Origin of the sequence: Corallococcus sp. AS-1-12 (assembly GCF_020036995.1) — a bacterium.
Taxonomy (GTDB): Bacteria; Myxococcota; Myxococcia; order Myxococcales; family Myxococcaceae; genus Corallococcus.
The window spans coordinates 56931-113108 of record NZ_JAIQDD010000010.1; the positions used below are offsets into that span (position 1 = coordinate 56931).

The window sequence follows — 56178 nt, forward strand, 5'->3', positions numbered from 1 at the left end:
GCGCCCGGCATCCCGCGCCGCGCGCGCCAGCCCCTCCAGCACTTCAAGCGAGTCGAGCGCCACGGTGAGCCGCACGCGCGAGTGCAGGGCCATCAGCCGTGCCAGCTTGCGAGCGCCCACCGGCGGATACGCGAGCAACACGTCGTCGGACACGGACGCCATGACCTCGGCTTCCAGCAGGGTGGCCACCGTGACGCCGGAGGCTCCCGCCGCGACCTGCATCGCGCCCAGCTCCGCCGTCTTGTGCGTCTTCGTGTGGGGACGCCAGCGCAGGCCGTGCTCGCGGGCATAGGTCGCGACGCGCTGGAGGTTCCGCTCCACGCGGTCCAGGTCCACGATGGCGGCGGGCGTGTCGAGGGAGTCGAAGAGGGGCGAGGACATGCGGCGCATGCTGGCACCGCGCTCCTCGCCCCGTCATCCGAATCGCCGGCCTTGCGTTCGCGGGGCTACGCCGCCGGTTCGAAGCTCACCGTGGGCCGCTGCCAGCTCCAGCCGCCGCCCTTCAACGCTTCCGTCGCCTGCGCATCCAGCACGCGCAGCGCAGCGAGCACGTCCGCGGGCGGGCGGGGCGCTCCCGGCGCGCTCTCCACCTCGAAGCGCGGGGGGATGCCGGCGGCGTCACGGCCGCCCATGACCACGCGGATGCGGCAGTTCTGCGGGGACAGCTCCGTCTCCCCGGACCAGGACACGTCCTGGACGAAGAGGTCCACCGCGCCCGGGGCCTTCTGCCCGCGCAGCCGCGTCACCACCGCGTCCAGCGAGCCCTTCGCGCGCGCGTTCCGCTTCTTGCCAAGGCGGGTGAGCGACCACCAGACCAGGCCGCCCGCGACGATGGGCGACAGAACGAAGTAGGGGATGAGCGGGCTCATGGGGCGGCAGGCTGCCACGAAACGCGGAAGAAGAAACGCCCGTCTCCAGGCCTCGGGGCTCCGGAGACGGGCGTGAAGAGAAGCACGGCTACTGCGGCGAGGGCGCGGAGACCTTCTTCGTCGCGTTGGGCTTGTACGTCATGCCCAGCTCGTTGAAGACGAAGGAGTAGACGTCCACCTCCTCCTCGATGCGCGCGGACAGCGGCGTGCCCATGCCGTGGCCCGTCTCCGCGTTGGCGCGCAGCAGGATGGGCTTGGGGGACGCCGACGCCGCCTGCATCCGGGCCACCATCTTGCGCGAGTGGAACGGATCCACGCGCGGGTCATTGGCCCCGGAGGTGAAGAGCACCGGCGGGTACTTCGTCCCGTCCTTCACGCGGTGCACCGGCGAATAGCCATACAGCGCCTTGAACTGCTCCGGGTCCTTCACCGAGCCGTACTCCGTGACGTTGAACTGGCCGTTGGGCGTCAGCTCCGTGCGAAGCATGTCGTAGATGCCCACGCGCGCCACCACCGCGCCGTACTGCTCCGGGTGCTGCGTCAGGGCCGCGCCCATCAGCAGGCCGCCGTTGCTGCCGCCCTGGATGGCCAGCTTCTTCGGCTGCGTGTACTTCTGGGCCACCAGCAGCTTCGCGCACGCGTAGAAGTCGTCGAACACGTTCTGCTTGTTCGTGAGCGAGCCGGCCTTGTGCCACTCCTCGCCGAACTCGGAACCGCCGCGCAGGTTCGCCACCGCGAACACGCCGCCCTGCTCCAGCCACATGCCCGTCAGCGGGCTGTAGCCCGGGTTGATGGACACGTTGAAGCCGCCGTAGCCGGTGAGCAGCGTGGGGTTGTTCCCGTTCAGCTTCGTGCCCTTCTTCTTCAGGATGGTGAGCGGCACCTGGGTGCCGTCCTTCGAAGTGGCCTCCGTGCGCACCACGTCCACGTCGCTCATGTCGATGGGCGCCGTGCGCGCCAGCGCCGTCTTCGTGAGCTTGTTGTCCGCCGCCGAGTAGCGGAACCACGCGGCCGGCTGGGTGAAGCTCCCGTTGACGATGAGCAGGTCGTCCGCGCCCTGGCGCACCAGGCCGCCCACCGCCGACACCGGCAGCGTGGGCACCAGCCCCAGCTCCTTGCCCGTCAGGTCCACCATGCGCAACTGCGAGGGGCCCCCCAACTGCTCCAGCAGGTACAGGCGGCTCTTCGTCGGCACCACGGCCTGCACCGTCGCCTTGCCCTCGGGGACGACCACGGTCGCCTTGTCCAGCGTGGGCGTGGCCAGCGGCAGGCGCAGCACCTTGCCGCGCGACGCGTCCTTGCGGCTGAGCAGGTACGCCGCGCCGTCGCTGCCGAAGCGCGCCGCCACCACCTTGTCCGCGTACTTCGCCACCTGCGTCCACGTGCCCTTGGGGCCGTGCAGGTAGAGGTCGAACTCGCCGCCGTCGCCGTTGGCCACGCGCGCGAAGGTGTACTGACCGTCGTCGCTGGACTCCAGGTCCGTCATCGCGATGCGCGGGAAGTCCTTGCCCAGCGCGTACGTGTCCTTCTCCGTGGGCGTGCCCAGCGCGTGGAAGTACACCTGCTGGTACACCTCGCGGTCCACCGGCGGGCGCTCCTCGCCGCGCGGATAGCGCGTGTAGAAGAAGCCCGTGCCCTGCGCGTTCCACGCCAGGCTGCCGCCCGCCGTGCCGCCGTTGACGCGGGGCACCCGCTCGTTGGGCATCGCCTTCGCGGACGCCACGTCCCACACCGTCACGTCACCGCTCTCCGTGCCGCCCTTGGACATGGACACGGCGACCTTCTTGCCGTCATGCGACAACTGGAACCAGTCGATGGTCGTCTTGCCGGACGTGTCCACGACCGTGGGGTCCACCAGCACGCGCTCCTTGGACGTGTCGTCCAGCGAGCCCACCACGATGAGCGTGGGCTGCTGCTTGGGCGGCTGGAACTTCAGCCCCAGGAGCGCGCCGCCCTGTTCGTCCAGGCCGCCGTAGGAGGGCGACTTCCAGGACAGGAGCTCCGTGATGCGCTGGCGCAGGGGCTCGCGGCCCGGGAGCTTGTCCAGGTACGCGCGCGTGTACGCGTTCTGCGCGTCGGTCCACTGCTGCACCTGGGGGTCGGTCGCGGACTCCATCCACTGGTACGGGTCCGTCACGGTGGTGCCGTGGTAGGTGGCCTCCACGGGCTTCTTCTCCGCGGCGGCGGGCTTCGCGGGCGCCTTGCCCGCCGCTCCGGACACGAGCGGCAACAGCAGCGCGGCGGTCGTCACTGCGATTCTGGACTTCATGGTTCACCTCGCATGCGGGTGGTTCCCTGCGGGACGCTCAGCGCAGGGGCAGCTCCACCAGGGCGGTGGAGAAGGTGTCGAAGGTCTCGTTGGCGTTGGGCCTGGTGCCCTCGTCCATGTTGCCGAGCATCAGCGCGAAGACGACGCGCGGGTGCTCCGTGTCGTTCGGCCGCTCCGCCACGCCCACGAAGCACTTCTGGCCCGTGAGCGTGCCCGTCTTCGCGCGGAGGCGGCCCGCGGTGGACGCCGTCGTCTTGCGGCCCGCCAGCGTCCCGTCCACGCCCAGCACCGGCAGGCTGTCCACCAGCGCGGCGCCATACGGCTCCTGGAGGCTGGTGAGCAGCACGCGCGCCATGCCCCGGGGCGTGGCCAGGTTGTAGCGGGACAGGCCGCTGCCATCCACCGGACGCAGGTCCTTGGTGGGCACGCCCCGGCGCGCCAGCTCCGCCACCAGGGCCGTGCGCAGCGCGGTGTAGCCCTCCTGGCCGGTGCGCTCGCGGGCGAAGCGCATGCCCAGCCGCTCCGCGTACAGGTTGAGGCTCTCCTTGTTCGTCGCGCGCACCAGCTCCGACAGGGGCGGGCTGATCAGCTCCACCAGCGGTGACGGCATGGGGGGCAGGGGCGGGGTGGGGGCCTCCAGGGACAGCGGCAGCCGCGTGACTCCGTGCCGCGCCAGCGCGTCGTCCACGCACGCGGCGAAGAGGGCCTCCGGCGCGTCCACGGACAGCTTCACGGCGGCGGACTGCGGGCAGGGCCCGCCCGTGGGGGAACGCCACGTGCAGCGCACGCCGCCGCCTCCGCGCACGCAGGCCAGGTTCGCGCGCTCGGCGTTGACGTCCACGTTCACCACCGCGGACAGCGTGGCGAAGGCGGGGGTCCACTGCACGGAGGGCGCGTCCGCGCAGGTGGCGCCGGGGGCGCGCGCCAGCGCCAGGTCCACCACGTTCTCGCGGAAGACGAAGGGCGTGGGCGGCGCGCTGTAGGCGTACGCCGCGTCATCCCAGGCCCAGCCCGGCCCCATGCCGCCGTCCAGGCCGTCCGTGCCGGAGATGCGCACGTTGCCGCGCCACTGGTGGATGCCGCGCGCCTGGAAGGCCTCCGCGATGCGGTCGCACGCGAGCGCCGTCTCCGGGAAGCGCCACGAGCCCAGCGACGGGTCCCCGGACGCCTGCGCCACGACGTCGCCCAGGAACAGGCCTCCTGTCTGCGAGCCCTCCAGGAACACCGGCGTCGTGAAGCGGAAGTCCGCCCCCAGCGCGGACAGCGCGGCGGAGGTGGACACCACCTTCATGGTGGACGCGGGCAGAAGCCGCACGTTCTCGCGGTGGGTGAAGAGGGGCTCGCCGGTGCGCGCGTCCACCACGTACGCGCCCGCGAGCGCGCCGTCCGCCTCCAGGGTCTCCAGCAGGGCCTTCGTCACCCCGGACAGGGTGTCGCGCGGGGCGCCGCCCGGCGTGGCGGGCGTGTGGGTGCAGGCGGACAGGAGGAGGGCAACGACGCTGGCGGGCAGGAGGGCGCGGCGCATGGCGGCGGCCACCGTATGTCGCGTGCCAGGGAGTGTCATGGATTCCCGCCAGCGGGGTGGGGCGGAAGATGTGCACGGTTGGACGGCGCCCGGGCAAACGGCTTCCGGCGCGGCCTATTCCCGGTGCTTCGCGTCCAGCCACACCGAGTGCCTTGACGCGGCGTCACAGGCCCCCCATCCTGCCGCGCCCCATGCCTGTCCTACGTGGTGCCGTGACCTTTTCGCGCTTCCGGACCGAGCCGGCCAAGGATGCGCCGTCCGACGTCAAGCGCTGGATGACCAAGGGACTCAAGTCCCATGCATTCGAGCCCATCGACCGCCGCTCCGAGGAGGAGCGCGCCGCGGGGTTTGTCGAGTTGGAGAACCCGGAGTCCTCCGAGTTCGCCACCGGCAACCTCTTCTATGGCGAGTACGCCCTCTTCGCCTTCCGCATCGACACGCTGAAGGTGCCCGCGTCGATGATGAAGTCGGAGCTGGACAAGTGGTCCGCCGCCTTCGCCAAGGAGAACGGCCGGCCGCCCGCGCGCGCGGAGAAGAACAAGCAGCGCGCGGAGCTCAAGCAGCTCCTGCGTCAGCGCGCGGTGCCGCGCACCAGCACGCTGGACGTGACGTGGAACCTGAAGACGCACACGGTGCAGGTCTGGGCCGCGTCGCGCAAGACGGTGGATGAGATCTGCGTGGCGCTGGAAGGCGCCCTGGCGGTGAAGGTGATTGGCATCACGCCCGCGTCCATGGCGCAGCGCGCGGGCATCGACGACAAGGCCCTGGGCCCCACGGCGGAGCTCATTGGCATGGACCTGCCGGCGACGGCTTCGGTGGAGGGCGCCCATGGCGAGGCGTGAGCAGGCGAGGGAAGAGGCGGCGTTCGCGCGGGGCGATGTCGGCGTGGACGGCGCCGCCACGGAGGAGGAGAAGGACGAGGCCGAGGTCGAAAAGGGCAAGGCGCGCGAACAGCTCCTGCGCGGCCGGGCCTACCTGGGCCGCGAGTTCATGACGTGGCTGTTGTGGCGCTCGGAGTCGGGCGACCCGCTGGTCGAGCACGACGGCGCGGGTGTCGTCGTCCTCTTCCTGGGCAAGGTGGTGCTGCGGGGCGTGGCGGGCGACGTCACGGAGATGAGCGCCAAGGGAACGCTGGCGCCGTATTCGGAGAACGTGCGCCACTCGCTGGACCGGGGCCTGCTGGTGTCGCAGGCGCGCCTGCGTCTGTCGCACGGCGAGCGCGAGTACGAAGTCACGCTGGATTCGGAGTTCCTGGACATCCGCGCCGCCAAGCTGCCCGCGCTCATGACGGAGGAAGAGGATGATCAGCTCTCCGAGCGTCTGGAGTTGACCGAGCAGCTCTCCGCCATCGTGGATGCGCTGGTGCAGGACTTCCTGGCCGTGCGCGCCGGCCGCGCCTGGAGCAAGCAGGTGGTGCCCGCGATGAAGGAATGGATGAAGGGCGAGGAGAAGGGGAGCGACCTGCTCTCCAAGGCCGCCCGAGCCCGGGGCCGTGACGCCCGCGCCGCCCGGGGCTGAGTCGAGACGGAATGGAACAGCCGCCCACGCCAGAGAGGCGATGGGCGGCTGTGCTGTTTCAGGGCAGAGGCGCCGCGCGTCCACCGATTGCTGGGAAGCGCTCGTAGGCCCGCTTGAGCGCGTCCAGGTGGGCGGGGTTGTCGTAATCGAGCGGTGCCTCCGTGAGCTGCACGATCCACCCGCCTGACGGAGTGCGACGCGCCCGGGTGAGCAGTTCGGAATCGCGAGCAGGGTCTGGGAACCCGATGACCTCCGCGGCGGCTGCGGACCAGTAGTTCACCCACCCGAGGAAGCAGGGAATCTCAGGCGTGGGGAGGTTCTCTGGAAGGTTGAGCATGGGAAGCCCACGGGGGGAGAGCTCTGGGCCGTCCGGCGAACGGCGGAACTGCTGCGCGACTTCCGAGCCGTAACCCAACGGCGACGCATGGCCCCAGAACGACCGTGCCCCTTCCGCCACGCCCTCAAGCAGTGCCGCCGCTGCCGCGATCACGGGCTCGTCCAGTGGCAGCTTGGCGTGAACCTCAAACTGGGACTGACCGCCTGGACTCAAGAGTCCTGAGCTCTCCATTCCCCAGACCGTCACGGGATAACGCTCATCACCGTTACACACGAACGGGAATCCACCGTCCTTGTTACTCGCCAGGAGCCATTCGTCGCGCTGCGGCAATGCAATGGGGCGCCCGCCTTCGTCCAGCTTCCAGTGAAGGCGTAGGCCGGGAAATGCTCTCTCCATCCCATGGACGACAGCGACCGGTCGGCCCTTGTCAGCCATGAGCGCAGGCGCGTAGACGATAAGGGTAATGGCGCTACGCTTGGTCATCGTGCCCACTCGCGACAACGAAGAAGAAATCAGGCATTGAGAGTGAAAAGCCTCCGAGCCCTGGGACACGGAGGCTGATGGTTCAGCGGTCTACTGAGGGTTGGTGCAGCGCCACACGCCGCAGGAACCCTCACGCGAGCCACAGTCATACTGGCTCGAGCAAGGCTTGCAACTGGCCGAACAGATCATCTGGACGGCCTGGGTGTCGGTCGTCTCCGCCGCCGAGCCGGGGACCATGGCCAGGGCCGTGCCCGCCATGATGCCGAGGATCAGCGCGAATCCGGGAATCGTCTGCTTCAGTCGCGATGGCTTCATGTGTGCTTCCTCCGGGTGGGTGCCATCGGGCCAGAGCCTCCTGCCCGCGCACGGGATGCATTCGAGCAAACACGGAAGATCGCGCCAAGGCGGAACCGCTGTGCTCCGGAGGCTCAGCCGCGAATCCAGCGGAAGGTCACGCGGTCGCCGCCCACGAGCCGGTCCCAAGGAACCCCTGTGCGCTGGTCGTTCGAAATGCGCTCCAGTCTGGAACACCGCGCACCGGATTGGAGCGAGCGTCCGCGCCAGTCCGGTGCGCCGCGAGGCCGTTCCAGGGCTGCAATGACGAGGCACGCGGCTCGCAATGACTCTCGGCCGAACCCCTCCACCGCGAGCAGGTGTGCCATGCCGTCCGCCCCCAGCACCGAAGCCATCCAGCGCATCTCCCTGAAGAACCGCGAGTACGCCTACATCGAGGATGCCAACCGGGGCGTCGTGCTCATGGAGGTCGGCCCGCGCGTGCTGACGTTGGAGGCGCACCTGACGCTCGTGGCGAAGGAGCGCATGGTGGAGGTGGGCGCCGGGAGCTGGTGCGTGGTGCGCAACCCCGTGGTGCGCCTGGAGGGTCAGGTGGCCCTGGATGACTTTGGCCAGGCCCGCGTCGCGGTGGGCGACCGCGAGGTCCGCGTGGGCCCCAAGGTCTTTCCGCTGTACCCCGGCGAGGAGCTGGAGGGAGACATCGTCCCGGAGTACGTCCTGGGCGTGTCCGAAGCGCTGCGGCTGCGCGCGCTCACCGCGTTCACGGACACCCACGCCCCGGACGCCCACCGCCGCCGCGAGGCCGGTGACGAGTGGCTGGTGCGCGGCCCCGGCCGCTACGTGCCCGGCGAGTCCGTCACCGTCGTGTCGCTGGAGAAGGCCCGCGTCCTCAAGGAGACCGAGTACTGCGTCATCCTCAACCCCGTGGACCGCGCCACCGGCCGCGTCCAGGAGGGCCGCCGCAAGGTCGTCTCCGGTCCGGATGTCTTCTTCCTCGAACCCGGTGAGGCGCTGGAAGGGGACGTGCGCCGCAAGCACGTCCTGTCGGAGCTCCAGGGCCTGAAGCTCCAGGCGCTGGATGACCTGTCCGAGAACGAGGGCGGTGAGCCTCGCGCGCGCAAGGCCGGTGACACGTGGATCGTCCGCGGCCCGCGCACCTACGTGCCCAGCGAGAAGGTCCTCATCCACCGCGAGATCGCCGCGCTGTCCCTGGGGCAGGGGGAGGGCCTGTACGTGCGCGACCTGCGCTCGGGCAAGGTGTCGCTCGTCCAGGGGCCGTGCCAGTTCATGCCGGAGGCGCACCAGGAGCTGCACGAGAAGCGCCTGTCCCCGGACGCGGAGGCCCTGCTGGGGCTCACTCCGCCGCTGCCGCCCGCGGAGGCGAAGGACGCCCGCGCGCCGCGTCCCACCACCGCGACGGAGAAGGGGGACCGCACGCGCGCCATCGTGCTGCGCATCGAGGACAACACGGCGGTCCTCATCAACGACTTCGAGACCAACCACGCGCGCGTGGAGTTCGGCCCCGCGAAGGTGATGCTGCGTCCGTACGAGGACGTCACCGTCCTGGACCTGTCCGGCGGCACGCCCAAGCGCCCGCGTCAGCTCAAGGTGCTGATGCTGCGGCTGGGGCCGGACTTCGCCACGGACCTCTTCGAGGTGGCCACGCGCGACCACGCCCGGCTGCGCATCAAGCTCTCCTACAAGTGGCAGTTCGACGTGCAGGGCGACGCCGAGAAGGACAAGGCCATCTTCCGGGTGAACGACTTCATCGGGTACGTGTGTGAGAACCTCGCGTCGCGCATCCGCCAGGTCGCCGCGGAGAACGAGTTCGAGACCTTCCACAAGAACGCCAGCGTGCTCATCCGCCGCGCCATCTTCGGCATGGACGACGCGGGCCGCGCGCGAAAGGACCGCCTCTTCTCGGAGAACCAACTGCGCATCATCGACATCGACATCAAGGACATCGCCCCCGTCGACGAGAAGACCGCCCTGAAGCTGCGCGAGGCCATCGACACCAACATCCAGATCCAACTGGACGCCTCACGCCAGGAGGCCCAGGCCGCCGCGGAGCTCAAGCGCATCCGCAGCGAGGAGGAGAAGCAGCTCGCGGACATCGCCAGCCACCGCAAGTCGGAGGCGGAGCGCCAGTCCCTCATCGAGCTGCAGAACCGCAACCACCAACTGGAGACGCTCAGCCGCGCCAAGGTGGAGGCGGAGGCCCAACTGGAGCGCGCCCGCGTGGAGAGCGAGGAGGCCCTGGCCCGCGCCGAGTCCGACGCCCGCGCCTCACGCATCCGCTCCGAGGCGGAGGCCGAGCGCGAACGGCTCACCACCCAGGTGGCCCTGGAGCGCCAGCAGCGCCTCAATGACCTGGAGGTGGAGCGCCAGTCGCGCCTCGCGGAGGTGGAGGCCGCCCAGTTCCGTCAGCGCGTGGAGTCCCTGGGCGGAGGGGAGAACTTCGTGAAGGCCGTGGCCGCGCAGGCCCAGGCCGCCGTCGTCGGAGGCCTGGACAAGGTCGTCTTCCTCCCCAGCGGCGCCAACCTCAACCTCTTCGACGCCATGCAGGGCCTGCTGGGCCCCGGCGGCCCACCCCGCCTGTCCGCCACCCACGCGCCGAAGCCGGCGGACGGTTAGCGCTCGTACTCGTCACACCCCGTCTCCTGCTTGGACGGGAAGGCGGACTGCTTCTCCTGGCGCACGTAGTCGTGGCTCTGGGAGAAGAGGTCCGGGCTGTTCACGGACACGGTGCCCTTCGCGGCGTTGGCCGTCTTCCACTGGAGCGCCTCCGGCTTGCCGTCCGCGGCCGTGAGCCCCAGCACCCAGGCCCCGGCGCCCTTGCCGGGCTCCACGGACGTCACCTTCAGCGTCGTGGACTCCTGGCCCAACTGCACCTCCACCTCGCCCGTCGCGGGCTTGACCGTGAAGCTGCGCGTCGCGGCCGAGCAGGGCTTGAGCACCACGAAGCCCTTGCCCTGCCGCGTCAGCTCCACCCACGTCCCCGCGAAGGGCTGGAGCTTGTCCGCGGACACCGGCGCCTTCGTGGCCGTGGGCGCCGACTCCGCCGAGCAGTCCAGGTCCTCGCGCTTGAGCAGCCCCGCCGTGGCCTTCTGGGGCCCCTGGAAGCGCGCGGCGAGGAAGTCCGGCTCCACCGGGTCGACGTACGCCTCCACCGCGTCGCCGGACACCACGAACGCCTTGCGCGGCGTGTTGGCCGCGTCCGACGCGTGGAAGCCCGCCTTGGACACCTTCACCTTGCAGATGCCCAGCGGCTTGACCGTGCTCCGGGCGAACGTGTCCCTGCCCGGGTAGCCCGCCCCGCAACAGGACGGTGACGGACCGGACTCCAGCACGAACTGCTTGGGGTTGACGCGCAGCGTCCAGGCGTCCGCCTCGCCCGCCTGCTGAAGTGACCAGTTCGTTGCTGTCTTCTTCCGCACCACCAGGGCGCAATCGCAGGTGCCCGCGCTGCTGCCCTGCGGGAAGGAACCCGAGAAGTGCACCAGCGTCTCGTTGCTGCCCTCGACGATGGCGAGCGTCCCGCCCTTGTTCGAATAGACCCCCGTGAGTCCCTCGGACCCCTGGGCCGAGGCCTCCGTGACCGCGCTCGTGACGCAAATGGCAAACAGCAACGCCACACTTTTGAATTCCGGTTGGAACCTGGACATCCGATTGGCCCTCCTGGGCGGCCTCTCCAGTCTCAGCGGATCAGTCCGCTGAAACTGAAGTTGCCGGAATCACTGGTTTCACACGATTGTGACTGGGAATGCGAAACTGATCGCACTGCCTTTCGATAATCGAGGCAATCCAAGCACGTCCGCGGCGCCTTGTTCGCGGCCTGACATAGAGGGGTCTTCTCCGTGACCGTCTCCAACATCCGCGTCAACTCCGGCGACACGCTGTCCGGCCTGGCGAAGCGCTACAACACGACCGTCGACGCGCTGGCCAAGGCGAACAACATCAAGGATCCGAACAAGATCCTCGCCGGGCAGACGCTGAAGGTGCAGGATGGCTTCGACACGAAGGGGACGACGAAGTCGAGCGCCGGGGCGAAGACGTCGGGCGACAGCTTCGCGCAGTCCACCAGCGGCGCGCAGAAGACGACGCCGGCCACCAACGGGGGCTCCACCAGCGCGACCAACGGGGAGCTGGGCGGGCTGAGCCGCAAGTACGAGGCGCGCGGCCCCGGCACCGTGTCCACGGGCAAGGGCGACAAGGGCGGCGTGTCCTACGGCTCCTACCAGTTCGCCTCCGCGAACGGCTCGGCGCAGTCCTTCGTCAACTCGCTGAAGAAGACGAACCCGGAGTTCCACAAGGCGCTGTCGGGCAGCAAGCCGGGCACCGCGGAGTTCTCCGCCGCGTGGAAGCAGCTCGCGGCGAAGGACCCGAAGGGCTTCGACAAGGCGCAGCACGACTACATCAAGGCCACGCACTACGACGTGGGCGCCGCCAACATCAAGAAGGCGACGGGCATCGACCTGGATCAGCGCTCCGCGGCGCTGCGGGACGTGGCCTGGTCCACCTCCGTGCAGCACGGCCCGGGCAAGGCGGATGACATCTTCAAGAAGGCGCTGGCCGGGCGCGACCCCGCGAAGGTGAGCGACGAGCAGCTCATCAAGGACATCTACGCCGAGCGCGGCCGCACCAACGCCAACGGCACCCTGGTGCACTTCTCCGGCAGCTCCAAGGACGTGCAGAAGGGCGTGGCCAACCGCTTCAAGTCGGAGGCGAAGGACGCGCTCGCGATGCTGAAGCAGGAGAAGTCGGGCGCCACGACGAAGCCGGCCAACACCAACACGGGCGTGGTTCCCCCGTCCGTGAGCGGCGACTCGAAGCCGGGCCGCACGGAGGGCAAGGGCACGAACACGTCCAAGCCCACCACGGAGGCGGACCGCACCGACACGCAGCAGGTGGCCGGGGCCAAGGACAAGCCGGCCGTGCACGTGAAGGTGCCGTACTACAGCCAGTTCGAGAACGGCCACGGCTACACCGCGAGCGACACGGCGTGCTTCAAGGCCGCGACGGCGATGGCGCGCGACTCCGGCGCCACGGTGCTGGGCCCGGACCGCCGCATCCAGGTGGGCACGAGCGAGAACAGCGTCGGCGCGCTGAAGGTGGACTCGAAGAAGGCCGCCGAGGGCCGCAGCTACATCGACAAGCAGTTGGACGCGGGCAAGCCGGTGGTGGTGGGCGTCAGCCACAAGGACGCGAGCTACAACGCGGACGGCCTCACGGACCACTTCGTGACCATCACGGGCCGCGGCGTGGACGACAAGGGCCGCACCTACTACACGTTCCACGACCCGGGCACGACCAACGCCAGCAAGGGCAAGGACACGAACCCGAACAACCGCTTCTACGTGGATGACAAGACCGGGAACATGTACCGCCCCGGCAAGGCCGCGAACGGCTACGTGACGGACCGCCACTACGACGTGGCCATGGTGCGCATCAACAAGTAGTCCCCGGCGGCGAAGAGCCCCTGGAAGTGCTCCGGCCCGGCGGCCTCGTGAAGAGGTCGACCGGGCCGTCGTACGTCAGCCGTCTGTCATTCGACGTGGCCGGGCCCTACGCGTGCGCCGCCTCGCGCCGGGAGGGCACCTCGCCGCGCAGCTCCGCGACCTCCGCGCGCAAGAGCCAGTCGGAGGGGAAGTCCGTGCTCGCCCGGGCGATCTGCTCCAGCCGCTCGGGGGCCAGTTGCCCCGTCTCGCGGATGCGGCGCACCTCCGTGTAGAGGGCGGCCAGCGACGGGTGCAGGGCCTGCGCCTTGCGTTCGCGCGCCTGGGCCTCGCCATCGCCCGCGGTGAAGGCGTCCAGCTCCCCGAACCACTCGTCCCACGTGCCCGGGTCGGCGGGGCCGCCCGCCACGGACGGCAGCCGCTCCGTCAGGTACAGGCGCGCCATGGACGGCAGCGTCAGCTCGCGGCCGGCCAGCGTGCCACGCAGGGCAATCACCTCGCCGCCGCCCACCGCGAAGCCCTCCAGCACCAGCCCGCTGTCGAGCGCGAGCTGGAAGCTCCCGCGCTCCGGCAGCGCGCCCTGGCCAAAGGCGACCAGCGCCGCGCCGCTGAACGGCTTGTCCACGGCGTGGCCGTTCACGGACGTGAGGATGGGGCCCTCCAGCCGGGCCAGCGCGGTGGACAGGCCCGGGGCCACGTCCTTCGCGGCGGGCAGCAGCTCCACCACCTTGCCCGTCACCTCGCGGCCATCCGCGAGCACCAGGTGGTTGACCGTGCGCGCGCGCAGCGCCTCGTTCAGGCCGTGGTCCCCGCCGCGCTTCCACGCGAGCGTGGACTCGAACTCGGCCAGGACCTCGAAGAGGTGCTCGAAGTCGCGCGCCACGAAGAGCTGCGGCTGCATGCGGGTGATGTCGTAGTCCGTGTCCGCGCACGCCACGCCCAGGGGCAGCTTGTGCACGGCGGACGTCAGGCAGTGCCGGGCCTCGCCGATGCTGGACAGCAGGCCCGCGCCGTAGATGCGCGGGTGCTTCAGGTCGCCAATCAGCCCGTACTCCGCGGTCCACCAGTACAGGCGGCTCGCGCGGGTGCTCTCGCTGATGTAGCGGTGGCTGGCGTTGGCGGCCTCCAGGCGGGCCTGGGCGTGGGCGATCTCCTCTTCCGTCGCCGTGGGGTCCTCCTTCACCACGGAGAGGTTGCGGATGGCCTCGAAGACGGCCTGGTCCTCCACGCTGGCGATGGCCTTGAAGCCCACCAGCCCCACGGCCTTGAGGTACTGCGCATAGCGCGCGTTCGCGATGATGGGCGCGTGGCCCGCGCTCTCATGGACGATGTCCGGCGCGGGCGTGTACTGGATGTGCTCGTGCGTGCGGATGTCCGCCGCGATGGCGAGCACGCCCAGCGCCTGGAGCTCCGTGAAGACGGCCGGCGGGATGAAGCCGCGCACCGCCACGCAGGCCCAGCCCAGCTTGGACAGCTTCTCGTTCATCTCGTCCAGGCTGGGGATGGCCTCCGCGCCGATGCCCGTGGCCTCCAGGCCCTCCAGGTAGACGGGGTGCGCCTTGTCGCTCAGGTGCTCCCGCAACTGCCCCAGGATGTGCCGCCACACCGCCTGATCCCTGGGCGTGTACGCCGCGTAGTCCTGGCTCACCACGTAGCGGCGCAGGTGGGCGGGAAGGCGGGCAATGGTCCTCTCCGTGGGCGTCATCGCGAGCGGCTCCTTCAAGAGAAACAGGACCCCTGAAGAATACGCACCGGACTGCAAGACGGAAATCCGGCAGAATTCGACGTCTTCGTCGGATTATCGCCGTTTATTCAGGCGGCGACGCAGCCCGTCAAGGATGGATTGGACGGCGGGGCTGAGGCCGCCGGAGGGCCAGACGGCCACGACCTCCACGACCTGGGGCTCCTGTTCGCGCAGGGGCCAGACGTGGAGGTCCGAGGGGAACGGCTGGGTGGGGCGCACGTCCGGGGCGATGGTGCACGCCTTGTAGGCGCGCAGCAGCTCATAGAGGTGGAGGAAGCTCTCCACGCGGCCCACCTCCGTGACGGAGACGCCGTGCGCGGCGAAGCGCGCGCTGTTGGCGCCGCCGTAGGGGTCGTCCCGCAGCCAGTCCACGAAGCGCTGGTCCTGGAGGTCCTTCACGTCCAGGGAGCGGCGCGAGGCGTGCGTCCGGGCGAGCGCGGAGTCCGGGCCCGCGATGACGACGAAGGACATGCGCAGCAGGGACTCGGTGTCCACGCCCTCGTGAGGGGGGAGCGGGGTGAAGTCGAGCGCCAGGTCCTGCTGCCGCGTCTGCACCTGCCGCATGAGCTCGTGCGAGCCGCCGAAGCCCACCACCAGCTTGAGGTCGGCGGCGGCGGCGTCCTGCGCGATGCCGCCCAGCAGCGACATGGACAGCGTGGGGTTGAGGCCCAGGCGCAGGGTGGGCTCCACGCGGGCCAGGTCCATCAGCCGCTTCACGTCCAGTTGGTGCAGCGGCGTCTGGGTGCCCGCGTAGAGGCGCTCTCCTCGCGCGGACAGTTGCAGGCGCCGGCCGGGCCCCCGCTCCAGCAGGGCGGCGCCATCCGCGAGCGCTTCCTCCAGGGCGCGGATGTGCTCGCTCACGACGGAGCGGGCGACGCCCAGGTGCTCCGCGGCGGCTTCGATGCTGCCGGCCTCCACGGCGGCGGTGAAGGACTCGAGCCAGACGAGGTGTCGCTGGAGCTTGCGCGGGGGCATGGGGCCAATGGCGCGCTAGAGGAAGAAGTCGGGCAGCAGCTCCGCGCCGGGGACGGACTGGTACCCGTCGAAGTTGGTGACGCCGGCGGCGCGCAGGACTTCCTCGTCGATGCAGAAGTTCCCGGTGAAGGAGCGGCTGGGCTTCGTGAGGATGGCGTACGCGGCGTCCGCCATGATCTCCGGCTTGCGGCTGCCCTTGATGGTGTCGTCGCCGCCCAGCAGGTTCTGCACGGCGGCGGTGGCGATGACGGTGCGGGGCCACAGCGTGTTGACGGCGATGCCGTCGTCCTTGAGCTCCTCCGCCATGCCCAGGGCGCACAGGCTCATGCCGTACTTCGCGATGGTGTAGGCCACGTGGGGGCCGAACCAGCGAGGCTCCATGTTGAGCGGCGGCGAGTTGTTGAGGATGTGCGGGTTGGAGGACTTCTTGAGGTACGGGATGCACGCCTGGGAGCACGCGAAGGTACCGCGCGTGTTGATGCCGTGCATCAGGTCGAAGCGCTTGAGCGGCGTGTCCAGGGTGCCGGTGAGGCTGATGGCGCTGGCGTTGTTCACCAGGATGTCGATGCCGCCGAAGGTCTCCACGGCCCTGGCGACGGCGGCGTGGATCTGCGCCTCGTCGCGGATGTCCACCACGCAGGGGAGCGCCTTGCCGCCGGCCTCTTCAATCTCCTTCGCCGCCGAGTAGATGGTGCCGGGCAGCTTGGGGTGCGGGTCCGTGGTCTTCGCGGCGATGACGATGTTGGCGCCGTCGCGGGCCGCGCGCAGCGCGATGGCCTTGCCGATGCCGCGGCTGGCGCCGGTGATGAAGAGGGTCTTGCCTTGGAGGTTGGACATGGGCCGCATCCTCGCTCAATCGCGCGGCGCCGCAATGCCCTGTGCGGCCGGACCCGGGTGGATCCGGCCGCTGTTCAACGGAGTCTCAGGGGGACTTCAGGGGCTCGCGGGCGTGTAGACGAGCACGGCGCTGACGCTCGCAGGGGTGTCCCGGTCCCAACCGCCGATGAAGAGCACCTTGCCGTCGGGCAGCACGGTGGTGGCCATCAGGTAGCGGTTGGACGCCATGCTGGTGGAGAACGAGGACGTGCCGGTCGCCAGGTCGAAGAGCTCCGTCGTCAGGCCCACCGTGGAGTTGCCCCCCGCGAGCAACAGCCGCCCGGAGTTCAACTGGACCAGCGAGGCGTTGGCGCGCTCGTAGGTGAAGTGGCCCAGCGTGGCCTGGACGTTCAGCACCGGGTCGTATGTCGCGACCAGCGTCCCGTCCACCAGCACGAGCTTGCCGGATGGCTGGAGGAAGGCATCCGTGAAGGTCCGCGTCGTCAGGCCGGTGGCGACGCTCCAGGTGTTGTTGGACGGATCGTAGAACTCCGACGGCAGGTTGCCGCCCACGGTGAGCACCTTGCCCGACGGCAGCAGCACCGCGCGGTGGTTGGACCGGGCGTAGGTCGGGCTCGCCACGGGCAGCCAGGTGTTCGTGGTGGGGTCGTAGAGTTCGGTGGCGCGGTTGCTGACGGTATCCCCCGTGGTGACGCCGCCGATGACCAGGACCTTGCCGTTGGGCAGCAGCGTCGAGGTGTGGGCGCCGCGCGCGAAGGCCATCTGCGGGCCGGCCGTCCAGGTGTTGGTCGCGGGGTCGTAGAACTCCACGGCGCGCAGCGGCGTGGTGGCCGGGTACGCCGCGAAGCCGCCCGTGACCATGACCTTGCCAGAAGGCAGCAGGATCACCGCGGGGTTGTAGCGCGCGGTCCCCAGCGTTCCAGCGGAAGACCAGGTCCCCGCCGCCGGATCGTAGAGCTCCGCCGTGCCCAGGACGGGGTTGGAGGTCACCGACCCGCCGAAGGCGAGGATCTTCCCGGAGGCCAGGGGGATGACGCTCGCGCCGAAGCGGCGCTGCGTCAGGCTGGCCGTGAGGTCCCACCGGGCGACCGTCGTGGGCGGCGTGCACGACGGGGCGTTCTGCACCGCGACGGTGAAGGCCTGGGACGCGGAGAAGCCCTGGGCGTTGGTGACGGTGGCGGTGATGGTCGCGTTCCCGCCGGTGGGCGCGCAGGTGGGGGCCTTCCAGGAGACCTCGCTGGAGGTGAACCCGGACGTGGGCGTCGCGAGCGTGCCCGTGCTCGAGGCCCAGTTGAAGGTGAGGGCGCCGCCGTTGCCGTCCTCGGCGAGGACGCGGAACGTCACGGCGCTGTCGCCCACCACGGACGCGCTGCTCTGGTGCGCGAGGACGATGCGCGGCGGGACGTTGGCGCTCGCGCCTTCACCCACGCAGATGCGCAGGGTGCCCTGCGTCTGGCCGCCCTTCGGGTCCTTCACGGTGACGGTGAGCGCGCAGTTGCCGCACGCGTCGCCCGCGGGAATGGCGGTCGGGGTGAAGGAGGCGATGTTGGAGGTGTCATCCGTCCAGGTGCCCGCGCAGGACGCGGCCCACTGGTAGGTCAGCGCGTCGCCGTCCGGATCCGTCACGTCCGCGGTGACGGTGGTGCTCTGGCCCACGGGCACGGGGGACCGGGACGCGGTGACGCGGGTGACCGCGGGGGAGATGTTGAACGTGACGGACACCTCGGCGGTGCCGGCCGTGGTGCCGCCGTCCTTGGAGACGACGGTGATGTCGATGCGGATGGTCGCCGTGGCGCCGCGCGAGTCGGTGACCGTCAGCGTCAGCGCGTACACGCCCGGCGTCGCGGGCGCGGTCCAGGTCGTCGACGTGAGCGTGGGCGAACCGAAGGTGCCATCCGCCGCCGTCCAGGCGTACGTGAGGGAGTCGGACGCATCCGGATCATGCGCGGTGGCCTGGAGGGAGATCGTGCCCCCGGGGAGGACGGTGCTCGCCGAGGCCACGAGCGAGTCGATGCACGGGGCCGAGTTGTCGAACGGGCCCGGGACATCCAGCGCCTGGAGGGTGATGGCCACGATGGAGGTCGTGCCCGCGGTGATGGTGACGTCCGAGGCCACGCCCCGGTAGCGCAGGGCACCGTCCGCGGCGAAGGCCTCCGCGGTGAAGGTGCGCTGGGGACCGGCGGGCACCTGGTACATGGTGCCGCTCCACCCATCCGTCCCCCGGGTGAGCACGGTGGTGGCGGAAGGCACGCCGGAGGCCGTCAGGGTGACGGTCACGCGGGTGATCTCATCGCCCGCGAGCGCCTGGGGCACCGCGCTGACGAACCGGACGTTGCCGGTCTCCCGCTCCGGTTCGCCCCCCGTGTCGCAGGCCGTGACAGACATGACTGCGCTGATCAATGCGCAAAGCAGAACGCGAGACAGGGTGGCTTGTCGACGCATCGCACCTTCCTGGAGGAATGAGAGGAAGGTGCGATCTAGCAGGTCGGGAGGATGAAGACAGACATGTTGTGAGGAGTTGCGGTGTCTATCCAAACCCGAACGGGTCTGTGAGTACCCTGCGGAGAGGAGCCGCGTGGGCTCCCCTCGTCCCTGCGGGGGCTACTGGGTGATGCAGGTGACGGTTTCGATCATCGTCACGTTGGAGTTGCCGGTGGTGTTCCAGCTACCGACGCCGTTCGTGCCCACGATGTACGTGTACGCGGTGCCGCGGATGGCGGTGGTGAAGCTGCTCACGTCGACGTGGCCCTGGTCCAGGCAGAAGCGGCGGGCGGTCGCCGCCGGGGTGCTGAAGTTGCCGGTGGGGTAGTTGGGCTGGATGGTGCCGATCTGGTAGCCGTTCACCTTCGGCGTCGCGTAGGTGAGGACCGGCGCGTTGAAGCAGGTGATGGTCTCCAGCATGGTCACGTTGGAGTTGCCGGTGGTGTTCCAGGCGCCGACGCCGTTCGTTCCGACGATGTACGTGTACGCGGAGCCCCGGATGGCGGTGGTGAAGGTGCGAGCGCCGGTGTGGCCCTGGTCCAGGCAGAAGCGGCGGGCGGTATCGGCGGGCGTGCTGTAATTGCCGGTCGGGTAGTTGGGCTGGATGGTGCCGACCTGGTAGCCGTTGACGGTGGGCATCGTGTACGTGAAGTCCGAGCTGGAATTGAAGCAGATGATGCTTTCAATCATCGTCACGTTGGAGTTGCCGGTCGTGTTCCAGGGGCCCACGCCGTTCGTGCCGACGATGTACGTATACGCGGAGCCCCGGATGGCGGTGGTGAAGCTTTGCGCGCCGCTGTGGCCCTGGTCCTGACAGAAGCGGCGGGCCGTGTCGGCGGCGCTGCTGAAGTTCCCGGTGGGCTGGTTGGGCAGGTAGGTGCCAATCTGATAGCCATTGACCGTGGGCGTCACATAGGTCTGGTAGGTGTCGGCATTGGCTGACGACGCGAAGCCCACGACGAGAAGCAGGGACACGAAGAGGGTGGGGAGACCGCTGCTGCGACGAAACATGTTTTTCCTCGGCTTGTGGCTGATGCGGGGGAATCAGGACCGTAGCGGCTCCCGGGGCTGAGCGCACTGGAGACATTTCGGGACTGTGATGGGCGTTTCGTCGCGAAGACCGCCAGTGGACGTTGTTTGGTCTACGCTGCGGCCCTCATGCGACTGCTTCCACTCCTTGTGTTGGTGGTGTTGACCGTCCGCTGTGCCCACGCGCCGACTGCCTCCGCTCCGCCCACCGTCTCCTGGCCGGAGGCCCTGCCTCCCGCGCTGCGGTTGCCGGACACCGTGCGGCCCGTGCACTACGCGCTGGATCTGAAGCTCGTGCCCTCGGAGGACGTCTATCCGGGCAGCGTCACCATCGACGTGGAGGTCCGTGCGCCTGTTCGCCAGGTGTGGCTGCATGCTCAGGACGTGGAGGTGACGCGGGCTCGCGTCACCGTGGGGAGCCGCACTTTTGACGCGAAGCCTGTCACCGCGCCTGAAGGACGTCTGGGATTGCTCCTGCCGGAGGAGTTGCCCGTTGGGAAGGCCCAGCTCGTGCTCGACTTCACCGGCAAGGTGGACCGGGAGCGCAGCCAGGGCATCTATGGCGTGGAGGAGGGCGGTGAGCCGTACCTCTACACGTTCTTCGAGCCCATCGACGCGCGTCGCGCCTTCCCTTGCTTCGATGAGCCGACGTTCAAGGTTCCGTGGCGCCTGCGCTTCACCGTGAAGGCCGGACACGTGGCGCTGGCCAATCATCCCGTCGTGTCGCGTGAGCCCCTGGCGGACGGCCTGGAGCGCGTCACCTTCGCGGAGAGCAAGCCGATGCCCAGCTACCTCGTGGCCTTCATGGTGGGGCCCTTCGACGTGGTGGAGGCCGGCACCGTGGGACGCACGAACGTGCCGCTGCGCTTCGTCGTCCCCAAGGGCCGGGGCTCGGAGACGCGCTACGCCGCGAGCATCACGCCTCGCATCGTGAAGGGTCTGGAGGACTTCTTCGACCAGCCGTATCCGTACGAGAAGCTCGATGTCGCGGTCGTGCCCCGGTACTGGGGCACCATGGAGCACCCCGGCATCGTCGCGCTCGGGCAGCCGCTCACGCTCATTCCCCCTGGTGAGGAGACGCTGGCCCGCCGAAAGTCGTACGCCGTCATCGCCAACCATGAGCTGGGTCACTACTGGTTCGGTGACGTCGTCACCTGCTCCTGGTGGAACGACATCTGGCTGAACGAGTCCTTCACCGCGTGGCTGGACCGCCAGACGGTGGACCGGCTGGAGCCGTCCTGGGACTACCAGCAGGAGCGCGCCATGTCCGCGACCCGCTCCGCCCTGGCGTCGGATGAGCTGGCGGCGGCGCTGCCCGTGCGCAAGCCGGTGGAGAGCAATGACGACATCGTGGGCTCGTTCGACAACGGGACGACCTATGACAAGGGCTCGTCCGTCATCGCCATGTACGAGGCCTGGCTGGGACCGGAGCGCTTCCGCGACATCCTCCGGGGCTATGTCCGCAAGCACGCCTGGCAGGTCGCGACGATGGAGGACTTCCTCGCGGACCTCTCCCAGGCGGCGGGGCCGGAGGTGGCGCAATCCTTCGGCGGGTTCATCGAGCGGAGCGGCGCGCCTCGGATCACCGCGCGGCTGTCATGCCCGGCGGGCGGCGCTCCGTCCGTGACGCTGTCGCAGGAGCGCTACCTTCCCCTGGGCTCCAAGGCGGACTCGAAGCAGGAATGGCAGGTGCCCGTGTGTCTTCGCGTGGGCACGGGCGCGCAGTCGTCGCGGGTGTGCTCGATGGTGCAGGGACCTTCGACGGAGGTCGCGCTGCCCACGAAGCAGTGCCCGGCGTGGGTGCTCCTCAACGCGGGCGGCGCGGGTTACTACCGCAGCGGGTACACCCGCGAGCAGTTGACGAAGCTGCTCGCGACTCCGGCCGCCGCCTTCACTCCCGCGGAGCAGGTGGCGCTCTGGGCGGACGTGGACGCGGCGGTGGTCCGGGGCGACCTGCCGCTGGGCGAGGCGCTGAAGGCGGTGCCTGCCTCCGCGAAGTCGACGAACCGGCTCGTGGTGCAGAGTGGCGCTTCGCTGCTGGAGCTCGTGCGCCTGGAGCAGCTCACGCCCGAGGAGCGCCAGCGCTTCCGCGCGTGGGTGGCTTCGCTCTACTCGGCGCGCGCCCAGGCCATGGGCTGGGTGCCGAAGCCGGGCGAGGACGACTCCGTGAAGGACTCACGCTCCCTGTTCCTCCGGCTGGCCGGCGGTCTGGGCGATGATCCGCGACTGGTGAAGGAGGCGCTGCCCCTGGTGCGCGCGTGGCTGGCGGACCGGAAGTCGGTGGATCCGGAGGCGTTCGGTGCCGCGCTGCCCCGTGCGGCGACGCACGGCGATGCGGCGCTGTTCGACTCGCTGCTGGAGGCGGCGAAGAAGGAACAGGACCGCACCGAGCGTTCCCGGCTGCTGACGTCCCTGGCGTACTTCCGGAACTCGGAGCTGCTGTGGCGGGCGCTGGGGCTCGTGGTGTCGCCGGACTTCGACGTGCGGGACTCGCAGGTCATCCTCCGGATGGCGTTGATGTCGCCGGAGTCGCAGTCGCTGGCGTGGGACTTCTATCAGGCGCACTTCGATGCGCTGACCCAGCGGCTGCGTTCGGATGAGCTGGGCCGGCTGATTGGCCAGACGGGGAGCCTCTGCGATGACATCCACCTGACCCAGGTGGAGACGTTCTTCGCGTCCCGCGTGGACAAGATTGAAGGGGGGCCGCGCGCGCTCGCCCGGGCCCTGGAGTCCATCCGCCTGTGCATCGAGTCCCAGAAGCTCCAGTCCCCGAGCGTCAAGGCGTTCCTCCGCGCCCGGTGAGCCCGCGGGCCTGAAGCCTCACGGACCGTAGGGACACAACTGCATCGTCTCCGCGATGGGCGGGCGGCAGAGTTGCAGGAGCTGTGTCTCGTCCAGGAACGACGAGGCCCGCGCCTTGAGGAAGCAGGACGCGGGATCGTCCTCGGGCTGTGCGTACTGGCAGAGCTGGAGCGCCTGGGGGTCGGAGAGGAAGGCTTTTTCCTGGACCCGGTGGAAGCACCGCGCCGGGGTGTCGGAGCGGGCACCCTGGCAGAGCTGCGCCGCGACGGTCTCCGTCACCGAGCCGCCCTGGCGCGCCGCTTCGAAGCAGGAGTATTGCGGCGCACCCTCGAGCGGTTCCAGTTGCGCCGCCGCTGGAAGCCCGAGCAGCGCGGCAGCCAGCCCCCAGACACCTCTCCAATGGCCTCGCTTCATCGTTCACCCCTCACAGAAGGTGGGGGAGTCATGGCCCGCGTGGGAGGGACGGGCCGGAAGACAGCCGCCGTGCGCCGGCCGCTTCAGCCGTGCACGGTGCGACTGTCGGCGGGCACGGCCGCCCGGTCCTCCAGGCCGTAATCCCTCACGACGTGCGCCACCCGCAGGCGGTAGTCGCTGAACACGCCTCCCCGGCCTTCGCGCTGGGCTTCACGGTGGGCCTCCTTGCGCCGCCATTCCGCCACCGCTGCCTCGTCGCGCCAGTAGGACAGGGACAGCAGCTTGCCTGGTGCGCTGAGGCTCTGGAATCGCTCGATGGAGATGAAGCCGTCGATGTCCGCGAGCAGAGGCCGCAGCTCCGCCGCGAGGTCCAGGTACCGCTGCCGATGCGACTCGTGTGTCCAGACCTCGAAGATGACAGCGATCATTCCAGTCCTCCCAGGACGCGGGTGTTGGTCGAAGCACGCCAGGTGACGGGGCCTGCCAGGGGTGACAGGTCCAGGCCGCTCGCGAGCACGCGCTCCGCCGCCGCCGTGGTCATCGCCGTCGCGAGCAAGGCCCCGGGGCAGCCATGCGAGCCCAGGCCGAAGGTGAAGGTCTGACGCCCCTCGCGCCGTGGCAGGAAGGCATCAGGCTGGGGGTTCTCGAACGGATCCCGATTCGCGGCGGCGAGCACGACGACCACGGTCTCGCCGGCCTCCAGCGGCTGACCCGCGACGGTTGCGGCGGCGTGGGTGAAGCGTCGCGTGTTCTGGACCGGAGCGTCATGGCGGGCCGCCTCCTGGACCACGTCGCCCACCGTGCACGCGCCTTGTGAAAGCTGTTCACGCGGCTCGGGCATGCGAGCGAAGGCCCGCAGCGTCGCGCCCAAAAGCCCGGCCGTCGCTTCATACGCCTGGGTGAGCAGGCCCACGGCATTGGGAATGCGCAGGTCGTCTGAGCCCTGGCCTTCCATGAGCCGGGCCGTGAACGCGGTCCTCGCGGTGGACTGGAAGCAGGCCGCCACGCGTTCGTTCAGCCTGGCCACACCCTCGCTACCCACAGGGGGCCCGGCGACCGAGCGGACATAGGCATCCACGTCCCGCACGGTTGCCTCCAGCGTGTCTTCCGGGAAGCCCAGCAGCGAGCCCAGCACGAGCACGGGGAACTGGAGGGCGGCGTCCGGCAGCCGTGACAGCGAGGGCGTCGCGAACAGCCGCTCCGCCCAGCGGCGGCTCTCCGCTTCGACCTCCCGCTGCGCCTCCAGCAGCGCGCGTGAGAGCGTCTGCTTCACGGCGGGGTAGGGGCCTCCGTCGTTCATCCGCACCAGCCGTCCAAAGAGCGCGCCTCCGGCGGTGCCCACCAGATGCGACGGCACCGGCTCCGACCGTGGCCGGACCCGGCAGTGCTCGCTCGTGAGCACCGCGCGGACGGTGGCCGCGTCCGCCGCGATCCATGGCCCGAAGCCGGGGACGCGGTGCAGTCCGCCCCGGGCTCGGAGCGTCGCGTAATAGGGGTACGGGTCGGGGTGTGTGACGGCCTGATAGGGGTCGGTGGGCGGTGTCATCGGTCCTCGCTGCCGGGCACTCTGCTGCCATTGCCGTGTCGGCGTGCTAGGAAATGGTTCGTCATGGACCGAACGATGAATGCAGGACCGGACCTCACGACGCTGGCCACGGCCGTGGGGGACGCCACGCGGATCCGGATGCTGGAGCTGCTCATGGAGGGACGGGCGCTCGTCGCGAAGGAGCTCGCGTTCGGCACGGGCGTCAGCCCCGCCACGGCGACCGCGCACCTCCAGCGGTTGGAGCAGGCCCGGCTGGTCCGCGCCACACGGCAGGGGCGCAACAAGGTGTTCCGGATCGCCACGCCCACCGTGGCGCGGATGGTGGAAGCGCTGATGACCGTGGCGGTCCGGGGACCCCGTGCGTCAGCGACTCCGGAACCCCTGCGGGCCGCGCGCTACTGCTACGACCACCTGGCGGGCCGGCTGGGCATGGGCATCACCGACGCGCTCCTGCGGGCCGGGCACCTCGCCCTTCGCAAGCGCGCGTTCGCGCTCACGCCGAGCGGCGAGGCGTGGTTCCAGGAGTTCGGCATCGACCTGGCGCCCGTGCGCGAGCAGCGGCGCCACTTCGCCCACCGCTGCCTGGACTGGAGCGAGCGGCGCGACCACCTCGCGGGGGCGCTGGGCGCGGCGCTCGCCGCCCGGGTGTTCTCATTGGGGTGGGTGGAGCGTCAGCCCGACTCTCGCGGCCTCATCGTCACGCCGGGAGGCCAGCGGGGACTCAAGCGTCACTTCGGCGTGCTGTAGGCCACGGCGTTCGCGTCCGCGCGCTCACGGGTGCGCTGGATGGCGACGGAGACCGCTTCACCCACGACGCGCGGGAGGCCCTGGGCGTCCATCGCCGCGAGCCCCGCCTCGGTGATGCCTCCCGGGGTCGCTATCTCCGTGATCAGGCGAGGGGTGGTGGCGCCGGGTTCGGCCAGCAGCTTCGCCGCTCCAATGAGCGTCTCCTTCGCGAGCACCGCCGCTTCCGCCGCGTCCATCCCGTGCGCCATCGCGGCCTGGGCCAGGGTCTCCACGAAGCGGAAGACATACGCGGGGCCCGTGCCGCACACGCCCGTGCAGACCGTGAGCGCTTCCTCGGTCATCCACAGCGGCCGTCCCGTCGCCGCGAAGAGGGACTCGGCGGCCTGCCTCGCGGTCTCCGTCGCCCGGGTCCCGGCCGTCAGGGGCGTCACGCCCGCTCCCACGCGCACGGGGGTATGGGGCAGGGCGCGGATGACCGAGACGCTGGAGGGCAACGCCGCTTCCAACTGAGCGATTCGCACATCCGCGGAGAGCGACACCACGGTCTGCCCCGGTTCCAGGGCCGGCGAGATGACCGCCATCAGGTCCCGCAGTTGTGCCTGTCGCACCGCCAGCAGGATCACCCCCGCGCCCCGCACCGCCCGCGCGTTGTCCAGGAGGACGTCCACGCCATGCCGGGAGCGCAGCTCCTCTCCGCGCTCGGACCGGCGCACCGTGACGCGAAGGTCCGACGGACGCACGTGGCCAGAGCGGAGCAATCCCAGGATGAGGGCTTCGGCGATCTTGCCGCCTCCCAGGAGCACGACGGGGGCGGGGATGGGATGGGACGCCATGGCTGAAGCCTACCCTCAAGCGGGCCGCCCGGGGCCGTGCTCGCCCGCTGCCGACCTCAGAGCTTCACACCCACCGTGGTGCGCAGTTGCGTGTCCAGCGGCGGCACCGTCGCGGGCGGCGCGCTGTCGTAGGTGAGGTTGAAGCCGATGCCCACCGTGACGCGCGGATTGGGCGTCACCGCGAAGAGCGTCTCGTTGAGCACGCGCAGGTCGGAGGGGCGGGTGACTCGCGGCTGGAAGTAGACCGTCTCCACGAGGTGGATGTTCTCCATCAGCTTCACCCGGCCCAGCAGGTAGCTGGAGACGCGCGGGTCCGTGTAGCGGTCTCCCGCGTCCACCTCGCCGTCGTTGCGCAGCCGTTCGTACTCGAACATCAGCGCCACCCCGAAGGTGAGCCCCAGCTTGTCCTCGTTGAGCAGGAGGAAGCGCGGACCCGCGCCCAGCAGGGCCCGGAACTGGAGCCGGCGGAACTCGTTGTATTCGTGCTGGGCGAAGACTTCTCCCGAGACCCAATCCGAGAACTGGCGCCGGTAGCGCACGTGCTCCAGCACCTGGCTGACGATGCGCTCGCCACTGGCGAACGAGTACTCACCCCGGATGACGCCCAGCCAGACGTCGCGCTCGGAGCGCACCTGGCCCACCAGGGAGCCGCGGATGGAGAACAGCTCCGTGCTGCCCGTGCGCCAGTCGCCGCCCAGCTCGATGGCCGCGGCGGGCCCCAGCTCCGCCTTCTCGTCGAAGAGCGCCTGGACGTTGACGATCTGTGCCGCCGCGCCGCTCGCGTGGAGCAACACCCCCAGCACCACCCACCGGCCTGCCTTCAGGAGATCCATGCCTCCTTGCTGTGCCTGCTCGGGCGCTCCCGTTCAACCCTGTTGTGGGGCCTCCGGCGCTTGACGCCAACGGGGGAGCGGAGCATGCCTGCAGGGTTTCCAAGCCCCTTGCCCTGTCCGGAGCGCGCCCATGCAGGTCCACATCATCGATGCCTTCACCCGCACCGCGGGTGCGGGAAACCGCGCGGGCGTGGTGCTCGACGCCTCGGCGCTGGATGTCCCCACGATGCAGCGGACCGCCGCGGCCGTGAGCGCGTCGGAGACCGCGTTCCTCCTGTCCCGGCCCGGCGACGCCACCGTGCGCCTGCGCTACTTCACGCCCGTGGACGAGATTCCGTTCTGCGGCCACGCCACGGTGGCCACCTTCCACCTGCTCGCGGAGAAGGGGCTCCTGCGCGGCCCGGGGACGTACACGCTGGAGTGCCCCGGCGGCACGTTCGGCATCGAGCTGGAGCCTCGGGGCGAGCACGGGACGCGGGTGTGGATCACCACGCCTCCACCGCCCACGCAGCCGAACCCCGTGGAGCTGGGGGCGCTGATGGCCACGCTGGGTGGGACGGCGGCGCAGGTGGATCCGTCGCTGCCGGTGATCCGCCAGGGCCACCGGCTGGTGGTGCCCCTCCGGCGGCTCGCGGACCTGGAGGCCCTGACGCCGCGAGGCGCGGCGATGAACGCGCTGCTGATGCCGCACGGCCTGCGCGGCGTCTACCTCTTCACCCGCGAAGCGAAGGAGGAGGGGAGCGTGGCCCAGGCGCGCTACTTCGTCCCGGGCTTCGGCATCCTGGAGGACCCCGTGACGGGCTCCGCCGCGGGACCGCTCGCGGCCTGGCTCGCCGAGCACGGGAGCCTTCGCCTCCCCGAGCACGGCGGCACGGTGTCGAGCCGCATCGAACAGGGTGACACGCTCGGCAAGCCGGGCCGCATCGACATCCAGGTCACCGGCCGGCCAGGCCACATCGAGCGCGCCCGCGTCGGCGGCGTGGCCCTCACCGTGATGGACGCCACGCTGCTCGCGTAGCGAGGCCGCCGCGAATGACGGCCCCCGGGGCCCGGCGGCCTGGCGGCCCTTGATGGCCCCGCCGCGCGCCTCCACGTTTGGGGTTGGGATGCTTCCATCCCCGCTTGAGTGACCGGTGCGGTCCGGCGGCCGGGCGCCAGCCGGCTCCACCGGGGGAGGACGTCATGGCAACGGACAACAGGAGTGCAGGCGCGCAGGAGGGGTCCTCCTCGCCCGCAGTGAAGAACGCCCAGGCCGACGCGCCGAGCGCCACGTCTCAGGGACAGGCCCCCAGGACGGGCGCTGGGATCGCCCGCCGCGAGTCCCAGGCCCCCGCCATCAGCAGGGAGACCGCACCCCTGAGCCCGTTCGGGCTGCTGCGCCGGGTGATGGAGGACATGGACCAGCTCTTCACGGGCTTCGGAGGACGGGGCCTCGCTGCCCGGAGCGACGTGCTGGACGAGGGCCTCTGGTCACCGCAGATGGACGTGGTGGAGCGGAACGGAAACCTCATCGTGAAGGCCGACCTGCCGGGGATGAGGCTGGAGGACATCCACGTCGAGCTGCTGAATGACCTGCTCATCATCGAAGGCGAACGCACCTTCGAGCTGGAGGAGGAAGAGGAGGCCGAAGGCGTCTGGAGCCTGGAGCGCAGCAGCGGTCTGTTCCGCCGCGCCATTCCGCTCCCGGAAGGCATCGACACGGAGTCGGTCCATGCGAACTTCGAGAACGGCGTCCTGGAGATCTCCCTGAAGCTCCCGGCGACGGTGCCCCAGGGCAAGCGCATCGAGGTGAAGGGAGGCTCGCGCGAGCAGGCCCGCCGGCTGACGCGCGGGAAGCCCATCCACTGAGGGTGGGGCGCCTTCCGGGTCAATGCGTGTGCCGGCGGCCCTCGTCCTCCACGACGGCCGCCGCCACCTGCTCCGCCGAACCGCGCAGCTCCTCGGTGGACGGCGAGTGCCAGGACTCGAAGGCGAACAGCTTTCGCATCAGCTTCCCGGCCTGATAGCCCGGGCGCAGCTCGATGGCGTCGAACATCCAGGCCAGCGCCTCGTCCGCGAAGGTGGACCAGGCCTCCTCGCAGCCCGTGGCGTCCATGGTGAGGTTCATCGTGGTGACGATTGCATCCGCCAGGGCCAGCGTGCGGATGTCATTGTCGTCAGGGCCCGAGGGCAGGTCCCGCTTCAGCGCCTGGAAGTGGGCATCCAGCTTGAACAGCCATTCGCGCGACCGCTCCAGCGCGTCGAGGATGAGCTGGATGTTGTATTCCACGCTCATGTTCGGGGTGGGCTTCTGTCTGAAGAAGCGGTGGCACCAGCAGTAGCCGCCGAAGCTCTCATTGCCCAGAGACAGGCCCGTCTCCGTGTACCAGGGCCCCAGGTTCTGCTGGAGCATCCGCTGGATGTGTTTCGCCATCGTGTCGTGCTGCTCGTCCGTGAGCTTGCGCGTCCCCGGGGGCACACGCGGCGTCAGGTATTCGCGCAGCATCCGGAGGAGCTTCTCCGGCTCATACCCATCCAGGCTGTCGCGGATGAGCCGCCAGTGCCCCAGGGCCGGCCTGCTCATACGGCCACCTCCGCCACCCGCGCCGCCGCGTCCCGGAGGGCCCTGTCGCCGGCCGCCGCGTCGAGCTGACGGCGCGAGGCCTGATACACGCCGTCCAGCGCGTACAGGAACGAACGGATCCGCTCCAGCGCGTCCAGCATGAGCTGGATGTTCTCATCCACATCCATCGTCCGGTGTGGCGGGTTCTGGTTGAAGAACGAGTGACACCAGCAATAGCCCCCCAGCACTTCATTGCCCAGGGGCAGGCCGCTCTCGAGGTACCAGGCCCCCAGCTCGGCCTGGAGCAGGTCCTGCACGGCGTTCTTCGCCTGCTTGAGCCGGCTGGCGTGGATGCTTCCGGTCCGCAAGGGAGCCAGGGCTTCCCTCAGCCGGGACGCCAGCGATTGCGGTGAGTAGGCATCCAGGCTGTCGCGGATGCGGCGCCACGTGAAGGCCGACGCGTTGTTGTTCATTCGGGCACCTCGTTGCGGCACGGGGCGTCCGGCCCCGCGATGGTCCGGGCCAGCAGCCTCGCCAGCCGCGTGTAGTTCACCGCGTCTCCCGGACGCTTGGGCCACAGCACCACGGGCGCCAGCGGCGGCGTGGGCAGCCGGCCCCGGCGCAGCATGTATTCCAGCCACAGCCGCGCCGCGCGGGCGTTGCCGTCCGGGAAGGGGTGGAAGAAACACAGGTCCAGGTACAACCGGGTGGCATGTGCCACCGGGTGGCGTTCCTCCCGCGCGTCCGCCTCCACCTTGTCGCGGAAGGCGGCCTCCAGGCCGGGCCCGTGCGCGTAGCGGTGGGCGCCCCCTCGCGCGAAGGCGTCCCCGGTGCGGAAGCCAGTGGGCCCGCCCAGCAGCTCCGACTGGAGCTCCACCATCCGGGGGAAGGTCAGCGGCTCGCCCGCGTCCGCGAGCCGCCGAACCCGGGCCAGGGCCCGCTCGAAGCGCTCCGTGCGCGCCGGTCCCTGGACTTCATGGGCCGGTGCGTCATGCCGGTGCAGGAAGCCCTCCTGGGCGCCCGTCTCCCGGAAGGGCTGCCGCGCCGCCGCCGCCAGGTCCGCCCGGAGCGCGGGCAGCGCCCAGTCCAGGGCGCGCGTGGTCTCCCGGTGGGGCGCGAGCTGCTCGGTGGCGGACGGGGCTTTCACTCGGGGGCCAGGGCAAAACGGGGGGGCGGGGAGCCCAGCATGGACGGGGCCGGGTGACAAACACCCCGGGCGATGTGGTCCTCCCGTGGGTCACGGAGTGGAGCCCCGGCGCACAATTGCGTAAACAGGCCGTTCTGGCAGCAGGGAGAAGGCACTGAATGAAGACGTTCCTCGTGGTCAACCCGCGCAGCGCCAACGGGCAGACGGGGAAGCGATGGGTGGAGATCTCCGCGCAGGTGGGCAAGGTGCTCGGTGACTTCGGGTACGGCTTCACCAGCGGCGGCATGGATGCGGCGCGTCTGGCGCGGCAGGCCATCGATGACGGTTATGAATGCATCGTCGCGGTGGGCGGCGACGGCACCCTCAACGAGGTCACCAACGGCTTCTTCCGCGACGGGCAGGTCATCAACCCCCGGGCCACGCTGGGGCTGTTGCCCCGAGGCACCGGCGGCGACTTCCGCCGCACCTTCGGGTGGGACCTGGAGCTGACGTCCGCGCTGGAGCGGCTGCGCACGGAGACGACGGAGCCCTTCGACGTGGGGCGGCTGGAGTTCACCGACAACGACGGCAAGCCGGCCTCGCGCTTCTTCGCCAACATCGCCTCGTTCGGCGTGAGCGCGGTGGTGGCCCGCGAGGTGAACCAGGGCAGCAAGGCGCTGGGCGGCCACCTGAGCTTCATGTGGGGCACCGTGAAGGGGCTCCTGAAGTACCAGGAGCAGCAGGTGCGCCTCACGGTGGACGGCGGCGAGCCGGAGACGGTGAGCGTCACCGCGGTGGCCGTGGCCAACGGCCGCTACTTCGGCAGCGGCATGTTCGTGGCGCCGGAGGCGGTGACGCACGACGGCCTCTTCGACGTCACCATCTGGTCCAACTACGGCCTGTCCGACTTCGTCCTCAAGTCCAAGGGCGTCTACAACGGCGACCACGTCACCTGGAAGGGCACGCGGCGGCTGCGCTGCCGCACGCTCCACGCGGAGGCGCTGACGGGCGACGTGTTCCTGGACGTGGACGGCGAGACGCCGGGCCGGCTGCCCTGCACCATGACGCTCCTGCCGGGCGCCATCCGCCTCAAGGTGTAGCGCCGGAGCGGGGCGCTCGCGGCGCGTCCGCCACGGGCGCGCCGACGCCGGGCGAGGCGGGCGTGGGGCGGTACCAGCTCGTCTGGCCAATCAGGTGCCGCGTGAAGCCGTCCTCCACCAGGGGCGAGGACTCCGCGGCGCCCAGCACCAGGTAGCCGTCCGCGTGGAGCATCCGCCGCACGCGGGCGAGCACCGCGCGCCGGGTGGGCACGTCCCAGTAGATCATCACGTTGCGCAGGAACACGAGGTCCACGGGCGCCTCCAGCGGGAAGTCGTCCATCAGGTTGAGCGGCCGGAACTCCACCGGCCTGCGCACGTGCTCGTTCAGGCGCCACCCGTCGCGCTCCTGGCGGAAGTAGCGCTGGCGCAGCTCGGGCGTCAGGCCCCGGTGGATCTCCTTCGCGTCGTAGCGGGCCTCGCTGGCCCGCACGAGCGCGCGGGTGCTGAAGTCGGTGGCGAGGATGCGCACGGTCCAGCCGGTGATGAGCAGCCCGGCCTCGGCCAGGGTCATCGCGACGCTGTAGGGCTCCTGACCGTAGGCGCACGCCGCGCACCAGACGCGCAGCGTCCGCGTGCGGACGCGCTTCGCCAGCAGGCCCGGCAGCACGGTGGTGCGCAGGGCCTCGAAGACGGGCGCGTCGCGGAAGAAGGCCGTCTCGTGGTTGGCCAGCGCCTCCGCCAGCCGCTGGTGCAGCGGACTGCCCTCCGGTTGCGTGCGCAGCCGCGCGACCAGGGCGGAGAGGTCCGGCAGCCGCTCCTCGCGCATGAGGGGCGTGAGCCGCGTCTCCACCAGCGCGTACGTGTCGGGCTCCAGCACGAGCCCGGAGCGGCGCAGCACGCGCTGCCGCAGGTACGCGAAGTCGTCGGGAAGCAGGGACATGCTCAGGTCCTCCGTCCGCGCGCATCCACGCGCCGCGCCAGCTCCGGGGCCAGCGCCTCCAGGGGCACCACGGCATCCGCGAGCCCCGCCTGTTCCACCGCGCCCGGCATGCTGCCGGCGACGCAGCTTGCCTGGTCCTGCACCACCACCTGTCCGCCCGCCTCGTTCACGCGCCGGCAGCCGCGCAGCCCGTCCTGGCCCATGCCGGTGAGCACCACCGCCAGCACCCCCGCGCCGTACACCTCCGCCGCGGAGCGGAAGAGCAGGTCCACCGCCGGGCGGCACGCGTTCTCCGCCGGCCCCTGATGCGTGAGCAGCCGCACGCCCGCGGCATCCCGGCACACGGCCAGGTGGAAGTCGCCGGGAGCGACCCACACCTCGCCCGCGTTCACGGCCGCGCCCGGCACCGCCTCGCGCACGGTGAGCGGCGTCACCCCCTGCAACCGCTCCGCGAGCAGCCGGGTGAAGACGGGAGGCATGTGCTGCACGATGAACACCGGCACCGGCAGGTCCGCGGGCAGCGCGGACACCAGGCGCACCAGCGCGCCCGGGCCCCCGGTGGACGCGCCGACGACGATGGCCTCCACCCGAGCGGGCATCCTCGGCCGGAGCGGGAGCTCGCGCGTCACCGGTGACGGTGGGGACGCGGCGGACGGCGTGCGCACGTTCAGCGCCTTGAGCTTGCGCACCAGCTCGTCCCGCACGGCCTCCAGGGGGAGGTTCATCCCGCCCGCGGACGTGGGCTTCGTCACGTAGTCGCGGGCCCCCAGCGCGAGCGCCTCCAGGGTCAACAGGCCCGCGCGTTCGGTGAGCGCGCTGAACATCACCACGGGCAGCTCCGGGGCGCGCTGGCGCAGGAGCTTCAGCGTCTCCAGCCCGTCCAGCTCCGGCATCTCCAGGTCCAACAGCACGACGTCGGGTTGGAACTGCTCCACCTTCGCCAGGGCGATGCGGCCATTGGGCGCGGTGGCGACGACCTCCAGTCCCGGCGCCGCGCCCAGCAGCAGCGACACCTGACGCCGCACCACGGCCGCGTCGTCCACCACCAGCACCCGGATGGCGTTCATTCGCACCCGCGTCACCGCACCGCGTGCGCGACCGGGCAGCGGCCCGCGGGGGGGCTGGAGGCCCTCTCGCCATACACCTCGTGGCGCGGCCGGCTCGCGAGGATGGCGCTGGCGCCCCAGTCCGTCACGCGGTGGAAGGCCTCGGACGCGATGAAGGCGTCGAAGCCCTCGCGGCTGTGCCACTCGGAGACGATGAGGTAGCGCCCCGGCGCCCCCACGCTCTTGAACAGCTCCGTGTGCACGTGCGCTGGTAGCTCGCGCATCGCCTCCTGCACGAGCGCGAACTTCCGCTCGAAGGCGTCCGCCTTGCCCTCACGCACCTCGTAGTTCATGCCGATGGTGACCATCCGTCACCTCCTTGTCCGTGTGTCATTCGAGCCAGACCCGGACACGCCGGTGGCCCTCGTCCAGGTGGAACAACTCCGATGGCCGCAGCCCCGCCGCGACCGCCGCGGTCCCCATGGCCACCGGATCCAGGCCCCGCGCCGCCAGCTTGCGAGGCAGGTCCTCCGGCAGCAGGTCCTCCAGGTGCGCCGTCACGTCCGCGCGGAAGGTCAGCGCGACGCGCGTGTGCCCTCCCTCCGTCACCTGGACCTTCAGGTAGCGCGCGGCGCCCTCCGCCCGGACTTCCGGCGGTGACGGAGGAGGCGGCAGCGACGGGGCGCGGGCCTCGTCCAGCAGCGGCCCCCAGGCGATGGGCGCATCCAGCACGTCCAGGTGGCGGACCAGCCCGTGGAACGCGCGCAGGACGAACAGGAGCGATGCGGGCCCCGCCGCGCGGAAGTTCCAGCGGTGCGGCCCCAGCGCCTCGGTGAGCCGCGCGCCCAGCCGCCAGCTTCGCGCGTGGAAGGGGCGGTCCAGGAGGAAGGGCTCCAGCAGCACACGGCTGACGGCGGGCAGCGCCTCCGCCATGGGCTCCAGCAGCTCCGGCGCGAAGCCCAGCATCACCCACGCGGGCAGGAGTTGCTCGGGGCGCGGCGGAGTGCCCGGACCCTTGAGGAGCGTAATCAACCGCCCCAGCCCCACGGCCAGCTCCGGGGGCAATGGCTTCACGCAGCCGAAGTCGAGCACCCCCAGCACGGGCTTGCCGTCAGGGCCGCGCGACACGCGGTAGTTGCCCGGGTGGGGATCCGCGTGGAGCGCGCCCCACGTGAAGCAGGCGTGAAGGAACAGACGCACCAGCGTCGTGGACAGCGCGCGGCGATCCGCTTCGCTCCAGCGCCAGCCCTCCGCCAGCGACGCGCCCTCCACCCAGGTCATCACCAGCAGGTCTTCCCGCGTGAGCGCGTCCACCGGCTCGGGGATGACGACGCCGGGCACGTCCGCCATGCGCGTGCCCGCGTCCCGCAGGGACTGGGCTTCGTGGTGATAGTCCAGCTCGCCCTGGAGCATGCGGGCCAGCTCGTGGCGGTAGGCGGAAAGGTCCAGCTTCCCGCGCCAGCCTCCCAGCGGCGCGGCCAGCCACCCCAGCGCGCGCAGATCCTCCCGCACGGCCTCCGCGATGCCCGGGTGCCGCAGCTTCACGGCCACGGCGCGGCCGTCATGCAGCACGCCCCGGTGCACCTGGCCCAGGGACGCGGCGATGCCCACGCCCTCCAGAGACTGGAACACCTCCCGCCACGGACGGCCCAACCGGCGGGACACCTCCGCCAGCGCGGCCTCCGGCGCGAGCGGGGAGGGCGCCTCCGCGAGCGAACCGAACCCCGGTGTCTCCGCGCCCAGCTCCGCGAGCGTGAGCACCTGGCCCACCTTCTGGGGCAGCCCGCGCAGGCCCAACAGCCGCTGGGCCAGCTCATGCCGAGCCTCCTCCACGTCCAGGGGCCGGGACACCCGCTTCATGCGCGTGGAGGCACGGGCCACCTGGCCCAGCGTCCACCACCGCTTCAATCCGGTTCGCATGTGCCGTGGCTTCCTGGGACGCGACGCCGTCCGCGCTACTTCGTCCGCGCCTGCTTGTCGGTGGTGTCCACCTGCACGACCAGCCGTTGCAGCGACTGCGCCATGTGGGCCAGCTCCACCGCCGAGCGCTGTGTGCTGCCCGCGCCCTCGGTGGTGCTGCGCGCGGCCTCCGCCACGGCGGCCATGTTCTCGGAGATCTGCTGGCTGCCCTTGGCGGCCTCGCCCACGTTGCGCAGGATTTCGCCCGCGGTGGCCGTCTGCTCCTCCACGGAGGAGGCGATGGACGTCTGCAGCTCGTTGATGCGGCCGATGGTGGCGCCGATCTCCAGGATGGCGTTGACCACCTCCTCGGTGTCGCCCTGGATGCTGCCGATCTTCTGGCCGATGTCCTCCGTGGCGCGGGCCGTCTCGCGCGCCAGCTCCTTCACCTCGTTGGCCACCACCGCGAAGCCCCGGCCCGCCTCACCGGCGCGCGCCGCCTCGATGGTCGCGTTGAGCGCCAGCAGGTTCGTCTGCTGCGCGATGGAGGTGATGACCTTGATGACCTTGCCGATCTCCTGGCTGCTCGTCCCCAGCTTGCCGACGACGCTGGACGTGGAGTCCGCGAGCTTCACCGCGGACGCGGCCACCTTGGCGGCGGTGCTCGCGTTGCGCGCCACCTCGCGGATGTTCGCGTTGACCTCCTCCATGCCGGACGCGACGCTCTGCACGTTGCGGCTGACCTGTTCGGCGCCGGCGGACACCTGGGTGGCCTGCGCCGCGGTCTCCTGCGCGTTGCTCACCATCTGCTGGCTGACGCTGGACAGCTCCTGCGACGACGCGGCGAGCGTCTGCGAGTGCTGCGTCACCTCCTGGAAGATGCCGCGCAGGGTGGCGTCCAGCTCCTTCTCGCGCTGCTGCACCGCGAGCTTCTCCGTGATGAGCTCCCACGTCACCATGGGGCCCAGGTAGCGGCCCTGGCCGTCGTACACCGCCGTCACCAACAGGTCCGCGGTCTCCGGGCCAATGGGGATGTTCGCGCGCACCGGCAGGTTCTTGTCGTTGGCCAGGATCTTCCGCTGGTACGTCGAGTCGCGGTGGAAGACGTCGATGCTGGACCCCAGCACCCGGTCCGCCGTGACGGGCAGGTGCTTCTCCACGCGCTGCAACAGCCGGCGCGAGGCGGGGTTCAGGTAGACGATCTTCAGGTCCACGTCCGCCACCATCACGCAGGTGGGCGCGTTCTCCAGCATGGCCCTGAGGCGAGCCATCTCCGTGTCCGCGCGCTGCTGGTCCGTGATGTCCGTCCACGTCACCACGTAGCCGGTGAGCGCGCCGCCCCGGCCCTCGATGCCGTCGATGCGCGCCTTGAGCAGGGTGGGGCCCACCGCGAAGTGGGTCTCGTGCGGCAGCGACGACGGGTCGCTCAGCCGCTCCTCCTCCAGCCGCAACTGGTGCTCGAAGTGGGCGAGGAAGCCGCTGCCCCCATCCCCCGCGCCGTCGCGGAAGGCGGCCGTCTGGCTGATGCGCTCGATGGCCTCCGACGCGGACGCGTTCGAGAAGACGATGGCCAGGTCCGCGTCCAGGACGAACAGGTTGACCCGCGCCGCGTCCAGCACCGCCTCGCTCAGCGCCCCTTCGAGCGGCGTGGCCGTGCGGCGGCGCGAGGACCGGCCCGCGGGCGCGGACGCCACGGCGACCCGGCGTCCCTCCGTCCGGGAGGCGCGCGCCGGAGCACGCTTCACGGCGGCGGTCCGCGAGGCGGCCTTCGCCACGGGCCTGCCCACGCCGGCAGCCCGCGACGAGCCCGCGGCCGCCAGCACCTCGCGGGCGACGGGGCCCGGCACGTCCAGCTCATCCAGCACGCTGGCCAGGTGCTCGGTGACGCGCTCGAAGTGATGGGGCTTGAGCTCCAGGCGCGCGTGCAGGTCGCGCATGGACGGGCCCTTGTAGACGGCCGTTCCGCCCAGGAACCGGGTGAGGAACGCGACCATCTGGCGCTGAATCTCGACCAGGTCCTCGCGGCGGAAGTAGGGCTTGAGCAGCGCGTCCGTCATGACCCGCGCGTAGAGCTTCTGCACGGCGGCCGTCAGGGGGGCCTTGCCGCCCAGGCGCTGGAAGGGGGTGGTTTTCACGGCGGGCGCGGTCGGGCGGGCCATCAGCGGGACTCCTGGGCAAGCACGGGGAGGGAAGGGGAGGCGGGAGCGCTGGACGCGGGCGAGAGCCCGTCCACCACCGCGTCCGCGGACAACACGAGCAGCAGCCGGTCCGGCAGCGCGTGGACCCCCAGCAGCAGCGAGCGCAGCGGCCCGCGCAGGTTGTCCGGCAGCGGCGCCAGGTCCGACTGCTCGAAGGGCAGGATGTCGCCAATGGCATCCACGCGAAGGCTCACCGCGCCCTCGTCGCCGCGCAGGACGACGTGGGGCGCGTCCGCGGGGGCGGTGCCCTCGGGCAGGTCCAGGCGGCGGCGCAGGTCGATGGCGGGGACGATCTGCCCGCGCAGGTTGAGCAGCCCCGCCACCTCCGGCGGCGCGCCGGGGACGCGCGTGAGCGGCGGCGGCAGCAGGATCTCCTGCACGCGTTCGATGTCCAGGCCGAACAGGTGCTCGCCCACCTGGAACGAGCACAGTTGGCGGAGGCCGCTCATGGCGCACCGCCGGTCAGCAGCTCCGGGTGCACGGCGCGCACGGTGCCCTCCACGTCCAGGAACTCGGTGGCCCGGGCCTGCACCACCATGGAGCCCAGCACGCCCGGACGGCGCGTCTCCCGCTGGAGCGCGAGCTCCACCTCCGCGACGTCGAGGATGGCGTCCACCACCAGCCCCACGCGCGCGTCCGCGTGCTGGGTGACGACGACGGACAGGGACCCGCCCGGCGCGGCCTGGAGCTGCCGCGCCATCCGCTCCGTGGCGCCGGGCCTCGCCTCCAGCACGGACGCCACGCGCACCAGCGGCAGCAGTTGCCCGTGGTAGCGCGCCATCTCCATGCCGCCGCTCAGCCGCTCCACGTCCGAGGCGGGCAGCTCCTCCAGCCGGGCCACGCGCGACAGGGGAATCGCCACCCGGCCCTCCGCGCCATGGCGGCACAGCAGCACCCGCTCGCGGGTCTCCTCCGGCGCCGGTGCCTCCTCGGCGGGCTCCGGGATGACGACCTGGGCCTGTGCCTCGTTGACGGTGCCCACGCGGCGGCCCAGGCCCATGGCGTCCAGGATGAGCGCCACGCGCCCGTCGCCCAGCACCGTCGCGCCCGCGTAGCAGGCCAGCCCCTTCAGGTGCTTCCACAGCGGCTTGACGACGATCTCCTCCGTGTCATGGATGGCGTCCACCCACAGCCCGAAGGCGCGCTCGCCGGCCTGGAGCACGACGACGGTGGCGCCCTCGTCCAGGTCCGGCATCGCCGGCCCCACGCCCAGCTCGGCGGCGAGCACCCCCAGCGGCAGCAGCTCCCCGCGCAGCCGCAGCACGCAAGCGCCCTGGAGGCGGGTGATGTCCCTGCGCGCCTGGGCCGGCTCCAGGAACACCACCTCTCGCAGGGAGGCCTGCGGCAGCGCGTAGCGGTCTCCCCGGCAGGTGACGAGCAGCGCCGGGATGATGGCCAGCGTGAGGGGAATCTTCAGGGTGAACGTGGTGCCCTGGCCGGGCCGGCTGTGCACCTCCACGGTGCCGCCAATGCGCTCCACCTGCGTGCGCACCACGTCCATGCCCACGCCCCGGCCGGACAAGGACGTGACGCGCTCCGCGGTGCTGAAGCCCGGCATGAAGATGAGCATCAGCGCGTCCGCGTCCGGCAGCCGCGCCGCCTGGTCGGCCGTGAGCAGGCCCCGCTGCACCGCGACCTGCCGCACGCGCTGCACGTCGATGCCCGCGCCATCGTCAGACATGCCCAGGTGCACGAGCCCGCCCTCGTGCGACGCGCTCAGCGTCAGACACCCCACGGGCGGCTTGCCGGCGGCGCGGCGCTGCTCGGGCGTCTCCACGCCGTGGTCCACGGCGTTGCGCAGCAGGTGGGTGAGCGGATCATGCAGCGCCTCCACCAGCGTCTTGTCCAGCTCCGTGTCCGCGCCCTGCAATTGCAGCCGCACCTGCTTGCCGCACCCGTGCGCCAGCTCGCGCACCAGCCGGGGGAAGCGGTTCCACACCTGCCCCACCGGCTGGAGCCGCGTCTTCATCACCACCTGCTGCACCTGCGTGGTGACGACGTCCAGCCGCTGCGACGCGGTCGTCAAATCCGCGCCCGGCGTGGGCGAGGCCGCGCACTGGAGGATGCGGTTGCGCGCCAGCACCAGCTCGCCCATCAGGTTCATCAACCGGTCCAGCAGCGCCACGTCCACGCGCAGCTTGGAGTCCACCCCGGTCGCGGCGCCGCGCCAGGGCAGGGCGCCCGGAGGCGCCAGGGGCTCGGACACCTCCAGCGGCGCGGAGCCCGCCGCCGCGCCCGCCATGCGCGCGAGCAGCGCGGAGTGGTCCACCGCGGGCTCCAGCCCCGTCGCCTCGATGTGCTCCAGCGTCCCGCGCGCCGCGTCCGCCAGCGCCAGCAGCGTGGACACGCGCTCGCGGTCCAGCACCAGGCGCCGGTCGCGCGCCAGCCCGAGCATCTCCTCGGCGGCGTGCATCAGCGCCTCCAGGCGGCTGAAGCCCAGGAAGCCGCAGGTGCCCTTCACCGTGTGCAGGGCCCGGAACAACTGCGCCAGCAACGGCTGCGAGCCCGGCTGCGCCTCCAGCTCCAGCACCGTCGCCTCGATGCCCTGCACGTGCTCGCGGGACTCCAAAAGGAACTCCCGCATCACGTCATCCCAGCCCGGAGTGTCACCCACGGACAGGCGCCCTCTGGACGGAAGTCCACGCGGACTGTATGTCTTTGATGATACGGCTTTGACCGGCGCTGCCCATGGGCAACGGCCCCCCCGACCCACAGGACTCCGGAGTCGAAATCACAGCATCCTCCAACGTCAACGGCGTGAAACCTGTCCCGGAGGGAAGGGTCCCTGCTTAGAAGAACAGGCGAAGCAGGTCGTACCGGGTCTCCGCGCCCAGCTTCCGGAGCAGGTTGGCCTGGTGGAACTTCACCGTGCGCTCGGTAATCCCTAGCACCGTCGAGATGTCGGTGGGCGAGCGGCCGAGCGCGAGATATCGCAAGACATCTCCCTCCCGCTCGGACAGCCGCGCGGCGTTCGCCATGCGCCGCACCTTGGCCTCGAAGAGGCCGCTGAGCGTGTCATCCCCGATGGTGTGCACGCTGACGCGCGCGGTGCCGGCGCCCGTGGGCGTGGCGGTGATGACCTCATAGCCCTCGGCGTGCCCGGCGGCCTGCCGCACGACGGTGTGCGGCCAGGAGGAGGGCGCCGCCGCCATCAGCGGACAGTCCAGGCAGGGCGCGTCGCGGTGCGCGAAGGCGCCGAAGCACGGCCGGCCCACCATCTCCTCCAGCCGCGCCTCCCCGGAGGTCCACACCGCCTTGAGGGTCCCGAAGGACGACAGCTCGGTGGAGATTTCGTAGCTCAGGTCCCCTCGGGGCCCGTGGGCCGCGGCCACGTCGGGAACGGCGCCTGGCTCGGGGACGGGGAGGGGCGGCGCCGAGCGCGTGACGATGGCCACCAGCCGCAGGGGAGGGCGGCCCACGGCGGCCACGTCCAGCTCCACTGGCAGCCGCTCACCGTCGCGCGTGAGCACCTGTGTCTCCATCCGGGGCTCGGCGCTGGTGAAGAGGGCCCGCAGCGCCCGCCCCACCTCGCGCCCGTGCTCGCGCGGCGTGCAGACCTCCGCCCAGCGGCGCCCCAGCAGCTCCTCACGGGGCCGGCGCAGGAGCGCGGTGAACGCGCTGTTCGCCAGCTCGATGCGGCCTCGCCGGTCCATCACGACGATGGGCCGCGTGTCCCGCTCCGCGAGCAGCGACGCGGTCAACGACCAGTCCATGATGCCCCCCAGCCGTTGCAACCCCGTGCAAGCCTCACACGGGTAGTGCTGAATTACTCGCTTTGAGAAGCTTACCGCGAGACGCCTGCGTTTGCATTTGGACAAACGTTCAATCACAGACCGTCGCGTTCAGGGGAGGACGGTCCGTGTGCGCGCCTGTCCGCCTGGGGGGCGTGCCGGAAACCTGGAACGTCCCCCTGAATCCGGGCAACCTGCTGCATCGCCTGGGCCCGGGGATTACTCCCAGGGCTTCCCCGCCGTCCCCTCCGTGGGAGAGGAGCTGCACGCATGAGCGCACCGCGACGACCCGCGCAGTTCGACCTCTTCACCGGCGCGCTGGAGGAGCCACCCGCTTCGTCGCGGCGCAGGACCCAGCCGGTCGGGCCCGCCGCGCCGTCCGACAGCCTGCGCATGTTGGGGGAGCAGCTCCCGCGCGGCGTCTACCTGGGCACGTCGTCGTGGACGTTCCCGGGGTGGAACGGGCTCGTCTACGACCATGAGGCCAGCACGACCCAGTTGGCGCGCGAGGGCCTGGCCGCCTACGCGCACCACCCGGTGCTGCGCACGGTGGGCATCGACCGGACCTTCTACGCGCCGGTGCCGGCCAGCACCTTCGCCGAGTACGCGCAGCAGGTCCCGGACGGCTTCCGCTTCCTGGTGAAGGCGCATGAAGCCTGCACGCTGGCGCGCTTCCCCGTGCACGAGCGGTACGGCGCGCACCGGGGGCAGGTGAATGACCGCTTCCTCCAGGCGGCCTACGCCGTGGACCACGTGGTGGCGCCGTTCCTGGAGGGGCTGGGCGACAAGGCCGGGCCGCTCGTCTTCCAGTTCCCGCCGCAGGACCCCGCGGCGCTGGGCGGCGCGGGCCGCTTCGTGGAGCGGCTGCACGCGTTCTTCTCCGCGCTGCCCCGGGGGCCGCTGTACGCGGTGGAGGTGCGCAACGAGGAGCTGCTCACGGAAGGCTTCGCCCAGGCGCTCGCGGACACGGGCGTGAGCCCGGTGCTCGCGGTGTGGGCGCACATGCCGCCCGTCGCGCGGCAGGCGAAGCTCACGCGCGCCTTCGAGGCCCGCGCCGTGGTGGTGCGCTGGATGCTGCCGCCGAACCTGGGCTACGAGGAGGCCTACGCCCGCTACGCGCCCTTCAACCGGCTGGTGGACGAGGACGTGGGCACCCGCGACGTGCTGGCCCGCGTGTGCATGGCCGCGGTGCGGCGCGACCGGCCCGTCTTCGTGACCATCAACAACAAGGCGGAAGGCAGCGCCCCCCTGTCCGCCGTCCGGCTCGCGGAACGCGTCGTGTCACACAAGGAGGAGGGCGGCCAGCGAAGCGTTGCTCACGCAACATGACTTGCGCGCGAGCACGGCGCTTGCTTACGTGATTGGCCATGAAGGTGATGACCCTGGCCGCGCTGTTGATGCAGATGACCTCCGCCGGTGGCGCCGGCTCGGAGGGCAGGCGTGCGGGCAATCACGTGGACCTGGTGGGTGAAGGCCACCCGCGCGCGGTGAAGGAGGACATCACCTCGCTCAAGGGGGAGATCACCAGCCTGAAGGAGCAGTTCCGGCTGGCGCGCGAGCGTCAGCGCCTGGCGGCCGAGGAGAAGCAGCGCCAGGAGGAGGCCCGCTACGGTGTCACGCCGAAAGCCACCCCCGCCGCTGCCACCCGAGGGGCCGGAGCCTCCACCCACCCCTGAGGAGCTGGGGGCGGTAGAAATTCCGGTCGATGGGAACCTCGACCTGCATCTCTTCCAGCCTCGCGAGGTGAAGGAGCTCGTCGCCGAGTACCTCTGGGCCTGCCGCCAGAAGGGCGTGCTCGACGTGCGCATCATCCACGGCAAGGGCACGGGCGCGCTGCGGCGCACCGTGCAGTCCCTGCTGCCCACGCTGCCGGAGGTCGAAAGCTTCCAGCCGGCCTCCGAGGCGGACGGAGGCTGGGGCGCGACGTGGGTGCGGCTCAAGCCCCTGTGACGGGGCCCGCGCTCCTCAGGACAGCCAGAAGTACGCGGAGGCGATGAGGGTGCGCTTCTCCGTCACGCGCGCCTTGTTCGCCAGCTCCGCCATCTGCCGGTCCTTGGAGGCGTAGCGCTTCTCCTCTTCGTTGCGCAGCGACGCCAGCTTGCGGCGGTAGTCGCGCTCCATCCGGTCCGAGTGCGCCCGCGCCTTCGCGCGCTCCGCGACGTCCTCGATGCCAGAGACCTCCTTGCGCGCGTCGAACCACGCCTGGCGGGCGGCCTCCACCACCTCGCGCGACTCCATCAGGCAGTCCTCGACGTAGCGGTCCGCGCGCTCCTTGGCCTTGTCCAGCTCCAACGCGTTGCGCCGTTCCGCGGCCCGAATCAGCTCATCCTTGGCGGTCATGAGCGACTGCTCTTGCATGAGCTGGACCGACACCGGCGCGGGCTGCCGCCGCTTCTCCTCCTTGGCGTCGAGCTTCGTGAAGTGGACCCCGTCCGTCAGCGGCAGGGCGCGGAAGCCGCCGTCCCGGTCCTTCACCAGCACCAGGTGGACCAGCTTCTCCTCCGGCTTCAGGCCCGTGGTCTCGAACTTGTAGACGAACCACCAGCCCTCGCTGCCGGCCAGCCGCGCCAGCCGCGAGGGCAGGCCAGCCGCGTCCAGTTGCAGGTAGCTGACGGTGTCCTGGGTGCGGTCGCGCACCGCGTAGGCGGCCTTGGCCACCTGGAGCCGTCCGGAGGTGCGGCTGCCCAGCACGGAGCCGGTGAGCGCCTTCGCCTCCTGCTGGCGCCTGGCCACGACCTCCTTGGCGGCGTCACCCGCCACGCGCAGGCGGCGGCGCACGTCACCGTCGAAGCGCTCCAGCACCACCGAGCGCATCGACGTCATGCGCTGGTTGATGCTGCCCTCCAGCTCCTCGCGCAGCTTGTCGAAGGCGCTGTTGATGTCCTTCGGGTCGCGGCAGGACTGGTAGATGTCCAGCACGCGCCGCTCGAAGTCGACGCCGCTCTCCAGCGCGCCCAGGATCTCGTCGGACGCGCCGAACACGCCGTCGAAGAGGTTGAGCTTCTTCTCCAGGAGCTCGAACAGGCGCGCGTCCGCCGCGTTCTGCCGGTTGAGGAAGTTCACCACCAGCACGTCGCGCTGCTGGCCGTAGCGGTGGCACCGGCCGATGCGCTGCTCCACGCGCTGCGGGTTCCACGGCAGGTCGTAGTTCACCACCAGGTTGCAGAACTGGAGGTTGAGGCCCTCCGCGCCCGCTTCCGTGCAGATGAGGATCTGCGTCTTGTGGCGGAACTCCTCCACCAGCGCCCGGCGCTCCTCGGGCGTGCCGCCGGCGTCGCCGGACAGCAGGGAGATCTTCCCCTTGTAGCCGTGCTCCGACAGCAGGTTGAACAGGTACTGCTGCGTGCGCTTGGACTCCGTGAAGATGAGCGCCTTCTCCGGCCAGGAGTGCGTGCGCATCACCGCGAAGGTGCGGTCCAGGGCGCGCTTGAGCGCCTCACCCTTGGCGTTGATGCGGATGGAGTCCGCGAGGTCCGCGTACTGCCGCAGCTCCCAGACCTCCTGCTCCAGCGTGCGGACCTGGGGCGCCTTGGCGGGGTCGTCGGACCACTCCTCGCCCTCCTCCACGAACTGCTTGGCCTCTTCCGGCTCGAAGAGCGACAGGGCCTGCTGCCCCAGCCGCGCGGCCGTCAGGCGCTTCTCCAGGTTCTCCGACAGCCGCCGCAGCGTGGGCGCGATGGCGAACGTGGAGGAGGCCAGCAGCTTGCGGTAGCACAGCGTCAGCAGCGTCTTCTTGCCCGGCTCGATGGCCGCGGCCTCCGAGCGCTGCAGGTACTCGCTGACCTTCTCGTAGAGGTCGTGCTCCTCCGGGGAGGGGTGGAAGTCCTCCACGATGCTGCGGCGGTTGGTGTAGCGGACGTACTCGCGCACCTGCCGGCGCAGCGTGCGCTGCACCACCGGGGCCAGCCGCTCCTTGAGCTCGCAAGCGGCGGCCTCCGTCATGCCGCCGCCCTCGTCCGCGCGGTAGCGGCTGCGGAAGGCGTGCTCGGGGCCCAAAATCTGCTCGTCCAGCAGCGACATCAGGCCGAACAGCTCCATCAGGTCGTTCTGGAGCGGGGTGGCGGTGAGCAGCAGCTTGGGGCGGCCCGCGAGCGACGCGCGCAGCGCCTGGCCCGTCTTGTTGTTGGCCCGGTGCGCGTTGCGCAGGCGGTGGGCCTCGTCGATGATGACCAGGTCCCAGGGGATCTCCGCCACGAGCGCGGACTTGTTCGCCGCGAACGGGTGCGAGCAGATGACGGGGAAGGGCTGGTCGAAGCAGTTGTTGTGCTTCTTCACGTCGCGGCCGTCGACGAGGACGCTGTCCAGGTCGAACTTCTCGCGCAGCTCCGCGTTCCACTGCGCGCGCAGCACGGCGGGGGCCAGGATGAGGATGCGGTTCTTGCCCTCCGCCATGAGCTGGGCGACGACGAGGCCCGCCTCGATGGTCTTCCCCAGGCCCACCTCGTCCGCGAGCATGCAGCCGCCGCGCGACAGCGTGTCGAGCGCGAACATCGCGGCCTCGACCTGATGCGGGTTGAGGTCCACCTTCGCCTCGGCCAGCGCGTTCGCCAGCCGCTGCTGCGTGTCTCCGCTGCGCGCGAGCAGCTCCTCGGCGAGGAGCCGCTCGTGGAAGGGCGTCAGCCCCGCCTCCACCAGCTCCTCCGCGGCGCGGGCCGCGATGGCCGCGGCGTCCGCCTCGACCTCCAGCTTCAAACCCCTCACGACCTCCGCCAAGTCCCGCCTCCCGTCCGGTTTGGAGCGTGCGCGCGTGCGCGCGAACAGTTGAGGCGCGCCATTCTGGGCAGCGATCGGCATCTGTAAAGGGGGTCCTCCCGGAGGCCGAAAACTCGGCCTCCGCGCGATTGGCAAGCCCGCTGTTCGGCGGAGCGACGCATGCGCGCGCGAGCACTGGAATGTCTCAAAGGGCTTGACGAATGCGCCGTGAGCGCTCAGAGCCGCCCGCGCGCCTTCACGTCCAGGTACACGTTGAGTGCAGCGGCGCCGAAGCCGCGTGCCGGCGCGCGCACCACCAGGGCCCCCGCGTCGCGCAGCGTGGTGGCGGTGCGGCGGTACTCGGCCTCCATGCGGGAGGCGGCCTGCCGTGCGTAGGCGGACGTCGCGTCGCCGGGCACGTCCGTGGCGGCGGCCTCCAGGTCCTCGTCCAGCAGCGACGCGACGACGGGCAGGTGCCGGGGGCGCAGGGCCAGCGTGCGCGTGAGGAGCGCGGAGGACGCGTCCGGATCCACCAGGTCGGTGAAGAGCACCACCAGCGCGCGGCGCGTCTGGCGGGCGAAGGCGAAGTCGAACGCGCGGCCGTAGTCGCTCTCCTCCAGGCCGGCCTCCGCGCGGTAGAGGGACTCGGTGATGAGGCGCAGGTGCTCCGCGCCCTTGCGCGGGGGCAGGAAGGCGCGCACGTCGCTGGCGAACGCGAGCACGCCCACCACGTCGCCCGCGTCCAGGCTCACGCGCGCCAGCCGCAGCGCCGCGTCCACCGCGTGGTCCAGCTTCCTTCGCCCCTGCACCCGGCCCGCCATGTGACGGCCGCAGTCCAGGAGCAGCAGCACGGGCTGGTTGCGCTCCGGCTGCCACGTGCGCACCAGCGTGTGGCCGTGGCGCGCGGAGGACTTCCAGTCGATGTGGCGGTAGTCGTCGCCGGGGCGGTACTCGCGCAGCGATTCGAACTCGCGGCCCTCCACGGACTTGCGCGGCAGCGTGCGCGCGGAGACTGCCTCCGACGCGCGCGCCAGCGTCAGCGCCTCGCGCGACAGGGCGCGCAGGTCCGGATACACCTTCACGTCCTGGCCCGCGGGCAGCCGCACCTGCCGCGAGCACAGGCCCAGCGGCCCCATCAGCCGCAGGTTCACGTCGCCGAAGCGCGCGTCGCCCCGGGAGAGCGGGTGCACGCGGTATGTCAGCCGCGTGGCGTCGTGGGGCTCCAGCGTGAAGGGCTGACGGTGGCCATGGCTCTCCACGTCCAGGGGCGGCTCGTCTCGCAGCTCGCCGCGCACGGGCCCGTCCGCGCGCGAGCGCAGCTCCCAGCGCACGGTGTTGTCCACGCCGGAGGAGAGGATGGGCTCCACCTCGCGGCGCGCGTCGACGTCACGGGCCTGCGGCGCGCGCAGGAAGTCCACCGCGCACAGGAGCAGGACGGCCACGTCCACCGCGAGCGCCAGCCACCCGAAGGCGGGGCTCGCCACCGCGAGCGCGGCGGGCACGAGCGCCCCGGCGAACAGCGCCACGGCGAGGCCGCTGGGGACGGGGCGCCCTGGGCTCACCGGGGCACTCGCACCCGTTCGAGCAACTGCTTCAGCACGTCGTCCGCGGTGACGCCCTCCACCTCCGCCTCGGCCTTGAGGAGGAGCCGGTGGTTGAGGACGCTGGGCGTCACGGCCTTCACGTCGTCCGGGGTGACGAAGTCGGTGCCCCGGAGCGCCGCGTGCGCCTTGGCCGCCGCGAGCAGGGCCTGGGCGGCGCGGGGGCTCGCGCCCAGCCGCACGCGGGGGTGGGCGCGGGTGTCGCGCACGAACTGCACCACGTACTGGAGGATGGAGTCGTCGCACGCGACGCGCGCCGCGCGGTCCTGCAGCTCCGTCAGCGTCCCCGCGTCCAGCACGCGGGACACGCCGGGCGGGCGGCCCTCGCGCTGATGGAAGGCGCGCAGGAGCGACGTTTCGGCGTCGCCGTCCGGGTAGCCCACGCGCACGCGCATGAGGAAGCGGTCCAACTGCGCCTCGGGGAGGGGATAGGTGCCCTCCAGCTCCAGCGGGTTCTGCGTGGCCACGACGAAGAAGTGGGGCGGCAGCGCGTGGGTGACGCCGTCGATGGTGACCTGCCGCTCCTCCATGGCCTCCAGGAGCGCCGCCTGCGTCTTGGGCGGCGTGCGGTTGATCTCATCCGCGACCAGGACCTCCGTGAAGACGGGGCCCTTCATCAGGCGGAAGGACTGCGACTGCGGCTGGAAGACGTTGGTGCCCAGGATGTCCGCGGGCATCAGGTCCGGGGTGAACTGCACGCGGGAGAAGGACAGGCCCAGCGCCCCCGCCATGCTGCGCGCGGTGAGCGTCTTGGCGACCCCGGGCACGCCCTCCAGCAGCACGTGACCGCGCGCGAGGAAGGCCGTCACCAGGTCGGCCAGCACGCGGGGCTGGCCCACGACGGCCGAGCCCAGCGCGTCGAGGAGGCGGGAGAGGGGCGTGGCGTCGGACATGGTGGCGGGCGACGGTAGCCCGCCTCACGTCCGGCGCGGCAGCGAAAAACCGGTGGGGCCTACTCCTGGCGCTTCAGCCCCATCAGGCTGCCCAGCACCGCGATGACGCCGCCGAGGATGCCCAGGAAACAGCCGATGCTCGGCGACGAGTTCATCATCTCCGAGTTGCCGAGCGGCGACGGCACGAGCGTGGTGTCCGAGGACAGCTTCAGGAACACCAGCGACCAGACGAGGGTCACCACGCTGCAGACCATCTGCGCGCCCCACGGCAGCATGGGGTTCACCCAGGTCATCACCTGACGCGCCCGCAGGCCCACGAAGACCATGGTCGCCACGGCGAAGAGGAAGGAGATGAACCCCAGGCTGATGAGGCCCAGGAAGTCGCCGTCCGCCGCCGTCTCCTTCCACGGCATGAAGCAGGAGAGCACCACCAGCGTCGCGCCCCAGAACGCGATGCGGTCTCCGCCCTCCAGCTCGCGCAGGAACGAGCGCGCGTCGTCCAGCAGGACCTCCGGATCGTCGATGGGCGAGCGGGGCGACTCCAGCTCACGCGCCTCGCGGGACCAGGGATCCGCCACCGCGTCGCCCACGTCGTCCTCGTCCTCCTGGACGGGGGCGGGAGCCGGGGCGCGGCGGGCCGGCGCGCGAGCGGCCTTGGCGGCGCCACCGGCCCGGGCGGGAGCGGCGCGCTGGGCCTTCTCCCGGGCGATGTCGTCCATGCTCCGCACGTTGGTGGCGTCATCGCTCGGCGGCGGCGCGGCGGGGCGGGCGCCCGTCCTGGCGCGGGCCGGGGCGGGGCGTGCACGGGGCTCCGGAGCGGCGCGGGCCGGAGGGGGCCGCGAGCGCGGCGGAGGACGGACGCCGGTGCTCTCGTCATCGCCGCCGGAGTTCCCCTCATCCCCGGTTCCCCCAAGGAAGGACTCGTCGATGATGTGGTCGCAGTGGGGGCAGATGGCGGTGTCTTCCGCGACCTTGCGATTGCAGCCTGGGCAGTTCAGGGCCGGTGCTCCGGGAGGGGGGAAACGGCCCGGCATCTTCCCGGCCCCGGCGCGCGGCTGTCAAACCCGTTCAGCGCCATAACCCCTGGATTTTCGCGGGGAATTGACCTAGCCCCTCGGGCATGGCCCGCCTGCCCGCCGCAGTGTCCGCCGGAGTCCTCCTCGTGAGCGCCTGTGTCCGCTCGGTGCCGACGCCCGACGTGCCTCCGCCCCCGGTCGAGCCCTCGAAGGTCATCGCCCAGATTCAGGACTGGGAGGACCGCCGGTCGCTGGGGGGCGGTGAGCTGCCGCGGCTCGCCACCTCCGCGCCGGAAGCGGCCGTGCGCGTGCGTGCGCTCCGGGCCCTGGCGCGCATCCAGGACGTGGAGACGCTGGAGGCCGTCCTCGTCGGGCTGACGGCGCCGGAAAAGGCCGTGCGCGACGAGGCCGCCTTCGCGGCGGGTGAGCTGGCGCAGTCGTGGGAGCCGCTCCCGGAGGCCGCACGGACGGCGCTCACGGAAGCGCTGGTGCGCGCCGAGGCCTCGGAAGCCTACGCCCGGGTGCACAACACGCTGCTGGAGTCCCTGGGCAAGCTGGCCACGCCTGGCGCCGTGGAGGTGCTGACGGCCCGGCTGTCTCCGGCCAATGGCCCCTGGGCCGCGGCCGCGGCGACGGCGTTGGGCGTGGCTGCGCGCAAGGCCGGACCCGCGGTCGTGGCGAACGTCCCCCTGGAGACCATCCGCGTGCTGCTGGATCCCCGCTTGCGGAGCGAGGTGAACGTCGCCGGGGCGTACCTCCTGGCGGCGTCGAAGCGGCTGGACGGCGTGGATGCGCTCCGCTCCTGCATGGCCAGTTCGATACCGGATGTGATGGCCCCGTGCGTGAAGAGCCTGGGCGACCTGGGCAGCCCGCGGGACGCGCTGGCGCTGAACCTGCTGTCGGGCGAAGCCACGTCCCGCGCGTCAGCGGAGGTGGCGCGTGCGCTGGCGAAGCTCGCCGCGAAGTGCGAGGCCGGCGCGCCCTGTGAGCCGCTGCTCGCGCTGGAAGGCCAGGCGCACCTGGCGAAGCAGGTGGCGGAGGGGAAGGCGGCGAAAGGCCACGTGTTGCTGGCGGTGGCGCAGCAGGGCCTTCCGCTCCAGGGCCGGCCGGTGTTGTCGCGCCTGAGGCGTGCGCTGGCGGAAGCCGACCTCGCCGCCGTGTCCGAGGAGGCCCACGCGGACCTCGCCTGGCTGGACTGCCGTTTCGCGGCGGCCATGGACCGGCAGCAGGGCGCGCTGGAGCAGGTGCGCCAGTGCGGCTACGGCCGCGTCCCCGAGGCCCGATGGCTCGCGCTGGGACTGCACGAGGTGGCGCAGTCCAAGGGACAGCCCGCTGGAGCCGCGTTCGCGGTGCCCTACCTGGACCACGTCAGCCCCATCGTGCGCGGCGCCGCGCTGGACGCGCTCTCCGAACGCCCGGTGCCTGAAGCGATGGCGCCCATCCGCGCGCTCATCGGCGGAGGGGACGCGGTGGTGGCGGGGCTGGCCGCGTCCGCCGCCGGCAAGCTGAAGGACGCCGAGGCCCTGACCGCGGTGCAGGCCCTGGCCGACCGCGTCCCCAAGGAGCCGGATCTGGCGGAGGCGGTGGCCGGCGCGCTCGTCGCGTTGCAGGGGCAGGCCGCGGAGCCCCGCCTGCGCGAATGGCTGAACCACCCGCACGCGAACGTGCGCCGGGTCGCGGCCGAGTCCCTCACGGCGCTCACGGGCGCTCCCGTCCGCTCCGCCCGCGTGGAGCTGCCTCCGGAGACGTACCGCCCGCCGGCCGCGTCCCCCGGGACGACGCTCACGCTGCGCACGCGCAAGGGCGACATCAAGGTCCTTTTGGATCCGGAAGCGCCGCTCACGGGCGGCAACCTGGCGGCGCTCGCGAAGCAGGGCTACTTCCGGGGCGTCACCTTCCACCGCGTGGTGCCGGACTTCGTCGCGCAGGGCGGAGACCCGCGCGGAGACGGGGAGGGTGGCCCCGGGTACTCCATCCGCTGCGAGATGACGCGCCGGCCGTATGCGCGTGGCACCGTGGGGATGGCGCTGTCGGGCAAGGACACCGGCGGCAGCCAGTTCTTCTTCACCCACTCGCCGCAGCCGCACCTGGACGGCCGCTACACGGCCTTCGGCGAGGTCGTCCAGGGCATGGACGTGGTGGACGCGTTGCTGGAGGGCACGGTCATCGACGACGTCATCGTCGGCACGCGCGCCCCCTGAGGCGAAGGCCCTCGCGCGTCAGGCCCCGGCGGCGCGCGCGGGCATGGGCTGGCCGTTCGCGTCGAGCTTCGCGCCCGTCCAGCGGTGGCTCTCCGCCTCCTCCATCATCTCCACCTCGCGGCGGATGCGGGCCCACTCCGTCTCCGGCAGGCCGAGGAACGCCTCCGCGAGCATCGGGTCGAACTGCGTGCCCGAGCAGCGGCGGACCTCGTCGCGCGCCACGCTCATGGGGCGCCCCTTGCGGTAGGGCCGGTCGGACGTGATGGCGTCCAGCGTGTCCACGAGGCAGAAGATGCGCGCCCCGATGACGATCTCCTCGCCCTGGAGCCCCAGCGGGTAGCCCTTGCCGTCCCAGCGCTCCTGGTGCTGCAGGACGATGAGCGCCGCCTCGTGCAGGTAGGGCATCTTCGCCAGCATCCGGTAGCCGAACTCCGGGTGCAGCTTCATCTCCACCCACTCATCCGGCGTGAGCGGCCCGGGCTTGAGCAGGATGGAGTCCCGCACGCCGATCTTCCCGATGTCGTGCAGGAGCGCGCCCTGCTCCACCACGTCCAGCGCCGGCCCGGTGAGGCCGATCTCCTGCGCCAGCCGCCGCGCGTACAGCGACACCCGCCGCGAGTGCCACTGCGTCTCCGTGTCCCGGTAGTCCAGCGCGCTGATGAGCCCGTCCAGCAGCCCCGTGGTGCGCTCGATGACCCGGCGCTCCAGCCCCTCGTTGATGGACAGGAGCTCCGCGTTCTTCTCCGCCACCTCGCGCGTCAGCCGCTCGTTGGCCGCCACCAGCCGGTGGTGCTCGATGGCCTGCCGCACGCTGCTGGTCAGCTCGCTCAGCGCCCACGGCTTGCCCAGCAGCCGGAAGACCTCGCCCCGGTTCACCGCCTCCGACGCCGTCTTGAAGTCCGCCGCCGCCGTCAGCATCAGCCGCACCGCGCGGGGGTTCTTCTCCCGCAGCGCCGACAACAGCTCGATGCCGTTGAGGTACGGCATCATGAAGTCCGTCAGCACGACGTCGAAGCCCTGCTCCCGCGCCGCCACCACCGGGTCGCTGTGCGTCACGACCTCGTAACCCTCCGCCTGGAGGATCCGGGACAGCGCGGCGAGGATGAGCACGTCGTCGTCCACCACGAGGATTCGGGCCATGGGCTGATACGCTCCGAGCGAGTGGGCTGCGTTTTTTCTCAGAGTCTTATAGCCGGTCCGCAGACGGGCAAACAGGCCCCCCCAAGCTTTCCAGTGCCGCTAAACTGCCGGAATTCTTGAGGTTTCCCCGAAACAGGCGGTCGCCGGATTCCACGTCCTGCTTGCCTGCCCGAGGAGCCGTGTTCTATGGTGGCCGCCTACCCGACGTAAATGGCTGTAACCCCTTGGAATTCGGGAGCAATCTCCGATGGCTAGAGCCCCTGAAGGGCCGGTGCCGGTGGTGGTGATGGGGCTGGGGTTCATCGGGCAGGAAATTGCCAGGGCCGCCCTGTCGTCCCCCGAAGTGGAGCTGATGGGCGCGGTGGACTCGCAGGCCTCCCTGGTGGGTCGTCCCCTGGGCGACGTGCTGGGGCTGGCCGGTCCGCGCTTCAAGGTCGCGGACTCGCTGGAGCGCGCCGTGGGGCGCCGCAAGGGCGTGGTGGTGCTGCACGCCACCAGCTCCCGGCTGTCCCAGGTGATGGATCAGCTCCTGGACGCGCTGAAGCTGGGCCTGCCGGTGGCCAGCACCTGCGAGGAGCTGGCGTTCCCGCACCTCAAGTACCCGGAGCTGGCGGACAAGCTGGAGCGCGCCGCGCAGAAGGCGGGCGTCGCCATCGTGGGCACGGGCGTGAACCCGGGCTTCGTGCTGGACCGCCTGGTGGCCACCGCCGGTCAGGTGTGCGGCCCCGTGCGCAAGGTGCTGGCCAGCCGGGTGGTGGACGCCCGCACGCGCCGTGAGGCCCTGCAGCGCAAGGTGGGCGCGGGCCTGACGGAGGAGGAGTTCTTCGACCTGGTGGACCGCGAGGAGCTGGGCCACGTGGGGCTGGTGGAGTCCGCGGCGATGGCGGCGGTGGGGCTGGGGCTGGACTGCGACGACTTCGAGGAGGAGGTCGCGCCCGTGTTCGCCGAGGAGGACATCACCGGCGGCGCATTTGTCGTGAAGAAAGGCCGCGTCGCGGGCATGTTCCAATCCGTGGTGGGTTTGGAGGAGGGGCAGGAGCGGGTCCGCCTGGAGCTGACCATCGCGATGGGGGCGGACAACCCACGGGATCGCATCGAGATCGACGCGGATCCCAAGCTGGTGCTGGAGATACCGGGGGGAGTGGCGGGTGACCGGGCCACCGCGAACGCGCTGGTGAATGCCGCGCCACGTTTGACGGCCGCGGAGGCCGGGCTCCTGACGGTGCTCGAGCTTCCGGCAGGCCGCTGAAGACTCATCAGGAGAGGGAAATGCTGGACAAGAACGCGATTGGCCGCGCCTCGCCGCCGACGCTCAACGAGGTGGAGAAGGGCGCCATCCGGCGCTTCGCCGAGGCAATCGGCGACTACAATCCCATCTACTACGACGAGGAGTACGCCCGCGCGTCGGGCTACCCCACCATCGTCGCGCCTCCCACGTTTCCCGCGTCGTTCCATTCCGCCGCGGACCTCCGGGAGCTGTTGGGGGTGGGCATCAAGAGCCTGCTGCACGCCGAGCAGGGCTTCGACTACGAGCGGCCCATCTTCGCGGGGGACCGCATCTACGTGTCCACCCGCGTGTCGGACGTCTTCGAGCGGCCGGGCATGTCCGGCAAGATGGACATCGCGGTCATCGAGGACGAAGGCCGGGACGAAGAGGGCAACCTCGTCTTCCGCGCCCGCCGGACCCTCGTGGTGCGTGCCGCCAAGGAGAACGCCTGATGCCCGCGCGCAAGCTCTACTTCGAATCCATCCGCGTCGGTGACGAGCTGCCGGCGCTGGCCAAGGCCCCGGTGGACCGCGTCCAGTTGTCGCGCTACGCGGGCGCCTCCGGCGACTACAACCCCGTGCACGTGGACGAGCTCTACGCCAAGAGCGTGGGCATGCCGTCCGTCTACGCCCCCGGCATGCTCGTCATGGGTATGTTGGGCCAGCTCATCAGCGACTGGGCCCGGGGCGGCCAGCTCCGGCGCTACAATGTCCGCTTCATCAAGATGGTGTGGCCGGGCGACACCGTGGTCTGCAAGGGCCGCGTGAGCGACCGCCACGGCTCCGGCGGCCGGTACTTCGTGGAAATCGACCTCTGGGCGGAGAACCAGAAGGGCGAGCTCGTCATGAAGGGCGGCTCGCAGATCCAGCTCTTCTACTCCCTGGAGGACGAGAACCGGCAGCGCTCCGGCCAGTCCCCCATCGTGGTGGAGGTCCCCCGCGAGAGCCTGGTCGTCCCGGCGCCCGCCACCCCGGAAGCCGCTACCAGCGCCCCGGCGCCCGCCGCCCCGGAGCGCGACCGGGACGAGGACGACGAGGACGATGACGAGGAGTCGGGCGAGCCCCGCTCCGGCGCCTCGTCCAAGAAGACCGCGCCCCGGGAGAAGCCCGCCGCGAAGACAGCGTCCCTCCCGGCCGCGAAGAAGGCCAGGAAGTAGGCGTTCCAAGACGAAATCCCGCGTTCGAGAAGGACGGCTTCGACCGTCCGTCAACGCGGGGTGTCATCTTGGGTTGACTCAAAAATCAGTCGACGCCACACTTCCTGCGTCACATGTGCCGCTGACCCTTACTTTTTCCCGCCCTGCGGGAAGCAGGCAGGCAGCGAGCCCCTACGCAGGAGTGGCCATGTCCGCCGGCATCAACACCTACAAGACCGACCTTCGAGAGATCTTCTTCACGCTGTTCGAGCAGTTCGGCTTCGGCCAGGTGGCGGGCACGGCCCCCTATGACGCCTGGGGCCCGGACGAGGCGAAGGCGGTCCTCACGGAGACGTACCGCTTCGCGCGCGAGGTGCTGGGGCCCCTCAACTCGGTGGGTGACCGGGAGGGCTGCCGGGTGGAGAACGGCTCGGTCTTCACGCCCAAGGGCTTCAAGGACGCGTGGGGCAAGCTCTACGAGCAGGGCTTCAAGACGGTGGCGGTGAGCCCCGACCACGGCGGCCAGGGCGCGCCGATGATGCTCCAGGTGACGGTGGAGGAGATCCTCTCCGGCGCCAACACGGCCTTCAACATGTACCCGGGCCTGGCGTTCGGCGCGGCGGAGGTCATCGCCGAGTGTGGCACCCCCGCGCAGCAGAAGCAGTTCGTGGAGCGCATGCTCAACGGCACGTGGGGCGGCACCATGTGCCTCACCGAGC

Annotated in this window: 50 protein-coding genes (2 of these 50 running past the window's edge); 17 read left to right on the forward strand and 33 right to left on the reverse strand. The window is 71.1% G+C overall.

Translation table 11 applies throughout. The features are described from left to right. The 4 genes from K8556_RS18280 to dacB form a co-directional block, all read right to left on the reverse strand. Positions 1-390, reverse strand: the start of a protein-coding gene (locus K8556_RS18280; protein ID WP_223741355.1) for an alanine racemase. 705 nt of this gene lie to the left of the window's left edge; 390 of the gene's 1095 nt are visible here — the first part of the coding sequence; the start codon lies at positions 388-390; its stop codon lies beyond the left edge, outside the window. A 56-nt stretch (positions 391-446) separates the two neighbouring features. Next, on the reverse strand, positions 447-869 hold the full coding sequence (locus K8556_RS18285) for a hypothetical protein (RefSeq protein WP_223741356.1): 423 nt from the start codon (positions 867-869) through the stop codon (positions 447-449). Between the two features lie 88 nt (positions 870-957). Beyond that, entirely contained in the window at positions 958-3138 is a 2181-nt protein-coding gene (locus K8556_RS18290) for a prolyl oligopeptidase family protein (RefSeq protein WP_223741357.1), read from the reverse strand. 37 nt (positions 3139-3175) lie between these two features. Next, positions 3176-4663, reverse strand: coding sequence for a D-alanyl-D-alanine carboxypeptidase/D-alanyl-D-alanine-endopeptidase (gene dacB / locus K8556_RS18295; protein WP_223741358.1), 1488 nt, complete (start codon positions 4661-4663; stop codon positions 3176-3178). Positions 4664-4854: 191 nt separating this feature from the next. Between dacB and rdgC the strand changes: the two genes are divergently transcribed. After that, the gene (gene rdgC / locus K8556_RS18300; RefSeq protein ID WP_223741359.1) at positions 4855-5505 is read left to right on the forward strand and encodes a recombination-associated protein RdgC; all 651 of its coding nucleotides are present in this window, start codon (positions 4855-4857) and stop codon (positions 5503-5505) included. Continuing rightward, the gene (locus tag K8556_RS18305) at positions 5492-6181 is read left to right on the forward strand and encodes a hypothetical protein (RefSeq protein WP_223741360.1); all 690 of its coding nucleotides are present in this window, start codon (positions 5492-5494) and stop codon (positions 6179-6181) included. The genes rdgC and K8556_RS18305 overlap by 14 nt, the downstream gene beginning before the upstream one ends. A gap of 58 nt (positions 6182-6239) precedes the next feature. Here K8556_RS18305 and K8556_RS18310 read toward each other — a convergent pair whose 3' ends face one another. Both K8556_RS18310 and K8556_RS18315 read right to left on the reverse strand, forming a co-directional pair. Next, entirely contained in the window at positions 6240-7001 is a 762-nt protein-coding gene (locus K8556_RS18310) for a DUF5953 family protein (RefSeq protein ID WP_223741361.1), read from the reverse strand. 90 nt (positions 7002-7091) lie between these two features. After that, on the reverse strand, positions 7092-7316 hold the full coding sequence (locus K8556_RS18315; protein WP_223741362.1) for a hypothetical protein: 225 nt from the start codon (positions 7314-7316) through the stop codon (positions 7092-7094). Between the two features lie 345 nt (positions 7317-7661). On the opposite strand from K8556_RS18315, the gene K8556_RS18320 reads away from it, so the two are divergent. Further along, entirely contained in the window at positions 7662-9929 is a 2268-nt protein-coding gene (locus K8556_RS18320) for a hypothetical protein (RefSeq protein ID WP_223741363.1), read from the forward strand. Here the strand turns inward: K8556_RS18320 and K8556_RS18325 are convergent. After that, on the reverse strand, positions 9926-10930 hold the full coding sequence (locus tag K8556_RS18325; protein WP_223741364.1) for a hypothetical protein: 1005 nt from the start codon (positions 10928-10930) through the stop codon (positions 9926-9928). The two genes, K8556_RS18320 and K8556_RS18325, sit on opposite strands and share 4 nt — an antisense overlap. A gap of 222 nt (positions 10931-11152) precedes the next feature. Here K8556_RS18325 and K8556_RS18330 point away from each other — a divergent pair, with 222 nt between their 5' ends. Further along, positions 11153-12754 carry a LysM peptidoglycan-binding domain-containing protein gene (locus K8556_RS18330; RefSeq protein ID WP_223741365.1) on the forward strand — a complete coding sequence of 534 codons (1602 nt, stop codon included), beginning with the start codon at positions 11153-11155 and terminating at the stop codon, positions 12752-12754. 106 nt (positions 12755-12860) lie between these two features. Here the strand turns inward: K8556_RS18330 and K8556_RS18335 are convergent, their stop codons facing one another. From K8556_RS18335 to K8556_RS18355, 5 genes are all read right to left on the reverse strand, one after another. After that, positions 12861-14456 carry an aromatic amino acid hydroxylase gene (locus tag K8556_RS18335; RefSeq protein WP_223741529.1) on the reverse strand — a complete coding sequence of 532 codons (1596 nt, stop codon included), beginning with the start codon at positions 14454-14456 and terminating at the stop codon, positions 12861-12863. 93 nt (positions 14457-14549) lie between these two features. Further along, positions 14550-15470, reverse strand: a complete 921-nt coding sequence (locus K8556_RS18340) for a LysR family transcriptional regulator (protein ID WP_223741366.1) — start codon at positions 15468-15470, stop codon at positions 14550-14552. Positions 15471-15485: 15 nt separating this feature from the next. Then, positions 15486-16307 carry an NAD(P)-dependent oxidoreductase gene (locus K8556_RS18345; RefSeq protein ID WP_223741367.1) on the reverse strand — a complete coding sequence of 274 codons (822 nt, stop codon included), beginning with the start codon at positions 16305-16307 and terminating at the stop codon, positions 15486-15488. Positions 16308-16403: 96 nt separating this feature from the next. After that, positions 16404-18692: a kelch repeat-containing protein gene (locus K8556_RS18350; protein ID WP_223741368.1), complete on the reverse strand. Its 2289-nt coding sequence runs from the start codon at positions 18690-18692 to the stop codon at positions 16404-16406. Positions 18693-18908: 216 nt separating this feature from the next. Further along, positions 18909-19799 (reverse strand): hypothetical protein, encoded by an 891-nt coding sequence (locus tag K8556_RS18355; RefSeq protein WP_223741369.1) that lies wholly within the window; start codon positions 19797-19799, stop codon positions 18909-18911. Between the two features lie 147 nt (positions 19800-19946). Here K8556_RS18355 and K8556_RS18360 point away from each other — a divergent pair, with 147 nt between their 5' ends. Beyond that, the gene (locus K8556_RS18360; protein ID WP_223741370.1) at positions 19947-22619 is read left to right on the forward strand and encodes a M1 family metallopeptidase; all 2673 of its coding nucleotides are present in this window, start codon (positions 19947-19949) and stop codon (positions 22617-22619) included. Between the two features lie 18 nt (positions 22620-22637). On the opposite strand, the gene K8556_RS18365 is transcribed toward K8556_RS18360, so the two are convergent. The 3 genes from K8556_RS18365 to K8556_RS18375 all read right to left on the reverse strand — a co-directional run bounded on the left by K8556_RS18365 (position 22638) and on the right by K8556_RS18375 (position 24579). Further along, a complete protein-coding gene (locus tag K8556_RS18365; RefSeq protein WP_223741371.1) occupies positions 22638-23033 on the reverse strand; it encodes a hypothetical protein in 396 nt (131 codons plus the stop codon). An 83-nt stretch (positions 23034-23116) separates the two neighbouring features. Next, complete coding sequence (locus tag K8556_RS18370; RefSeq protein ID WP_223741372.1) at positions 23117-23461, reverse strand: antibiotic biosynthesis monooxygenase; 345 nt, start codon at positions 23459-23461, stop codon at positions 23117-23119. Beyond that, positions 23458-24579 carry a cytochrome P450 gene (locus K8556_RS18375; RefSeq protein ID WP_223741373.1) on the reverse strand — a complete coding sequence of 374 codons (1122 nt, stop codon included), beginning with the start codon at positions 24577-24579 and terminating at the stop codon, positions 23458-23460. The genes K8556_RS18370 and K8556_RS18375 overlap by 4 nt, the downstream gene beginning before the upstream one ends. Before the next feature lie 63 nt (positions 24580-24642). Here K8556_RS18375 and K8556_RS18380 point away from each other — a divergent pair, with 63 nt between their 5' ends. Then, positions 24643-25326 carry a helix-turn-helix transcriptional regulator gene (locus K8556_RS18380; protein ID WP_223741374.1) on the forward strand — a complete coding sequence of 228 codons (684 nt, stop codon included), beginning with the start codon at positions 24643-24645 and terminating at the stop codon, positions 25324-25326. Here the strand turns inward: K8556_RS18380 and proC are convergent. Together proC and K8556_RS18390 are read right to left on the reverse strand one after the other, a co-directional pair. Beyond that, a complete protein-coding gene (gene proC, locus K8556_RS18385) occupies positions 25308-26159 on the reverse strand; it encodes a pyrroline-5-carboxylate reductase (protein WP_223741375.1) in 852 nt (283 codons plus the stop codon). The genes K8556_RS18380 and proC overlap by 19 nt on opposite strands. Before the next feature lie 56 nt (positions 26160-26215). Beyond that, complete coding sequence (locus tag K8556_RS18390) at positions 26216-26992, reverse strand: YdiY family protein (protein ID WP_223741376.1); 777 nt, start codon at positions 26990-26992, stop codon at positions 26216-26218. 130 nt (positions 26993-27122) lie between these two features. Between K8556_RS18390 and K8556_RS18395 the strand changes: the two genes are divergently transcribed. Then, a complete protein-coding gene (locus K8556_RS18395) occupies positions 27123-28010 on the forward strand; it encodes a PhzF family phenazine biosynthesis protein (protein ID WP_223741377.1) in 888 nt (295 codons plus the stop codon). A gap of 164 nt (positions 28011-28174) precedes the next feature. After that, a complete protein-coding gene (locus tag K8556_RS18400; protein ID WP_223741378.1) occupies positions 28175-28840 on the forward strand; it encodes an Hsp20/alpha crystallin family protein in 666 nt (221 codons plus the stop codon). A gap of 19 nt (positions 28841-28859) precedes the next feature. Here the strand turns inward: K8556_RS18400 and K8556_RS18405 are convergent, their stop codons facing one another. The 3 genes from K8556_RS18405 to K8556_RS39795 are packed head-to-tail and all read right to left on the reverse strand — an operon-like array spanning position 28860 to position 30681. Continuing rightward, positions 28860-29555 (reverse strand): hypothetical protein, encoded by a 696-nt coding sequence (locus K8556_RS18405; protein WP_223741379.1) that lies wholly within the window; start codon positions 29553-29555, stop codon positions 28860-28862. Next, positions 29552-30007, reverse strand: a complete 456-nt coding sequence (locus K8556_RS18410; RefSeq protein ID WP_223741380.1) for a hypothetical protein — start codon at positions 30005-30007, stop codon at positions 29552-29554. The genes K8556_RS18405 and K8556_RS18410 overlap by 4 nt, the downstream gene beginning before the upstream one ends. Beyond that, positions 30004-30681, reverse strand: a complete 678-nt coding sequence (locus tag K8556_RS39795; RefSeq protein WP_223741381.1) for a Fic family protein — start codon at positions 30679-30681, stop codon at positions 30004-30006. Before K8556_RS39795 ends, K8556_RS18410 begins: the two co-directional genes overlap by 4 nt. A gap of 158 nt (positions 30682-30839) precedes the next feature. On the opposite strand from K8556_RS39795, the gene K8556_RS18420 reads away from it, so the two are divergent. Continuing rightward, complete coding sequence (locus K8556_RS18420; RefSeq protein WP_223741382.1) at positions 30840-31760, forward strand: diacylglycerol kinase family protein; 921 nt, start codon at positions 30840-30842, stop codon at positions 31758-31760. On the opposite strand, the gene K8556_RS18425 is transcribed toward K8556_RS18420, so the two are convergent. The 8 genes from K8556_RS18425 to K8556_RS18465 all read right to left on the reverse strand — a co-directional run bounded on the left by K8556_RS18425 (position 31750) and on the right by K8556_RS18465 (position 41496). Next, positions 31750-32640, reverse strand: coding sequence for a protein-glutamate O-methyltransferase CheR (locus K8556_RS18425; RefSeq protein WP_223741383.1), 891 nt, complete (start codon positions 32638-32640; stop codon positions 31750-31752). The two genes, K8556_RS18420 and K8556_RS18425, sit on opposite strands and share 11 nt — an antisense overlap. Positions 32641-32642: 2 nt before the next feature. Beyond that, positions 32643-33707, reverse strand: coding sequence for a chemotaxis-specific protein-glutamate methyltransferase CheB (gene cheB, locus K8556_RS18430; RefSeq protein ID WP_223741384.1), 1065 nt, complete (start codon positions 33705-33707; stop codon positions 32643-32645). Positions 33708-33718: 11 nt separating this feature from the next. After that, on the reverse strand, positions 33719-34054 hold the full coding sequence (locus tag K8556_RS18435) for an antibiotic biosynthesis monooxygenase (RefSeq protein ID WP_223741385.1): 336 nt from the start codon (positions 34052-34054) through the stop codon (positions 33719-33721). 22 nt (positions 34055-34076) lie between these two features. Beyond that, positions 34077-35606, reverse strand: coding sequence for an AarF/ABC1/UbiB kinase family protein (locus tag K8556_RS18440; protein ID WP_223741386.1), 1530 nt, complete (start codon positions 35604-35606; stop codon positions 34077-34079). 35 nt (positions 35607-35641) lie between these two features. Beyond that, complete coding sequence (locus tag K8556_RS18445; RefSeq protein WP_223741387.1) at positions 35642-37744, reverse strand: methyl-accepting chemotaxis protein; 2103 nt, start codon at positions 37742-37744, stop codon at positions 35642-35644. Beyond that, on the reverse strand, positions 37744-38232 hold the full coding sequence (locus tag K8556_RS18450; RefSeq protein WP_223741388.1) for a chemotaxis protein CheW: 489 nt from the start codon (positions 38230-38232) through the stop codon (positions 37744-37746). The genes K8556_RS18445 and K8556_RS18450 overlap by 1 nt, the downstream gene beginning before the upstream one ends. Continuing rightward, the gene (locus tag K8556_RS18455) at positions 38229-40397 is read right to left on the reverse strand and encodes a chemotaxis protein CheA (RefSeq protein WP_370639939.1); all 2169 of its coding nucleotides are present in this window, start codon (positions 40395-40397) and stop codon (positions 38229-38231) included. Before K8556_RS18455 ends, K8556_RS18450 begins: the two co-directional genes overlap by 4 nt. A 175-nt stretch (positions 40398-40572) precedes the next feature. Continuing rightward, positions 40573-41496 carry a PAS and helix-turn-helix domain-containing protein gene (locus tag K8556_RS18465; RefSeq protein ID WP_223741389.1) on the reverse strand — a complete coding sequence of 308 codons (924 nt, stop codon included), beginning with the start codon at positions 41494-41496 and terminating at the stop codon, positions 40573-40575. A gap of 288 nt (positions 41497-41784) precedes the next feature. Between K8556_RS18465 and K8556_RS18470 the strand changes: the two genes are divergently transcribed. From K8556_RS18470 to K8556_RS18480, 3 genes are read left to right on the forward strand one after another with little or no spacing between them, the layout of a single operon-like run. Continuing rightward, positions 41785-42843 (forward strand): DUF72 domain-containing protein, encoded by a 1059-nt coding sequence (locus K8556_RS18470; protein ID WP_223741390.1) that lies wholly within the window; start codon positions 41785-41787, stop codon positions 42841-42843. Between the two features lie 38 nt (positions 42844-42881). Further along, positions 42882-43190, forward strand: coding sequence for a hypothetical protein (locus K8556_RS18475; RefSeq protein WP_223741391.1), 309 nt, complete (start codon positions 42882-42884; stop codon positions 43188-43190). Then, the gene (locus tag K8556_RS18480; RefSeq protein ID WP_223741392.1) at positions 43126-43464 is read left to right on the forward strand and encodes a Smr/MutS family protein; all 339 of its coding nucleotides are present in this window, start codon (positions 43126-43128) and stop codon (positions 43462-43464) included. Before K8556_RS18475 ends, K8556_RS18480 begins: the two co-directional genes overlap by 65 nt. A 15-nt stretch (positions 43465-43479) precedes the next feature. Here the strand turns inward: K8556_RS18480 and K8556_RS18485 are convergent, their stop codons facing one another. The 4 genes from K8556_RS18485 to K8556_RS18500 form a co-directional block, all read right to left on the reverse strand. Continuing rightward, positions 43480-46227: an SNF2-related protein gene (locus tag K8556_RS18485; RefSeq protein ID WP_223741393.1), complete on the reverse strand. Its 2748-nt coding sequence runs from the start codon at positions 46225-46227 to the stop codon at positions 43480-43482. A gap of 215 nt (positions 46228-46442) precedes the next feature. Then, a complete protein-coding gene (locus K8556_RS18490; protein ID WP_223741394.1) occupies positions 46443-47768 on the reverse strand; it encodes a DUF58 domain-containing protein in 1326 nt (441 codons plus the stop codon). After that, complete coding sequence (locus tag K8556_RS18495) at positions 47765-48700, reverse strand: MoxR family ATPase (protein ID WP_223741395.1); 936 nt, start codon at positions 48698-48700, stop codon at positions 47765-47767. The genes K8556_RS18490 and K8556_RS18495 overlap by 4 nt, the downstream gene beginning before the upstream one ends. Positions 48701-48759: 59 nt before the next feature. Beyond that, positions 48760-49734, reverse strand: coding sequence for a zinc ribbon domain-containing protein (locus K8556_RS18500; RefSeq protein WP_223741396.1), 975 nt, complete (start codon positions 49732-49734; stop codon positions 48760-48762). A 128-nt stretch (positions 49735-49862) separates the two neighbouring features. On the opposite strand from K8556_RS18500, the gene K8556_RS18505 reads away from it, so the two are divergent. Beyond that, positions 49863-51917 (forward strand): peptidylprolyl isomerase, encoded by a 2055-nt coding sequence (locus K8556_RS18505; protein ID WP_370639940.1) that lies wholly within the window; start codon positions 49863-49865, stop codon positions 51915-51917. Positions 51918-51935: 18 nt separating this feature from the next. Here the strand turns inward: K8556_RS18505 and K8556_RS18510 are convergent, their stop codons facing one another. Beyond that, positions 51936-53057, reverse strand: coding sequence for an HD domain-containing phosphohydrolase (locus tag K8556_RS18510; RefSeq protein WP_223741398.1), 1122 nt, complete (start codon positions 53055-53057; stop codon positions 51936-51938). A 247-nt stretch (positions 53058-53304) separates the two neighbouring features. On the opposite strand from K8556_RS18510, the gene K8556_RS18515 reads away from it, so the two are divergent. From K8556_RS18515 to K8556_RS18530, 4 genes are all read left to right on the forward strand, one after another. Continuing rightward, complete coding sequence (locus K8556_RS18515) at positions 53305-54306, forward strand: dihydrodipicolinate reductase (protein ID WP_223741399.1); 1002 nt, start codon at positions 53305-53307, stop codon at positions 54304-54306. Positions 54307-54326: 20 nt separating this feature from the next. After that, positions 54327-54776, forward strand: coding sequence for a MaoC family dehydratase N-terminal domain-containing protein (locus K8556_RS18520; RefSeq protein WP_014397671.1), 450 nt, complete (start codon positions 54327-54329; stop codon positions 54774-54776). After that, on the forward strand, positions 54776-55480 hold the full coding sequence (locus tag K8556_RS18525; RefSeq protein ID WP_223741400.1) for a MaoC family dehydratase: 705 nt from the start codon (positions 54776-54778) through the stop codon (positions 55478-55480). The genes K8556_RS18520 and K8556_RS18525 overlap by 1 nt, the downstream gene beginning before the upstream one ends. Before the next feature lie 187 nt (positions 55481-55667). After that, positions 55668-56178, forward strand: partial view of an acyl-CoA dehydrogenase gene (locus K8556_RS18530; protein WP_223741401.1) — the beginning only. It continues 1334 nt past the right edge of the window; 511 of the gene's 1845 nt are visible here — the first part of the coding sequence; the start codon lies at positions 55668-55670; its stop codon lies off the right edge, out of view.

Excerpts from the sequence above, each read along its gene's own strand:
- K8556_RS18285 (WP_223741356.1), bottom strand. The coding sequence starts at position 869 with ATGAGCCCGCTCATCCCCTACTTCGTTCTGTCGCCCATCGTCGCGGGC.
- K8556_RS18290 (WP_223741357.1), bottom strand. The coding sequence starts at position 3,138 with ATGAAGTCCAGAATCGCAGTGACGACCGCCGCGCTGCTGTTGCCGCTC.
- dacB (WP_223741358.1), bottom strand. The coding sequence starts at position 4,663 with ATGCGCCGCGCCCTCCTGCCCGCCAGCGTCGTTGCCCTCCTCCTGTCC.
- rdgC (WP_223741359.1), top strand. The coding sequence starts at position 4,855 with ATGCCTGTCCTACGTGGTGCCGTGACCTTTTCGCGCTTCCGGACCGAG.
- K8556_RS18305 (WP_223741360.1), top strand. The coding sequence starts at position 5,492 with ATGGCGAGGCGTGAGCAGGCGAGGGAAGAGGCGGCGTTCGCGCGGGGC.
- K8556_RS18310 (WP_223741361.1), bottom strand. The coding sequence starts at position 7,001 with ATGACCAAGCGTAGCGCCATTACCCTTATCGTCTACGCGCCTGCGCTC.
- K8556_RS18315 (WP_223741362.1), bottom strand. The coding sequence starts at position 7,316 with ATGAAGCCATCGCGACTGAAGCAGACGATTCCCGGATTCGCGCTGATC.
- K8556_RS18320 (WP_223741363.1), top strand. The coding sequence starts at position 7,662 with ATGCCGTCCGCCCCCAGCACCGAAGCCATCCAGCGCATCTCCCTGAAG.
- K8556_RS18335 (WP_223741529.1), bottom strand. The coding sequence starts at position 14,456 with ATGACGCCCACGGAGAGGACCATTGCCCGCCTTCCCGCCCACCTGCGC.
- K8556_RS18340 (WP_223741366.1), bottom strand. The coding sequence starts at position 15,470 with ATGCCCCCGCGCAAGCTCCAGCGACACCTCGTCTGGCTCGAGTCCTTC.
- K8556_RS18345 (WP_223741367.1), bottom strand. The coding sequence starts at position 16,307 with ATGTCCAACCTCCAAGGCAAGACCCTCTTCATCACCGGCGCCAGCCGC.
- K8556_RS18350 (WP_223741368.1), bottom strand. The coding sequence starts at position 18,692 with ATGTCTGTCACGGCCTGCGACACGGGGGGCGAACCGGAGCGGGAGACC.
- K8556_RS18355 (WP_223741369.1), bottom strand. The coding sequence starts at position 19,799 with ATGTTTCGTCGCAGCAGCGGTCTCCCCACCCTCTTCGTGTCCCTGCTT.
- K8556_RS18360 (WP_223741370.1), top strand. The coding sequence starts at position 19,947 with ATGCGACTGCTTCCACTCCTTGTGTTGGTGGTGTTGACCGTCCGCTGT.
- K8556_RS18365 (WP_223741371.1), bottom strand. The coding sequence starts at position 23,033 with ATGAAGCGAGGCCATTGGAGAGGTGTCTGGGGGCTGGCTGCCGCGCTG.
- K8556_RS18370 (WP_223741372.1), bottom strand. The coding sequence starts at position 23,461 with ATGATCGCTGTCATCTTCGAGGTCTGGACACACGAGTCGCATCGGCAG.
- K8556_RS18375 (WP_223741373.1), bottom strand. The coding sequence starts at position 24,579 with ATGACACCGCCCACCGACCCCTATCAGGCCGTCACACACCCCGACCCG.
- K8556_RS18380 (WP_223741374.1), top strand. The coding sequence starts at position 24,643 with ATGGACCGAACGATGAATGCAGGACCGGACCTCACGACGCTGGCCACG.
- proC (WP_223741375.1), bottom strand. The coding sequence starts at position 26,159 with ATGGCGTCCCATCCCATCCCCGCCCCCGTCGTGCTCCTGGGAGGCGGC.
- K8556_RS18390 (WP_223741376.1), bottom strand. The coding sequence starts at position 26,992 with ATGGATCTCCTGAAGGCAGGCCGGTGGGTGGTGCTGGGGGTGTTGCTC.
- K8556_RS18395 (WP_223741377.1), top strand. The coding sequence starts at position 27,123 with ATGCAGGTCCACATCATCGATGCCTTCACCCGCACCGCGGGTGCGGGA.
- K8556_RS18400 (WP_223741378.1), top strand. The coding sequence starts at position 28,175 with ATGGCAACGGACAACAGGAGTGCAGGCGCGCAGGAGGGGTCCTCCTCG.
- K8556_RS18405 (WP_223741379.1), bottom strand. The coding sequence starts at position 29,555 with ATGAGCAGGCCGGCCCTGGGGCACTGGCGGCTCATCCGCGACAGCCTG.
- K8556_RS18410 (WP_223741380.1), bottom strand. The coding sequence starts at position 30,007 with ATGAACAACAACGCGTCGGCCTTCACGTGGCGCCGCATCCGCGACAGC.
- K8556_RS18420 (WP_223741382.1), top strand. The coding sequence starts at position 30,840 with ATGAAGACGTTCCTCGTGGTCAACCCGCGCAGCGCCAACGGGCAGACG.
- K8556_RS18425 (WP_223741383.1), bottom strand. The coding sequence starts at position 32,640 with ATGTCCCTGCTTCCCGACGACTTCGCGTACCTGCGGCAGCGCGTGCTG.
- cheB (WP_223741384.1), bottom strand. The coding sequence starts at position 33,707 with ATGAACGCCATCCGGGTGCTGGTGGTGGACGACGCGGCCGTGGTGCGG.
- K8556_RS18435 (WP_223741385.1), bottom strand. The coding sequence starts at position 34,054 with ATGGTCACCATCGGCATGAACTACGAGGTGCGTGAGGGCAAGGCGGAC.
- K8556_RS18440 (WP_223741386.1), bottom strand. The coding sequence starts at position 35,606 with ATGCGAACCGGATTGAAGCGGTGGTGGACGCTGGGCCAGGTGGCCCGT.
- K8556_RS18445 (WP_223741387.1), bottom strand. The coding sequence starts at position 37,744 with ATGGCCCGCCCGACCGCGCCCGCCGTGAAAACCACCCCCTTCCAGCGC.
- K8556_RS18450 (WP_223741388.1), bottom strand. The coding sequence starts at position 38,232 with ATGAGCGGCCTCCGCCAACTGTGCTCGTTCCAGGTGGGCGAGCACCTG.
- K8556_RS18465 (WP_223741389.1), bottom strand. The coding sequence starts at position 41,496 with ATGGACTGGTCGTTGACCGCGTCGCTGCTCGCGGAGCGGGACACGCGG.
- K8556_RS18470 (WP_223741390.1), top strand. The coding sequence starts at position 41,785 with ATGAGCGCACCGCGACGACCCGCGCAGTTCGACCTCTTCACCGGCGCG.
- K8556_RS18475 (WP_223741391.1), top strand. The coding sequence starts at position 42,882 with ATGAAGGTGATGACCCTGGCCGCGCTGTTGATGCAGATGACCTCCGCC.
- K8556_RS18495 (WP_223741395.1), bottom strand. The coding sequence starts at position 48,700 with ATGTCCGACGCCACGCCCCTCTCCCGCCTCCTCGACGCGCTGGGCTCG.
- K8556_RS18500 (WP_223741396.1), bottom strand. The coding sequence starts at position 49,734 with ATGCCGGGCCGTTTCCCCCCTCCCGGAGCACCGGCCCTGAACTGCCCA.
- K8556_RS18510 (WP_223741398.1), bottom strand. The coding sequence starts at position 53,057 with ATGGCCCGAATCCTCGTGGTGGACGACGACGTGCTCATCCTCGCCGCG.
- K8556_RS18515 (WP_223741399.1), top strand. The coding sequence starts at position 53,305 with ATGGCTAGAGCCCCTGAAGGGCCGGTGCCGGTGGTGGTGATGGGGCTG.
- K8556_RS18520 (WP_014397671.1), top strand. The coding sequence starts at position 54,327 with ATGCTGGACAAGAACGCGATTGGCCGCGCCTCGCCGCCGACGCTCAAC.
- K8556_RS18525 (WP_223741400.1), top strand. The coding sequence starts at position 54,776 with ATGCCCGCGCGCAAGCTCTACTTCGAATCCATCCGCGTCGGTGACGAG.